This is a genomic window from Mesorhizobium tianshanense, from assembly GCF_007830515.1.
GTDB classification, from domain to species: Bacteria; Pseudomonadota; Alphaproteobacteria; order Rhizobiales; family Rhizobiaceae; genus Mesorhizobium; species Mesorhizobium tianshanense.
The window spans coordinates 1-57671 of record NZ_VLKT01000038.1 but is presented as its reverse complement, the minus strand read 5'-3'; the positions used below and the strand labels follow the sequence as shown (position 1 = coordinate 57671).

Here is a 57671-nt window from a genome sequence, read left to right as displayed (position 1 = left end):
GTTTTCAGGACGCATTCGAGACGGAGGACGTGTTCGGCCGCAATGCTCTCATCACGGCCGCGCGAGTGCAGATGGTCGCGCCGGCGTTGTCAATGGCGACCTGGCCGGATTTGGGAGGAGTAGCAGAGACCGCGAGAAGACCGACATGCGTCGGCACTTTTGATCACGGAGAGAACGTAGACTGGCCGATCCTTTTCGCCCTCCTTTCGGCCCAATTCGACTTGCCACCTAAAAACGTAAGCGTAGTAGAAGATGCTGCCGTGTTTCAGCAGGTCGGCGTTATTCCTCATAGCCTTCCCCCAGTCGCCAGTCTGTCAAGATCGGCGGCGAAGGCGTCAGCCAGATCGTCGGGGGTTTCGCCGGCGGCATAGACCCGACGAGGATCGTCGGCCTTGCGGAGGCGGTCATATTGTTCTGCGGTCATGAGGACAAACTTCCTTTTGCCTCGGCGGGTGATGTCGACTGGCGCGCTGTAGGCGGCTTCGACAACCTCGCCGGATTTGTTGCTGAGATCTGTGAGAGAAAAGCTGCGCATGGTAACACGCTCCTGACGATGACTTGCCCATATATTAGGGATGTTAGCTAAAATGGGCAAGACGAAACGCCACGGGTCTGGTGGCGGAGCGAGCATCGAGGGCATTGTCCGCGTTGCGCAACTGGTCTGCCCGGGCGATGAAGCGTGTTCGATCGGCATTGTCGCGTCTGACCCGGAAATCGTCATCGACGACGCCATTGACCCGGCAACGTGTCTTGCCGGGGTCGTTGCCGGCAACCATCTTGATCAGGATTAGCTTTCGGGCGGCAACCCTTTGCCACAGTCGGACATCTTGCTCGTGACGCTGGTCCAAGATCGCAACGGAAGTTCAATTTCATTTCCTGGGCAGCCCGTCATAATGAGGCCGGCGGCGGCATTGAGAGCAAGTCTCGAGGAGGAGATGAAAATGCGGCTCAACAGGCCTTTTATTTTTGCAGGTAAAGTTTCGTCGATGCTTCCCGCAGCAGGGAGGAAACGGCGTCGACATCCGACCATCCTCATGTGTGCGGCCGTGGCGGCCGGTTCGGCAATCGCTGGTTTCGGGGCACAAGCCGCGGAAATGGGAAACTGGATCACCACCTGGGCTGCCACGCCTGCTCCGCGCTGGTCGGATGATCTTCCTGCGCCTTTCGCAGTGCCGGAGGTGCTTGAGAACCAGACCGTTCGCCAAGTTGCCCGCATCAGTGTTGGAGGCGACAGCGTCCGGGTCGTCCTGTCGAATGCTTTTAGCGCCAAGCCGCTGACTATCGGTGCCGGCAGCGTAGCAATAGCAGGCAAGGACGGCGCCGTCGATCAGGCGACCCTGAAGCCCATCACATGGGGCGGCAAGAGTTCTGTGGTCATTCCGGCGGGAGCCCCGATGCTCAGCGACCCCGTCGACCTCCCGGCAGAAGCGCTTTCCGATATCTCGGTCAGCATCTTCCTGCCGAAGAAGACGGCGCTCTCGGCGGTGCATTGGGATGGTGTGCAAACCGCCTACATCTCCGGCCCGGGCAACTTCACAAATGACGCCGCGTTCAAGGCTGACAGCACACTCAAATCACGCCTTTTTCTGAGCGATATATGGGTTGATGCCGCGCCGGATTCCCAGGCGGTTGTGTTTTTCGGGGATTCCATCACGGATGGGAATTGCTCGACTCCCGACGCCAACAATCGCTGGCCAGACCATCTCGCCAAGCGATTGCAGGAGGCCAACCGCAAGGTCGCGGTGGTCAACGAAGCCTTTTCGGGCAATCGCGTGTTGACCGACGGTATGGGTGTCAATGCTCTGGCACGTTTCGATTCTGATGTCCTGAGCCATCCCAATGTCTCGACCGTCGTCGTGATGATGGGCATCAACGATATCGGCTGGCCCGGCGAAAATGCAATCACGCCGGACGACAAGCAACCGACCGCCGAAGACATCATCACCGGATACAAACAACTCGTCGACCGCGCGCATGCCCATGGCGTACGCATCGTAGGTGCGACGTTGACCCCTTTCGCCGACACCTTCAAAGGGCTCCCTACCGAAGGGTACTACACACCCGAGAAGGAAAAGATACGCGCCACTGTGAACGAATGGATCCGCACCGGCGGCGGCTTTGACGGCGTGGTCGACTTCGACAAGGTGATGGAAGATCCGGCCAAGCCGGGATACCTGCGCGACGACTACGACTGCGGCGATAATCTCCATCCCAACGACGCGGGATACAAGGCGATGGCGGACGCGGTCGATCTCGATCTCCTGTTGGGACCAGCTAAATAGCCCGCTGCTGACCTTGCCGCGCTGCTCGGGCACCGCAGCAAGGTCGGTTCGCCCTGATCGCCGGTTTGCTTCCAGCAAATTTCCGACAAGAGGTTGTGAAATATATTTCCGTGCATGAATTTTATTGACAGTCGGGCGAACTGCTGCGAATGATCAACCGCTGAGCCTCGGGAGGAGGTTCGGTGTCATCAACCAAAAGCGGCGGCACGCAAGTGTCCGACCGCCCAATTGACCAGGCTTCGGCCGGGGGAGGACTCTTGCGCAAATTTTTGAGCATGCTTGCCATGTCGGCAGCTACCACCACTGTGTTGGCGGCAAGCCACGCCGCCGCCCAGGCCGCCAACCCGTTCCAATGCGAGCCGGGTGAAAAATACGTCATGAACGTCATGGTTTCCGGCGTCGAATATTGGTTCCCGGTCTACGAGATGTTCAAGCAGGCTGGCCAGCAGTTCGGTTGCGAGACCGAATATACCGGCACGCCCGAATACGATGTGAATAAGCAGATAGCGACCTTCGACCAGGCGCTGGCTCAGAAGCCGGCGGGCATCCTGGTGCATCCGATGAACTCCGATCCTTTCATCGAGCCCATCAATCGGGCCATAGACCAGGGAACGGCAGTGGTCACATTCGCCGCGGATTCGCCCAACTCCAAACGAGTATCTTACATCACTTCGGACAACGTCGCCGAAGGCACCTATGCCGCCGACGCAGTTGCCAAGGCGATGGACGGCAAGGGCGAATATGCGGTCCTCGAAAACCCCGGACAGGATAATCACGACAAGCGCATCGCCGCCTTCATTGCCCGCATGGAAGCCAAATGGCCTGAGATGAAGCTCGTCGGCCGCGCAGCGTCGAATCAGGATGCGACGAAGGCCTATCAGGCCGTGCTCAGCCTCGCCCAAGCGCATCCCGACCTGGGCGCCGTGTTCATGCCGGAAGCCAACTCGGCAATCGGCGCCGCGCAGGCCGCCAAGGAGGGCGGCGGCAAGATCCGTGTTATGCTGGCCGACGTTAACGCCAAGATCCTCGATATGATAAAGGCCGGCGAAATCTTTGGCTCGGTCAATCCCAACCAGGGCATGCAGGGCTACATGGGGTTCATGCTGCTGTGGCTGGCCAAGCATCCTGAGCTGATCGATCCGATGAACGACGCGCGGCGGTCGGGGTTCAACGGCATGGGCGTGCCTTTCGTCGACAACGGCTTTTCCATCGTCACTGCGGACAATGCCGACGATTTCTATTGGGATGCCTACCTCAATCGGCGCGGCACCAAGGGCATCGAGGAATAAGGTCCTTCGGGCTCTTCGGAGATGCTCGAAGCGGGCGGGGCGCTCGCGCCCCGTCGACCGGGCAATGGTCAATATCAACGCTGCAGGGGGGGGACGCAGTGACCGCCGCCGCCATTCTTGAGATCCGCGACATATCGAAATCTTTCGGCGCCATCAAAGCGCTGACCGGGGTCGGTTTCACGCTGCGGCGGGGCGAAATTCACGCGCTGTGTGGCGAGAATGGCGCGGGCAAGTCCACGCTGATGAACATCATCGCCGGTATAGTGCAACCCGACGAAGGCACCATTCGTCTCGAAGGCAAGGACGTCACCATCGCATCGCCATCCGCCGCGCAGCGGCTTGGCATAGGTCTCGTCCACCAGGAAATCGCGCTGTGCCAGGATGCCACTGTCGCCGAGAATATTCTCATGGCGGCCATCAACAATCGTCGCGCGCCGCTGATGAATTTTCGCCGGCTTAACTCCGATGCGCAGAAGATAATGAACCTGCTGGCGCCGATCCCGGTCGACACGCCGGTCGCCGACCTTTCGATTTCCAACCAGCAGCTTGTCGAAATCGCCAAGGCGCTGGCGCTCGAATGCCGGGTGCTGATGCTCGACGAGCCGACAGCCGCTCTGACCGAGACCGAGGCGCGGCGCCTTTTCGCAATCGTGCGCGATCTCAAGGCGCGCGGAATTTCAATTGTCTACATCAGCCACCGCATGGCCGAGATCTTCAACCTGTGCGACCGCGTTACGGTCTTTCGTGACGGCAGATATGTAGCGACCGATCTTATCGCTTCGGTCACTCCCAGTGATGTCGTGCGCAAGATGGTCGGGCGCGAAATCACGCAGCTCTATCCGCAAAAGCTCTCGCCTGAACGGCGCACCGACCGCCCTGTGCTGTCGGTCGCAGATCTCGCCTATCGCGAGGGTTGCGACGGTGTCAGCTTCGCGCTTCGTGCGGGCGAAATTCTTGGCATCGGCGGGTTGATTGGCGCCGGCCGCAGCGAGATGGTCCAGACCGTCTGCGGCTTGCGTCCGAAGCTGTCGGGATCGGTCGAGCTCAATGGCGAGCCAGTCAGCATCAGGACCTATAGCGATGCCGTGCGCGCCGGCCTGGTCTACCTCTCTGAGGACCGCAAAGCGTCGGGCCTGTTCCTGGACCTGTCGGTTGCGTCGAATATCTCCGCGCTGGACCTTCGGAAACTGACCACGCCCCTTGGGCTGCTCGATCGTCGCGCCGAAGCAAGGCAAGCCACCGACCTGGTGGAGCGTCACGGTGTGCGCATGGGCGGCATCGAGGCACAGGTGTCGACGCTCAGTGGTGGCAATCAGCAGAAGGTAGCCATCGCCAGGCTTCTTTCGGTTGGTCCCAAGGTGGTCATTCTTGACGAGCCCACACGCGGTGTCGATGTCGGCGCCAAAGTGGATATTCATCGCCTGCTTCGCGACCTCGCCGATCGGGGCGTCGGCGTCATCGTGATTTCATCCGAGCTTCCGGAGTTGATCGGGCTCAGCGACCGGGTGCTTGTCATACACGAAGGTGCCGTCGTCGGCGAACTCGGGGCGGACGAATTGACCGAAGAGGCGATCATGCTGCTGGCTTCGGGTGTCCGGCGGCAATCATCGAACGCAAGGCAGGCGCAGAATGTCGCTTAGACAGACTGGAGGAACCCTCATGGACGCCGAAATCAAGGCAAGCGCCCCGGGACTTGGCCGGCGCAACGGGCTGCGGCTGGGGTCAATGCGCGAGGCGGGGCTGATCGCAATCATGCTGGCGCTCTGCATCGCCATGACATTCGCCTCGCCGCATTTCCTGACTTGGGGAAATTTCCGGGCAATGCTGATGAGCTTCTCCATTGAAGGCATCGTCGTGGTCGGCATGACGATACTCCTCATCGTCGGCGGCATCGACCTTTCCGTCGGATCGGTGGTCTGCTTCTCCATGGTCGTGTCAGGCGCGCTCTTTCTGATGGGACTGGACCCGTGGACCGCGAGCCTCATCGGCATAGGTGCCAGCGCGCTGGTCGGCGCGGCGATGGGCTTCTTCGTGACCGTCATCGGGCTCAATCACTTCATCACATCGCTGGCGGCGATGGTGATCGTGCGCGGTCTTTGCCTTGTCATCACCAAGGGAACCCCGCTGTCGCTGTTCACCCTGCCGCCCGGGTTCAAGGCGATCGGCCAGGGCAGCTTCGGCAATGTGCCTTATGTCATCGTCATCTTTGTCGTGGTCGTGGCCATCTTCGATTTCCTGCTTCGGCGCGCCACCGCCTTCCGCAAGGTCTTCTATACCGGCAGCAACGAGAAGGCGGCCCAATTTTCGGGTATCAAGACCAAGCAGGTCAAATTCTGGGTCACGGTTCTCTGCTCGACTCTCGCGGGCTTTGCCGGCGTCATCTACATGTCGCGCTTCGGCGCTGCGACCCCGACCTTCGGCGCCGGTATGGAGCTCAACATCATCGCAGCGGCCGTGATCGGCGGGGCATCGCTCAATGGCGGCTCGGGCACCATCTTCGGCGCCATATTGGGCATGGCGCTGCTCTCCGTCGTCACAAGTTCGCTGATATTGCTCGACGTTTCCGTGTATTGGCAGGATATGATCAAGGGATGCATCCTGCTTGCGGCGGTATCGATTGACCACTTCCTGCACAGCAGGAAATCCTGAGCCGCAGCGCGAGAATTGAGCACCCCATCATGGCACCAACCAATTCGCGGGACGATATCACGATCGTCCGTCAGATGTATCAGGCGCTTGTGCTTCATTACATGGAAGCCAAGACGCAGGCTGAAATCGCCAAGGAGCTCGGCATCTCGCATGCAACCGTCAATCGTCTGATCAAACGCGGCCATCAACTCGGGCTTGTCGAGATCAAGATCAAGTCGCCGGTCGAGCAACTGGTCGACATCGAGGCGCGACTTGTCGCGCTAGGTGGAATCCAAAGGGCCGTCGTCGTTCCTTTCGTTTCGGACAATCCGCAGACTGCGCTCCAACGCGTCGGGGAGGCCGCGGCCAGGCTGGTGCTCGAGACGATCAAGGACGGCGACACGATTTCCATTACCGGGGGCAAGGGGGTGAGCGCCGTCGTCGCCGGCCTCAAGCCGAGCCGCAGCTACGACGTCGAGGTCATTCCCGCGACCGGTTTGGTCCAGGGCAAGCACTACACCGATGTCAACCATGTCGCGTCGCTGATGGCCGACAAACTCGGCGGGCGCGCCTATCAGATTCATGCGCCGCTGTTTGCCGACAGTCCTGCCCAACGCGACATGTTGATGGGCGTCCGGGCCGTTTCGGATGTGTTTAGCAAGGCGCGGGAAGCAACACTTGCGGTCGTCGGCATCGGCTCCATCCTGACCGACGATTCGAGCTACTACGATCTGCACCCGTCCTCGAGTGCCGACCGGCTGGCCATCGAACGCTCGGGCGCGGCCGGCGAGCTGCTTGCCCATCTCATAGACAGCAACGGCAAGCTCGCGGACTACAGCCTCAACCACTCGCTCGTTTCGCTGACGCTTGAGGAATTCGCGACCATCCCGCGGTCGATCGGCGTCGCAAGCGGCGCAAGCAAAGTGATCCCGATCCTCAGTGCCATGCGCGGCTCTCACCTCGATACCCTCGTCACCGACGAAACCACCGGCTTGAAGATCCTCGAGCTCGCCGAAGGAAATGCAGCATGAACTCTCGACAGATCACCCGTCGCATCGGCAAGTCCGGCGTTGTTGCTTCGGCAGTAGGGCTCGGCACCTGGGCCATCGGCGGCTGGATGTGGGGCGGCACGGATGAAGCGGAATCGATCGCCGCGATCCAGGCGTCCATCGATGCCGGCGTCTCGCTCATCGACACCGCGCCGGCCTACGGTCTCGGCCGCAGCGAGGAGATCGTCGGCAAGGCCATCAAGGGCCGGCGCGAGCGCGCGGTCATCGCCACCAAATGCGGCCTGAACTGGCATTCGAAAAAGGGCAACCACTTCTTCGATCAGGATGGAAAGCCGGTGAACCGATATCTCGGCGCCGACGGCATTGCTTATGAAGTGGAGCAGAGCCTGAGGCGGCTCGGCACCGACTATATCGATCTCTACATCACCCACTGGCAGGACCCGACGACCCCCATTGCCGAAACAATGGAAGCGCTCGAACGCCTCAAATCAGCTGGCAAGATCCGCGCCATCGGCGCAAGCAACCTCAACGCCGCCGAACTGCAGCAGTATATAGCCGCTGGCCAGCTCGACGCCATCCAGGAACGGTATTCGATGCTGGACCGCGAGATTGAGCAGACATTGCTGTCGATCGCGCGCCAGCATCAAGTCGCAGCCCTCAGCTACTCTTCGCTTGCGCTCGGCCTGCTTTCGGGCGCGATCGATCCGACGCGTGAGTTCAGCGGCGACGACCAGCGCAAAGACAATCCCCGCTTCTCCCAGGCCAACCTGCGCAAGGTGGCCGCCTTGAAGCATGCCTTGACCCCGGTCGCGCAGGCCCACCAGGCAACCATGGCGCAGATCGTCATCGCCTGGACGCTGGCGCAGCCCGGCATCACCTTCGCGTTGTGTGGGGCGCGGAACGCGAAGCAGGCGGTCGACAACGCCAGGGCAGGGGAGATTTCGCTGAGCGCTTCCGAACTGAACGCCGTCGATGCGGCGGTGGCCGGGCATCTTGTGGCGATCGATGCGTGATCGAAAGCGCATCTTGAAATGAATCGCATCGAGACGATCGCCGGCTTGCGCGACAACCCCGACGTTGACGTGCTCGTCATAGGCGGCGGCATTAACGGCATCAGCATATTTCGCGAACTCGCTTTGCAGGACGTCGATGTGCTGCTCGCGGAAAAGGGCGATTATTGTTCCGGCGCCAGCGCAGCCCTCTCGCGCATGGTTCATGGCGGCTTGCGCTACCTTGAAAACGGCGAGTTCAAGCTGGTCCGCGAATCTCTGCTCGAACGCGATCGGCTGTTGAAGAACGCGCCGCACTATGTTGCGCCACTGCCGACCACGGTGCCTATCTTCGACCTGTTCTCAGGCATAGCAAATGGCGCATTCCGCTTCCTTGGGCTAAGCCGTCGTCCGGGCCGGCGCGGCGCGTTGGTCATCAAGACCGGGCTTGCGATGTATGACTTCTTCACCGCCCCACGGCGGATCGTCCCGACGCACAAATTCAGGAGCCGCGCTGAAACGCTCAAGGTCTGGCCGGCAATCAATCCTGCTGTTCGCAATTCGGCGACATACTATGATGCCTGGGTCAGCCACCCCGAGCGGTTGGGTACCGAAATGCTGCACGACACCATGGGGGAAAAGCCGTCCGCTCGAGCACTCAACTATGCACGCGTCTCGCTCGGTGACGCAGGCCTGGTGCTTAACGACCGATTGTCTGGCGAAACGCTCGCCGTGAAGCCGCGGCTCGTAGTCAACGCCACAGGCGGCTGGATCGACCTGACCAATTCGGCGATCGGAGCCATTGCGCCGAAGCTTATGGGCGGCACCAAAGGTTCGCATCTGGTCGTTGACAATCGCGAGCTTCATGACGCGCTCGACGGCCATATGATCTACTACGAGAACGAGGACGGCCGGATCTGCATCCTGTTCCCCTATCTCGGCAACGTGCTGGTCGGCTCGACGGATATCCGTGTCGACGATCCCGACCAGGCGTGCTGCATGGAAGACGAGCGGCAATACATCCTGCAGTCCCTGTCCTTCGTGTTTCCCGGGATCGAGATCGCCGACACCGACATCGTCTTTCAGTTCACTGGGGTGAGGCCGCTGCCGATAAGCCAAGACAGTTTTACCGGGCGCATTCCCCGCGATCATTTCTGCGAGCTCGTCGAGGGCGCCGGTATACTGCCGCCGACGCTGTGCATGATCGGCGGGAAGTGGACAACCTTTCGATCGTTCGGCGAACTGGCAGCCGATATCGTGCTTGAGCGATTGTGCCGACAGCGCATCGTCGGCACGGAAAACAGGCCGATCGGCGGCGGCCGGCATTTTCCCATTGTTCCCGCAAAATGGTGCGCAGAACGCGCGGCGGCGCACGGTCTGTCGCTTGACCGCATGCGCAGCCTCTTCGAGCGCTACGGTACAGTGGCGGACGCCGTCGCCGCTTATATGGCAGCGGGACATGACGAGCTCTTGCCCGGCAGCGACTACTCGGCCCGGGAGATCCAATATCTCATCGCCAATGAATATGTCGAGCAGCTGGAGGACCTGTTGCTCCGCCGCACGACCATCGCCATCACCGGTGCTCTCTCGACCGACCTTCTCGATGCGGTTCTCGATATTCTCGCCGTCGAAAAGAACTGGAGCGGCGCGCGCAAGGCATGCGAGCGCACCGATTTCCTTGCCCTGTTGCAACGCCGGCACGGCGTCGATCTCGAATCTAAAAAAGACGAAGGAAGGAGCGCCGAATGCGCATCAGCAAGAAAGTCCGCATGAACCGGTTGTTCGGTGGAGCGCGCTGTCTCGACGTCGCAATCGACCATGGCGTGTGCAACGAGCCGTCGTTTCTGGAAGGGCTCGAGGACATGGCCGGCGTTGTCGCCCAGCTGGTCGCCGCGGGCCCGGACGCCATTCAGATGAACTATGGCCAGGCCGATCTGCTGCAATCCTTGCCCGGCAAGGACAAGCCGGCATTGGTCATGCGCATAGACATGGGCAATCCATATAACAAAATCCGCCATCGCTCGATGTGGGCCATCCTGCAGAACGAAGCCGAGCCACTGATCGGTGCGCTGGAAATGGACGCGGCCTGCGTGGTCGTAAATCTATTCATGCTGCCCGATGAGCCGGACCTATTTCGGCAATGCGTCCACAACATTGCCCGCGTTCGCGCCGACTGCGAAAAATACGGCCTGCCGCTGATGATCGAGCCGCTGGCAATGCTGCCCAATTCGCAACGCGGAGGCTACATGGTCGACGGCGACCCCGAAAAGATCGTCACCCTGACCCGGCTCGCAAGCGAGATGGGCGCCGACATCATCAAGGCGGACCCGACCACCGATCCCAACGACTTCCACCAGGTGGTGGCGGCGGCGCGCTGTCCGGTGCTTGTGCGCGGCGGCGGCAGGGAGGATCTGCGCGCCGTCTTCGACAAGTCGGCGGCGCTGATGGCGCAAGGCGCGGCAGGCATGGTCTATGGCCGCAACATATACCAGCATTCCAACCCTCGTGCCGTCGTGAGAGGATTGATGGCGATCATCCATGAGAATGCGGACGGTGCGGCGGCCTGGGAGCTCTACCAACAAGAATAACCTTCGCCAGCTTGGGAGGAGCGTCAATGCAGCAATACATTCTGGGTCTTGATGCGGGTAACACCGTCATCAAGGCCATCATCTTCGACACCGCCGGTCGCGAGCTCGCGCTCGCCGCCCGGGACGGCCGCTCCTGCATGCCAAAGCCCGGCCACGTCGAGCGCGACCTCGGTGAATTGTGGCGCAATGCCGTCGAGGTCATCCGGCAATGCCTCGACCAGTCGGACGTCGATCCAGGCGACATCGCGGTGATCGGATGCGCCGGTCACGGCAACGGGCTCTACGCGCTGGACCGCGGCGGCGACCCGCTGCTCGGCATCCAGTCGCTCGACACACGCGCCATCGCCATCGTGAGCGAATGGGCGACCGCGGGCGTTGGCGACCGGACCTATGTCCACTGCCTGCAACGGCCCTGGGCGGCGCAGACGCCGAGTCTGCTGGCGTGGCTCAAGCGTCATGACCTGGCGCTTTTTGCCCGGATAGGCACCGTCTTCCTGTGCAAGGATTTTGTCGTCAACCGGCTCACCGGGGCGCGCTCGACCGAGACCTCGGATATGTCGGGCTGCGGGCTTTTGCATATGTCCGAGCGACGCTACGAGCGTGAGTTGCTGGCCGCCTACGGTCTCGACGATTGTATGGAACTGTTGCCGAACGTGATGGAGGCCTCCGACATTGCCGGCCATATCACGCGCGACGTCGCCGCCGTCACCGGCCTTCGGGCGGGCACGCCCGTGGTGGCGGGCCTGTTCGACGTCGTCGCCAGCGCCATCGGTTCAGGCGTCACCAGCACCGGAGCCGCCTCCATCATTGCCGGCACCTGGAGCATCAACCAGGTTATCACCGAAGAGCCGATCCGCGATCCGTCGATCTTCATGCTGTCGACGTTCGACCCGGTGCGCTATCTCGCCATCGAATCGAGCGCCACTTCGGCTGCAAATCTCGAGTGGATCGTCCGTGAATTCTTCGAGCATGCGCCGCCGGCAGGCATATCGCCATTCGAGATCTGCAGCGAACTTGTCGCGTCCGTCGATCCCGCGGGAGACATGCCGATCTACCACCCATTCCTTTACGGCTCGCAGCACAATGGCAAGGCGCGTGCAGGTTTTTACGGCATCGCCGGCTGGCACACGCGGGCGCATATGCTGCGCGCACTGTTCGAGGGCGTCGTCTTCGAACATCGGCGCCATATCGAGACGCTGCGTCGAGCCGGAGCGACTGTCAGCCAGGCGGTTCTCTCAGGCGGCGGCTCGCGAAGCGCCGTCTGGCCGCAGATATTCGCCGATGTGCTGGGCGTGCCGGTGACGGTAGCGCGTAGCCGCGAGACCGGTGCGCTGGGCGCTGCAATTGCGGCTGGGACAGGCGTCGGCTTGTTTGCCGACTTCTCTGCGGGGGCGGCCGCCATGACCGCGCCCGACCGCTGCTATCAGCCCAACAGCGAGATCGCACCAGCCTACGAGCAGCGCTATCGTCTGTATGGCGAGATCAACCAGGCCATGGGCCCGCTATGGGACCGGATCGCAAGCGAACGGACAACCAATTGACACAGGCCGCTGCCGATCATGGACAATACGATTTCATCATCGTCGGCGCGGGTTCAGCCGGCTGCGTGCTGGCCAACAGGCTGTCGGCCAATCCGGCCATGCGCGTGCTGCTTCTGGAAGCCGGCGGCAGCGACCGCTACCACTGGGTCAACATCCCCATCGGCTATCTCTATTGCATGGGCAACCCGCGCACCGATTGGCTAATGAAGACCGAGCCGGAGGTTGGGCTGAACGGTCGTGCGCTCAACTATCCGCGCGGCAAGCTTCTGGGCGGCTGCTCGTCGATCAACGGAATGATCTACATGCGCGGCCAGGCGGCCGACTATGACGGCTGGCGACAAGCCGGAAACCTTGGTTGGGGTTGGGATGACGTGCTTCCATATTTCCGCAAGTCCGAGGATCATTTTGGTGGCGCAAACGAGCTCCATGGCGCCGGTGGCGAATGGCGCGTCGAGCGCCAGCGCCTGTCCTGGCCGATCCTGGATGCCTTCCGCGATGCTGCCGAGGAACTCGGCATCCCCCGGACCGAGGATTTCAACGGCGGGACCAACGAGGGGTCGGGCTATTTCGAGGTCAACCAGAGGAAGGGCGTGCGCTGGAACACCTCGAAAGCGTTCCTGCGGAGCGTGCTTTGGCGGCCGAATTTGCGCGTCGTGACCGGCGCCGAGACCGAGACTCTGGTTTTCGACGGAGCTTGCGTCACAGGCGTTGTCTTCCGCATGGGCGATCAGTTGCATCGTGCGCGGGCAGGCGAGACGATACTTGCCGCTGGCGCGATCAATTCGCCGAAGCTGCTCGAGCTTTCCGGCGTCGGCCGACCTGACGTGCTTGGCGCAGCCGGGATTGCGGTTCGCCACGCGCTGGAAGGCGTCGGTGAGAACCTGCAGGATCATCTGCAGATCCGCACAGTCTTCAAGGTCGCCAATGCCTCGACGCTAAACCAGCGCTACCACAATCTGTTCAGCCGCGCGGCCATGGGCGTCGAATACGCCATCCGTCGCACCGGACCGCTGTCGATGGCGCCGAGCCAGCTTGGCATCTTCGCCAGAAGCGACCCACGCCTGGAGACGCCCGATCTCGAATATCATGTCCAGCCGTTGAGCACCGACCGGCTGGGCGAGCCGCTGCATCGCTTCCCCGCGGTCACGGTTTCGGTCTGCAACCTCAGACCGGAAAGCCGCGGCACCGTCCACATAGCGGCGCCCGATCCGCACACTGCCCCGAAGATCCGGCCGAACTATCTGTCGACCGAAGGAGACAGGACTGTGGCGGTAGCATCGCTTCGCCATGTCCGCCGCTTGATGAGGGCGCGCGCCGTTGCCCGTTTTGCGCCTGAGGAAATGCTGCCCGGGGCACAATATGAAAGCGACGAAGATCTCGTCCGCAAGGCCGGCGATATCGGCACTACGATTTTCCACCCGGTTGGCACCTGCAAGATGGGCGCAGATTCGATGGCCGTGGTCGACGGCCGGCTGCGCGTGCACGGCATTTCTGGCCTGCGCGTCGTCGATGCTTCGATTATGCCGACGATCGTTTCCGGCAACACCAACTCGCCAGTGATCATGATCGCGGAGAAGGCATCGGAAATGATCTTGCAGGACGCCAATCACGAGAAGGATTCTCGGTGACGCATCTGAGCTAAAGCAGACGGCAGCCCCGTCCGCTGTCGTGCCGTCGCCTCGCTCCCATGAGGCGACGGGCCGCTCCAGACGACGCAGTCTGGCAGGGTTGGGGCTGGTCCCTGCCAGCGCATGGCCTCAGGATTTCACATCGGCGAGAAGGCGGGCTCTGTCGGCAATGGCGGTCATCATCGATTTGACGAGCGTTCCCCGGAAGCTTTTGGACAGTTTGTCGATAACCGCCGCGTCGAGCGTTCCGCATTTGCCGCCAGATCATCGCATAAGGGCCCCTGTGCATTATTGGGACACAGATTCACGGTAGGCGTTTCGCCGCTGCCTTATCGGCAAGGTTCGACCCCCCTCTGCCTTTCCGCCGCACTGCCTGAACCGGTAGTTCTGACCCGAAGTTGACCTTGGAGCATGGCAACCCAAACGGCCGCAGTGAAGCCCAAGGCGGCGTTCTGACCCGCCGCCACGATGGCGTTAGCAAATAATCACCAAGGCGAGTAGAAGTGTCTTTGGCAAGTTCAGAGGACAGCCATGGGCCAGGAGCAGGTTGAGCGCCGGCTGGCGGCCATACTGGCGGCCGACGTTGTTGGCTACAGCCGGCTCGTGGAGGCCAATGAGGAAAGCACGCTGGTCGCGCTTCGCCAGCATCGCCACGAGTTCTTCGATCCAACCGTAGTCAAGCATGGCGGGCGAATCTTCAAGGTGATGGGCGACGGTTTCCTGGTCGAGTTCGGCAGCGTTCTCAACGCGGCGCGTTGCGCGGTTGAAATCCAGCGCGGCATGGTCGAGCGCAACACCGGGGTTCCTGAGGACCGGCACATCAAGTTCCGCATCGGGATCAACCTCGGTGACATCATCGTCGACGGCGACGATTTCTACGGCGACGGCGTCAATATGGCGGCGCGACTCGAGGGGCTGGCGAGGCCAGGAGGCATTGCCTGTTCGGCGGTGGTCCGCGACCAAGTCGGCAACAAGCTCGAATTGGAGTTTCTCGATCAGGGCGAGAAGACGGTCAAGAACATCGCGCAGCCGGTGCATGTCTATTTCGTCAATCTGGGGGCTCCCGCAAACGGCTCCCTCAAGACCGCGTCAGGCGCTCAACCGCGTCCGCGCTCCGATAAGCCGTCGGTGGCGATCCTGCCGTTCGCCAACATGAGCAATGACCCCGAGCAGGAGTTCTTCAGCGATGGCATCACTGAGGACATTATCACCGACCTGTCGAATGTCTCGGGCCTGTTCGTGCTCGGCCGCAACACCGTCTTCACTTACAAAGGCAAGGCGGTGAACCTGGAACGCATCGCCAAGGAACTGGGTGTTGCCTATGTGGTCGAAGGCAGCGTTCGCAAGGCCGGGAACCGGGTGCGGATCAACGCGCAGCTGATCGAAGGGGCGACCGGGGGCCACCTATGGGCCGACCGCTACGACCGCAACCTCACCGACATCTTCGCCGTTCAGGACGAGATCACCCACACTATCGTCGATCAGCTCAAGGTGAAGCTGCTGCCGGAGGAGAAGGAGGCGATCGAGCGGGCGCCAACGGAGAATGTCGAGGCCTATACTCACTATCTCAAGGGCCGCGAGTTGCTCCACACGTCGACAAAATTGTCGTTGACACTTGGCAGGCGAATGTTCGCCAGGGCGGCGGAACTGGACCCGCTCTATGCACGCGCCTATGCCGGCATGGCGAATTGCGATTCGCGTCTTTATTCCAAGCATGGCGTAGCGATTTCGGCCGACGAAATCCTGGCGACCACCGGCAAAGCACTGGCGATCGAACCCAATCTGGCGGAAGCTCATGCTGCGCGGGGATACGCCTTGATGATCGGCAGCCGTCCCGTCGAGGCGGCTTCCTCTTTCGAACAGGCGCTCGCGCTCGATCCCAATTGTTATGAGGCCAACCAGCTGTATGCCGAGTTTTGCGTCACCACGGGCGACTTCGAGCGGGCCGCGCAGCATTACCTCCGCGCGATGGAGATTCGGCCTGACGACTATCAGTCGCCGTTATTCCTCACGAGTGTCTTTCAGTCTCTCGGGCGCCGCGAGGAAGCGGCAAAATATGCGCGGCTCGGAGTGAAGCGAGCCGAGGAGGCCCTCCGGTTGCACCCGGAAAGCTCCAAACCCGCACAGCAGGGTGCCTGTGCGCTCGCGATCCTCGGCGAGCGCGAACGGGCGAAAGAATGGCTGGCGCGCGCACTGGCGATCGATCCTGACGACAACCTCGCCCGCTACAATGCCGCCTGCACATATTCGCTGCTGGGAGAGATCGACCGCTCTATCGATCTGCTCGAGGTTTGCTTGCAGCAGTTTGGAAGCGACATGAAACTATGGTTCAAGAACGATTCCGACCTCGATCCCATCCGCAATCATCCACGCTATCAAAACTTGCTCAAACTCACCGAATAGCGATTGCCGGCGCGAACTGCGCGATACAAGGACCCTTTCCTCTCGGTAGGCCTTCTTGACGGGCGCGACCGTGCCTTCCGAACAGCGCTGGCGTATGGTGGAAATGATTGTCTATTCACGGTGTTGACCCAATCCTGACCTTCCGGGCCCCATTTTCCTTCCAGAAACCGGACATTGGGCTCAACCAGCGTTCGTGACCCAACGTCGTTGTTGTCACGACGCAGACGGAACGGCGCGAAACGGTGCGGAAAAGCGGTTCAACCAAGCCAGGCATTGATTTTGAATCATAGGTCAGAACTGATCCCTTCGCGCTCGCAACTAGCTAAGCTAAGTGTGAAAATTGACATCGACGGCAACGGTGTGGAACGCCTTGGCCGGCGTGGCGGAACTCCTTCCCGCCGCGCCCATCACGCGCAACCAGGTCGACCTTATGCGTCACGACAATGTGGCGGCAATCGACGCGCCGGGCCTGAAGGAACTCGACATCAAGCCGCTGGACATTGACGAGGTGATCCGCTTGATCGAACAGCGCGCGTGACGCAGGCTCGCGCTCGTCTCTCGCTTAGGAAGACCCCACGATCCTATCGGGAACCTATCGCAGCGCGCCAGGTTGCTTGAGCTTGAAGCCAAAGAAAGAAGGAAAAGGAGCTATGGCCAGATGCGATCAATGCGGGAATGATTACGACAAGACTTTCGAAGTGAAGGTGGCCGAGGAAACCTACACCTTCGACAGCTTCGAATGCGCGATCCAGAAACTTGCTCCGACGTGTCCGCATTGCGGATGCCGGATCATCGGACATGGCGTCGAACAGGATGACATCATTTACTGCTGCGCCCATTGCGCCGCGGAGGAAGGTGCGAGCGCGCTGACCGATCGCGCACCTTGATGCCAACGCTTTTGGCCTCCCATCGGAATCGGGGTGTGACCCGGCGCGGAAGCATGATCCCTCCTCTGGTCATGAGCGAAATAAATCAAAGGTTCGTTCACATATAATTTGGGGAGGGTCATGCTCCGGCGCCGGGTCACAGAGCACCGCTGCGTCGAGCCGTCTTTCCGAGACCATTGAACTCGCGCGAGAAATCTTCTGTACTAAGATATGAAATGGAGAATCATCCTGCCGGCGGCATACCTCGCCCCGGCAGCGGGTGTCTGGATCGACTTCGTGAACACCAACCCCGATGGCCTGGCAAATCTCGGTCTGATGTTCGTCGTGCTTCCGATCACCGTCGCGGGCCTGTTTATCGGCTGGCTGGTGGACCAGGAGAGTTTCGTCCTGTTGCCGGACGGCCTCGGCTATTTTGGGGATCATGCGCTTTTCTATGTACCCAGCGTGGCATTGATCGCTCTGGCGCTTTGGCTTCTCGGAAGACGGATCGACCGCATTCGGGGATAGAAGGCGCTTGCGGGCGTCCGGCCGCCGTTACTTGCGTGCCCCAGCGGACCTAAACGGAACCTTGGCGCAGGCCGTTCTCAAGTGAGCTCCCAGGTATCGCCGCATGCGGACGCGCTCGGTATGGACCAGCGGCGAATCTTGCCTCGGGCACAATGAGTGCTGACCATCGGAACACGATGCTCTGTTGCGGGAGGGTGATCAGCCACCACGCTGCTTTTTCTGCGCATGATTTCGCGAGAAGCCCGGGCCCGGATGTTCATGCCGAGCCCGGTCGTGTTGGCTTTATGACGTAAGATCGAGCGCCGGTACGATTCTGTGGTAAGGCAGCCCCGCATCGTCGTTCAGGCGCTTCACGTCTGCATCGGAGACAGCGTCAAACAGGCACATGCAGCGCCCGTCCTCCGGCGCGAAGGTCGAGCGCAGATACCTGATGTCGGTGCCCTTGGACGTCATCTCGGCGGCCTTGCTGATCGCCGCCTTCTGCGCGCCTCCCAGAGCCTCCATGCTGATGCCCTTGAGGTCGCGTTCCACCATATAGACGGTCATTTCCAGATCTCCTCCTTTGGCCCAGTGATCACAGGAGTTGAACGCAACGGCAGGCGAAAGAGAACGACAAGTTTTTTATTGATCGATAGCCGACAGTTATCGATGAAGAGGCTACAATGTCGGCAACGGGATCGAGATCTGCTTCGACACACCCGGGCGCCTCGCTTCTAGGGAAGGGGTGGCTGGTGGCGGTGTTTCGCTTGTCGCCAAGGACGGAACAAGGCATTCCGGTCTCGAACCTCTGGATATCGATCGATTGCTGCAGGAGCTTGACACGGCCGACCTTGTCAAGGTTCCGCTGGCGGCGGATAGCTTCATCGGTCACATTCATATGCGCGCGCGGTCGCCCGAAACGCTGATGGCGTTCTACCTCGGCGTGGTTGGCTTCAAGCCACATATCCAGTCTGCAAGGTTTGGCCTGTTTGACTGCGGCACCGAGGAACGCCCACACATGGTGGCGTTCAACATCTGGGCTCACGACGAGCTGAAGGAGCCACCGCTCGGCGCGGCAGGTCTGGAGCATTTTACCGTCGTGCTTCCCACCCGGGAAAACCTCGCGGCCGCTGCGCGACGTCTCGGCGAGGCGCACGTGCCCTCGCTGCAAACGGAGGGGGCGCTGGACCTCTGCGACCCCGAGGGAAACCGCCTGCGGATGGTGCTCGCAAGCGACTGATCTGACGGCTGTAGGTCCGAACCGGGGGGACAATGGCGATAAGGGTAATTGGAACGGGCTTTGGCCGGACAGGAACGGATTCGATGCGCGAGGCGCTGACGATCCTTGGCTTCGGCCCCTGTCACCACATGTTCGAAGTCATGGCCAATGAAGAGCAGAAGCGGCTTTGGCGTGCGCTGGCGAAGGGCGCGGCACCAGACTGGAACCAGCTGTTTGCGGGCTACGCGTCCTGCATGGACTGGCCTTCGGCGCACTATTGGCGTGATCTGGTTGAATTCTATCCGGACGCCCGGGTCATCTTGACATACCGATCGCCGGAAAGCTGGTGGAAAAGCTTCGAGAAAACGATCCTGGCAGGCATCAGCCAGAGCAAGGATCAGGAGTCGCTGGGCCTTACCTTGATCTCCAGGCAGGTCTTCGGCGGCCTGCCGCACGATCGCGCCAATGCCATAGCCGTCTACGAAGCCAATGTAAGGGCGGTCATTGCGACAGTGCCGCCGGGTCGGCTGCTGGTCCACAATCTGGGAGATGGGTGGACGCCGCTCTGTCGGCATCTCGGTGTGCCAGTACCGGACCAGTCCTATCCCAATCGCAACAACACCAAGGACTTTCAATCGGCCCTTGCAAAGAACTAGCCTGACCGTATGCAATGGGTCAGGTCACGACGATGCTCGCGACGACTGTCAGAACCCGAGTTGGGGTAGCGTCAATTTTTAACAACCCACAACGGCCGCCGTCCCATCAATTTTTAACGACGGTTTTGCGCCGAATGTCCGCCCTTGAGGCGATCTTTGCGATGCCGGATAGCAGACGCTGCCGGCGACCACCCTGGACATCTATTGCGCCAGAAGCAGACATTTCTGATCGCGGGGCAGGCTGCCCGGATGGGTCGCTACTTCGGCATTGGAAGGAGACTTCTGAAGTCCGATCCCTCTCCGCCCCAGATCGGTATTGATGTACCGACACCGGGTAGTCATACTTACGGGGCAAGTGAGGAGAAGCGAGCCGCAATGCGTCTGCTGCCAAATCTGCTCTCCCGTTTTGTAAAAAACGGGCGCCTGACTGTCATATTCGAGGACGGTTTCAGGCAAGCCTTCGGCAGTGGACAGGATGGGCCCGACGTGACGATCCGCCTAGCCGACAAAGCGGTCGAACGCGAGATCTTCTTCAATCCGGAACTGAAGGCGGCCGAAGCCTACATGGATGGCCGCTTGGTGATCGAGAACGGTGGCAAAGCATTTGACCTCTTGTCACTTTTCTCCGTCAACCGCACCGGGTTGGCAGCCCACCCTGTTCAGAAGGCGTTGCGGAAAGTCTGGCGTGCGTTGCGCCGGCGCCAGCAGAACAACAAGCTCGGTCTCGCCGCCAAAAACGTTCAGCATCACTACGACATCCCGACGAAATTTTATGAACTATGGCTTGACGAGACAATGGCCTATTCGTGCGCCTATTACACGGCACCGGACAACAGTCTGCGGCAAGCGCAGATGGACAAGCATCGCCACATTGCCGCGAAGCTCAAGCTAGAGCCGGGCATGCATGTGATGGAAATCGGCTCAGGCTGGGGCGCTCTCGCCATCTACCTCGCCAAATATTGCGACGTGAAGGTCACGGCGATCAACGTTTCGACGGAGCAATTGGCGGCGTCTCGGCTTCGAGCGATCGAGGCGGGGGTCGCTCATCAGATCGATTTTCGCCAGGTCGACTATCGCGAGGTCAGCGGACAGTTCGACCGTGTTGTCTCGATCGGAATGATGGAGCACGTGGGCGTCGTTCATTTCGACAGCTATTTCACGATCATTGGTAGATTGTTGAAGGAGGGCGGCTTCGCATTGGTTCATGCGATCGGACGCATGTCACCGCCTGGTACGACGGCGCCGTTCATCCGCAAGTATATCTTTCCAGGTGGGTATGTGCCGGCTTTGTCAGAGGTGTTTGCCTCGTTGGAGCGCACGGGGATCTGGTGCGCCGACTGCGAAAATTTGCGTCTGCACTATTACTGGACGATCCACGATTGGCGTCTCGGTTATGAGGCCAGGCGCGAGGAGGCAGTCGCCATGATGGGCGAACGCTTCTGCCGTATGTGGGATTTCTATCTGGCGTCGGCCGAACTCGGCTTCCTAAACGGTTCAAATTTTGTCTTCCAGATACTGATCTCGACTCGCCGTGACGATGTCCCAGTCATCCGCGATTATATTGTCGAAGAAGAGCGACGCCTACTGAGCTCGATGCAGACGAGTGCGTAGTTTCGCTATCTACACCAGTGGGCCCGATCCGCTGGTTAGCTCGCCCTGCAGGACTCGGATGACATCATCCCGCCGGTCAATCTTCGTCCGACGGAAGCGCCAGTGCAACCAATCGACAAGTCCGCAGATCAAAGCGGTCGGCCACGAATGACAGCTTTGCGCAGCAATCTCGGCCGTTGGGCACAAATTTTCCTTTGCTTGAAAGCGGACGTTTCTGCTCAAATCCCTTCGCACGGCTTCTAATCGACCATGGTCGTTCGAAGGGGCGGATTGCCGGAGTCTCCGTCTCTCACCGATGACGGTCCACGATCGTCTGAAGCTATCGGCATAAGGTTGCCGCCGCAGTGGGAAGTTCAGCCAGGATTGTCATGTGTCCATGCCCTGGCAACAGCCGTAGCACCGATCCGGGGATCAGTTCCGCGGTATGGTAGCTGTGCGCCTGCGGCACCGCCCGATCGACCTCGCCGTGCAGTATCCAGGCCGGAAGAGAAATGGTGCTGGCGTCGAAGGACCACGGCCGTCCCTGCACGAAAGCATCTTGCGCGTAACCCGCTACGCCTTGCCGAAACGCCTCTTCGACAGTCGAGGCAATCGCTGCACCTGCCTGTTTCTGTGCAAACAATGCATTGTCGGGTTCTGCGAACTCGAAATCGGATTTCGAGTGAAAGCCACTGCCGTCTTCGCCGAACATCTCCACGCACCAGGCAACAGCGCTGGGTTCATCCGCCATGCGCATGAGATGGCTCTCCATCTCGCTAAAGCCTGACCACGCTCCGTTCCAGCCCATGTCAGTCACGCCGGCAAGCGCGACCATCGCCGAAACCCTCCCAGGTTTAAATTCGCGCGCAATAGTGACCCCCTGAGGGGCGGTTTTCGCGTCCAATAGTGACCCCCTCTAAGGCTGCGTGTCAGCCTCCCTTCCTTTGTGCCGGTTGCGGTGTGTTTGGGGGATGATTGGCGTGGACATGATCGGTCAGATTCGGCGCGCCTATTTCGAGCAACGCCGGCCCATCGAATGGGTCGAGGTTCTGACCGGGATCCTGGAGGGGGAGGCAAAGCTGCCACGGCGGGAACGCCGCTCGACGCAGCGTCTGTTCGAGGAGTTGCGCGGTCGCGGCTACGTCGGCGCCCACGACAGCGTGCATCGGTTCGTCAAGGCCTGGCGGGACGAGCGGGCTCGGGTTCCGGCCCAGGCGTTCGTGCCGATGAGCTTTGCCCCCGGGGAAGCTTATCAGTTCGACTGGAGCCACGAGACGATCACGCTCCAGGGTTTGCCGCTGACGATCAAGGCGGCGCACATGAAGCTGTCGCACAGCCGCATGCCGTTCGTGCGCGCCTACTTCCGGGAGACCCAGGAGTTGGTGTTCGACGCCCACGACCAGGCGTTCCGGTTCTATGGCGGGGTGTGCCGGCGCGGCATCTACGACAACATGAAGACGGCGGTGGAGGCGATCTTCGTCGGCAAGGCGCGCCAGTACAACCGCCGCTTTCTGCAGATGTGCTCGCATCACCTGGTCGAGCCGGTGGCGTGCACGCCGGCGTCGGGCTGGGAGAAGGGTCAGGTCGAGAACCAGGTGGGCAACCTGCGCGATCAGCTGTTCCGCCCCAAGCCGCGGGTGAGGAGCCTCGCCGAGTTGAATGCCTGGCTGGAAGACCAGTGCATCGCCTATGCCAAGCGTACCCGACATCCGGAGTTCAAGGACCGCACCATCTGGGACGTGTTCGAGGATGAACGGGCGAGCCTGATGGAACTGCGCGGACCGTTCGACGGCTTCGTCGAGAAGGCGGTACGGGCGACCACAGAGGCGAGTAAGGGCGTGGCGACAACAAGCCGTGCAGCGGCTCATCGGCGAGGTCGGCAGCCTAGCGTCATAGCGGGCGGGTAACATTCTTGGTGAGGCAGACGGTAACAAAATTAGGTGAGGCAACACGACAATCGGCGGCACCGGCACCGGCAAAACCCATCTATGCATCGCCGTCGCTTCCGCCGTCATCCGCACACGCGCCAGAGGGCGGTTCTTCAACCTCGTCGATCTCGTCAACCAGCTTGAGCAGGAGAAGGCCGCCGGCCGCAGTGGGCGCTTGGCCGAGAAGCTGCTGCGCCACGATCTCATCGTCATCGACGAGCTCGGCTATCTGCCGTTCAGCCAGCCTGGCGGCCAGTTGCTGTTCCACCTGATCAGCAAGCTCTATGAAAACACCTCGCTGCTGATCACCACCAACCTCGCCTTCGCCGATTGGCCCCAGGTGTTCGGGGACGCCAAGATGACCACCGCCATGCTCGATCGACTAACCCATCACTGCGACATCATCGAGACCGGCAACACCAGTTGGCGTTTCAAAAACCGCAGCTGACAAAACCCTCCCCGGACCCCCCGGGCCATTCTGCTAATGTGGGGAGATTAACTGCTCCTTGCCGCGAGATCTGTTCATCTACCGGGACCTTCTAGGCTGGTAGATGGGCAGATTTTCTAGGTCGATTCCAGAAAAGAAATCAGGGCGACCCGGCATGCCAACATTTCTGCGTTCCACCACGCCGGGCGGCAAGGCTCTCTGGGTCTCCGCTGAGATTGGCGGGTTATCGGCAGCGCCACAAAAAACTGAAGTACGACGTCGTCACCAGCTGGCAAGCGTTCGACCGCAATCGACCAAACGGACCATCAGAGTAGCGCAAGAACAGGAACCTTTGGCCCTCAATTCACGCACGCATGAACCGCATGCAGATTGCTAAGGTTAGGAACTTGGCCACGTGCTACCATTGGTGGCCTGATTGTGGCGTCCGAAGCAGGCTCAACGGTGCTTGATCGCATATCTCCAGTCCACGGTTGAGATTGGCTTCGCTTCCGGGATTCGAACCGCCATGGCTCCACGCACCCAGTACGCGAAGTGCGGCAATCTATCGATCGCCTATCAGGTCCTTGGTGACGGGCCAATCGATCTTGTCTATGCGCAAGGTTGGGTCTCCCATTTGGAGTATGCATGGGAAAGTCCCGACTATGCGCGGTTCTTCAGGCGTCTCGCCAATTTCTCGCGCTTGATCAGGTTCGATCGTCGGGGCATGGGTCTATCCGATCGAGATGTCGGGCCCGCGACGCTCGAAGAGCGAGTGGATGATATCCGGGCGGTCATGGATGCTGCCGGGTCGGAACGGGCAGCCCTCCTTGGCGTGTCCGAGGGGGGCTACATGGCGGCAATGTTCGCCGCAACTCATCCCGAACGTACAGCCGCGCTTATTCTCTGCGGGAGCTATGCTAGGCAAAGTTGGGCGCCTGACTATCCGTGGGGCATAACGCTAGAGGATCGTGACGCGTGGAACACGCTCATGGAAGAGAATTGGGGTGAGCCTTTTGAGCTCGACCAGGCTGCGCCGAGCATGGCAAAGGATGAGGCGGCGCGCTCATGGTTCGGCGCCTATCTTCGCTATTCCGCAAGTCCGGGTGCAGTTCGAGCGCTCAACGATCTGAGTTTTGAAGTCGATATACGCGGTGTTTTGCCGAGTGTTCAGGTGCCTACTCTAGTGCTGCATCGCAGCGGAGACCGCTGGCATTCTGTCCCCGAAGCCCAATATCTTGCCGATCATATTCCAGGCGCCAAGTTGGTCGTGCTTCCCGGCGACGATCACTTACCGTGGTGGGGTGACCAGGAACGACTGGTAGGTGAAGTGCAGGAGTTCCTGACCGGAACCCGAAATAGTCCGCCCTCCGAGCGGGTCCTCCTGACCGTGCTCGTGACCGATATTGTTGGATCAACCGAAAAGCTCGCGGCAATCGGAGACCTCAAATGGAAGGAGACTCTGCAAGCGCATGACGGTGTCGTGCGACGAGAGCTGAAGAACTTCGGTGGCCAGGAAGTCAACCGCACGGGCGATGGCTTCGTTTTGGCTTTCACCGGGCCAACCCGGGCTATCCAGTGCGCGCGGGCAATCATACAGGAACTGTCGCGTCTCGGCCTCACCATGCGCGCTGGACTGCATACCGGTGAATGCGAGCGGCGCGAGACCGATCTGAGTGGGCTCGCGGTGCATGTTGCGTCACGCATCTGCAGCAATGCGTCGCCGGGCAGTATCCTGGTGTCCAATACGGTCAAAGACCTGGTTGTCGGCTCGGGGATCGGGTTCATTGACCAAGGCATGTACTCGTTAAAGGGGGTGCCTGGTGAATGGTCGCTTTTCGCCGTCGTTGAATAAGCCGCAGACTTCCGAGACGCGGTTGGTGGCTACGGTTATTCACTATGCACCATCCAATCTCGATCTCTGCTCGTACCTAGATGTCGCTTGGCAGTTAAACGGGGTCTTCCTCAAATTGTGTGGTGCTGCTCATACTTGCCGCCATATCCGCACGTTTGGACCGTTTGAAGCACGCATCGTGCGTCGCGCGGTCGCTGAACCGCTCAGAATATCCACTTTGGGGCTCTGTTTCGGGCCATCACACAATTTGAGGAAGCCCCCGGTTAACTGCCAAGTGACATCCTCCGGCCGAATTGCGTGCTTATGAAGGAGATTCTAAAGCGAAGCGATCGCTATCGAGCAGCGTCACGTCAAGGCTCGATGATCTCGCGCCACAGCGCAAATGAATCGCGGCTCGGGCAATCGTCTGTCGGAAACCGCTATGGTTCCGCCACTGTCCAATCCGTCGCTAAGGTCTGCTCGCGCGTTTATGTCGATGGAACGACCGGCCGATTGTGGCCAGTAATGATACGGCGGAAGAGCCACAGAATGACCGGGCAAACGAGGAGCATGGCGGCCCCGAAGTCGAGCGCGGCGCTCGCGCCGCCCATCGACGTGGAGAGCTTTCCTCCGATCGCCACTCCAACCGGGCTCCAGGCATAGAAAACCGTGTAGAATATTCCCATTCCGATCGACCGCGTCTTCCGCTCGAGCACAAGCGCAGACAGGCTGATGATCGCACCGGCGGGCAGGCCGCAAACGATCCCAAGGGCAACGACGATGGGAAGCACCGCGTCGCTTCGCGATAGGAGTAGTGCCAGCAGCGCGAAGGCGATACAGCCTGTGATGACCACGGCGTCGCCGCGTTTGGTCTGATCAGCGAGGAAGCCCCCGAAAGGAACCGAAAGCACGGCGAGCCAGAGCACGATACTGATCGTTGATCCAGCTGCAGTGCTGGACCAGCCTCGCTCAACGAGCATCGATGGTCCGAAACTGAAGATCATCGCAAAACCGATATTGTAGAGACACCAGATCGAGCCGGCGACAATCACGGCATAGATCGTTTTTGTGGTCAGACTGCCGCGCTCGCCTTCAACGGAGACGGGCGCATCTGGCGCGCGATAGACAAAAGCGATCAAGCCGAGCCCGATCAGGATCAACCCTGCGACAGCAAGGTTGACGGCATAGAGCCCGAACGTCTCTCCAATCGCTGGCAACAGCATGAGCGCGATTGCGATGCCAGCCGGCCACGAGTTGACGAAGATAGCCATCGCGGTGGCAATTTCCCGACCAGTAAACCAGTCGGCGACCATCTTGGTCATCAGAACGCTCAAGAGAATACCACCAGTGCCGGCAATCAGTCGGCCTGCGATCTGCATGCTCCATGACGCCGACGCGGTCATCAATATTTCGCCTGCCAGCATCATCAGAGCCCAGCGAGGACCGTGGCCTTGTCGCCATACCGGCGGCCGATCGTGCCACCTGGCAAGGCAAGCAGGACGCCCGGTGCAAAATAGAGCCCGATAAGGATACCGATATCGGCCAAGCTCGCACCGAGACTTTGGCTAACCTGTGGCGCGACGGCCGCTACGCTCTCAAACTGAAAGGCGAAGGCGGCACGAGCGACAAACAGGGCAGCAAGAATGGTCCAGCGGCTTCGCATTCGGATCTTCCCCAGTACCGTGAACTATGCCGTCGGCTTTGGGATAGAAAAATTGGTCGATCGTATTTGTTTTGAGCGCTACGAAGCGTGCGCAATTTTACCATAGGCGTCATGCGCCCGGTCCTCGCCCTCGTTATTTAGCATAGACACCCCCGGCCTAAAAGCCGAGCTCCATTGCTCGACGTCTGAAAGGCGGCACAGATGCTTCGCCATTTATTGACGCGACGCGCTTTATTCAGGGGCGCTCGCATCACGGTTGCATAGATTTCCGCCTGTTGAGCGGGGCTGCGAAGGCGCTTGCGCCGCCATATCAGATAAGCCTAATATAAATCATGATCTGGCCATTGAGCGGACGCGGCGGCGCACTCCAGTTGGCGCTATTCATCCGGCGAATTTGTCGAACACGCAAAAAAGGGAGGACGAGATGAGACTGGTTAGGTCGTTTGCATTTGCTGCTGCGCTGCTTCTTTCGTCTGCATTGTCTGCGGCCGCCCAGTCGGCTCGCGAGGACATCGAAGCGGCACTGACGAAATTCACGGACGCCTTCAACAGCGGAAATGCGGCGGCGGTGGGTCAAATGTATACCGAGGATGCCGCTGTGCTGCCGCCCGACGGTAAACGCGTCGATGGCCGCAAGGGCGTGGAAGAATTCTGGCAAGGAGCGATCAAAGGCGGGATGAAGAATCTCACCCTGAAGGCGCTGGAAGTGGAAGAGAGTGCGAACCTCGCCTACGAAGTTGGCGCATTTACGCTCGATGTGCCGAGCAACGGCGGCGCCCTCTCGACCGTTGCGGGCAAGTACATCGTCATCTGGAAAAAGGGCGACGACGGGACATGGCGCCTGCATCGGGACATCTGGAACTTAGGTGCGGCCCAATAGGGATTGATGTCCAGGCCCTCATCGACCGCCCTTGGCGATGAGTACGACTATAGGGGTCAGAACAAGAACTGTTCCCGGTGACACGCTAAGGCCGAACAGAATTTGAACGCGAGCGCCGGAGGCGTCAGGGCCAACTTTCGGGCCTCAGAAAGCCTTCCATCTGCTAAAGTTCTGTCGATATCGGGATCGGAATCGATGGGCAAGCGTCTGCAATCGGCGCTATGACGCGGCCTTCGCCGGCGATACGAATACAGCCAGCTCTCACACCAATCCCACCCGGAAATCCTCCAGAACCTGAGCCAGTCCCGGCGCGCCGAGAAGCGTCACAACACGTTTCGGCTGAAGTTTTTCTGTGGCCCGATCGTAGATGGCGAGATTGATCGCGCCGTTGAGGCGCGAGGGATACATGATTCCATCCGGCTTGGACGGGTGCTCGTAAAACACCACCGACCACCGGCGCGCCAGGTTCTGGCGCTGCGCCCGAACGACATCAGTCGGCACACCCATTCTGACGGCGTTGTCGCCTCTGAAGTCGACAAGTCGAAGGTCTGCCGTGGTCGTGATCTCCGCATAGCGCCGTTGTGTCAGCTCTGACTCATCGATCGGAAGATCGTCGACAACTCCTTCGCGCCGGTCACGAAGCACAGCTTCGAGGAAACACACCTTGAGGGAATCCCCAAGGTAAAGAACGCCAAAACGATTGGTAGCAGCACGTCGCCGAGGATCGCTAAAGCGGCTCGGCGACTTCCCGTAGCCTAGCGGATCGGGATAGGTGCTCCAGTAGATCCGCCCGAATGTCTGCCCCGGCGGTATGGTCTCGATTTCGAGCTTTGCGCGCCCGAAATCAGGTGGAGGTGGCACGCCCGGCATTCAGTCGAAATCGCCCCGGGCCACACCTTCCGCAGCGGCCAGCACCGACGCATCGTCGCCCTGCTGAAGGGCCCGAAGACCTGTTCGTCCATCGAGCGCACCGTGGCGCGATACCAGAAACCGGTAGACCGCCCAGGCACTATTGCCCAACGTCGCATGGAGCGCCGGCAGTGCTCCGAACGGCCGACCGTCCTTGTCGAGCTGCCAGACAGGAAAGCGGAAGCCGCGCTTGGCGCCATCGATCCCGAGCACCTGCCCGCTCTGCCGCTTGGCGTTGACCGTCACCCGCGACGTGCCGATCAACTTGGCGAAGGCTTCCGCGCTCAGCATGTCGTCGCCGGCGACAATCTCGGCGACACGCTTGCGGCCACGCTCGCGCGCTTCGGCAAGGGCCGCTTCGAGTTCAGTGTCAGGCTTGCCCGTGTCCTCGACGGGAAACATGTCATCTGAAGCGCTCGGCTGTTCCTCGACCGGCGTGATCGTCTGCGCGCCGGCGGCCGGATCGACCTCTACCCGGAACGATACGCGATGGCCGATCTTGCGGCTGCGTGCGATCGCTTCCTGATAGCGCTCGAGCAACACCTTCTTGAAATGGGCCTGTGCTGGCAGTTTGGTGGTGAAGCTCAGGGTGGCGACTCCCGCATGCGACGCGGCCTCGCTATGATTGCTTCGCTTTGGAACGGCCATGACGGTAACCTCCTGTTTCCCCCAATGTGGAGACGGATCGCAAGTTCGTCAAGTTCGATAATTTCGTCAAGTTGGAGCGTCCTTACTGCCAATCGCCGCAAATCACACAATCCCCCACGCCCGGGCGGAGTCGGCAGTGCCTGCCGAGGCTTGGGCAGCATATAAACGTCAAGGGCGGCTCGATCTACGACCTGCTGCAGGGATCCACTAATATAGACCAAGGAAAAATCCGAGTGAGGCTGCTGACGTTTGCAGCGCTATGTCGTATAGCCGGCGCGCGGGATTTTGTCGTAGCATTGTGATGAACTGTTCCGATCCCCAGTCCGCGGGAATCACTATCTACGGCGCCACCGGCTACACAGGCCGTCTGATCGCGCGGCACGCTGTGACGCTGGGACTTCAACCTACGCTGGCTGGCCGGAATGAAGAGCGGGTTGCGAAGCTGGCCAGCGAGTTGAACTGTCCTTCGCTAACGTTCCCCGTCGCCTCGGCCAGCCAATTGACCGATTGCCTGCGCGGCTTCTCAACGGTGCTGAACTGTGCCGGCCCGTTCTCGCAGACCGCCGGACCCATGATGGAAGCGTGTATTGCTGCCGGGGCCAACTATCTGGACATCACCGGCGAGATCGACGTCATCGAACGCGCTGCGTCATTGAGTGACCGGGCGAAGCAAGCTGGCGTGGCATTGATTCCGGCCGTGGGATTCGATGTCGTCCCCAGCGATTGTCTGGCCGCCATGCTCGCCCAGCGCTTACCCGGCGCGCAGCGACTCGAATTGGCATTCACCGCCTTGGGCGGCATGAGCCCGGGCACTACCAAAACGATGATCCAGGCACTCCCATCAGGTGGCCGCGCCCGCATCAACGGCGTAATTCGCCGAGTTCCCACCGCCTGGAAGACGATGGAGGTGCCGTTTCGCCACGGCAAGCTGATGGCCATGTCGATTCCGTGGGGCGACGTCGCCAGCGCCTATTACTCGACCGGAATTCCCAACATCGAGGTCTATACCTCGGCGCCGCCCACGCAAATCGCTCGCCTGCGTCGAATCCGCTTCGCCCTACCCTTGCTCGGTATTTGGCCGTTGAAAACCCTGGCCATGGAGTGGGTCGACCGCAACGTGAAGGGACCCTCGGACGAAGTCCGCGCCACAGGGCGCTCGTCTTTGTGGGGGCGAGTCACGGACGCATCGGGCAAGTCCGTTTCGGCGACCCTTGAAACGCTCAGCGGGTATCATCTCACTGCGCTGACGGCCGTCGCGGCATTACAACTTTCGATTGCGCGCCAGGTGCCATGCGGCTTTGCGACCGCTAGCCAAGCGTTTGGCCGCGAGTTTATCCTCAACTTCCCTGACACCGACATCCAGTGGGCCGCCTGAGCAAAAACGGAAAGGCGCGCTATCTCCCGACCCCTCCCTGAGAAGGCACACCCGCTCCGGCAGCGTCGATCGGCAGCACCTACACATACCTGTCGGTGACGCGGCTTCCCGAAGTCGCGGGCTCGACCAGCATCGACTTCCGGTGGCGCCCGTTCAACGTCCGCCGCGTCATGGTCCAGCAGAACAACGTCCCGTTCAAGGACAAGCCGGTGAAGGTCGCCTATATGTGGCGCGACGTCGAACGGCGCGCGCAGCGCTACGGGCTCACGCCGAAACTCCCCGCGCCTTACCCGCTGCCGGCCTCGTGCTCGCCAGCCAGGTCTCCATGCTCGTGAGCGCGAGGGCTGGGCCGAGCACAGCGACGGGCTTGCCTGGACAGCCGGCGGTCACCTTTCGGATGCCCTAAGGCTCCGCGCCGCCTCATCGAGTGCCAGCGGATCGTCACCGAGGCGGTCGATGAGGTCTTGAGCTTGGTCGCCGGTGATGCCTGTTCTCATCGCCAGCGCTTCCGCAGCCTCAACATCCGATTGACCAGCGGCGCGCTTGCCTTTCTTCGCTCGGCTTTGGGTCTGCGCGGGAGCTGGTACGTCGGCACCAGAGATTGCCGGTGGACGAGCACCAAGCGAGCGGTCTTCGTTCTCGATTTCAAAGGTCGCCTGATTCCAATGGCGCTCGTGCAGACCGTGCGCCCGGCCTTCTCGTTCCCAGATCTCATATGCACGGCGCCGAATACATTCGTGTTTGTCGTCTGACATAGTCGTTCCTCCCGTGGGTGTTCACCCAACGCGAAGGAGCGTCGGAACGATCCGACCCTACACGCCGATTTCGGACAAAAGAGGCACAAAACCCGGAAGGCTGGCTTCCGGGGGACCTACGCAGCGGCCGGCCGATGATCCCGAGTATTTCGTCCTGTGGACCTGCTTATTGCGCGATCCGACTTTCCCCCATACGAAGGCGGAATAGCAATAGGAGCTGATGAATGACCGAAGAGAACAATCGCCAGAACGCGGAATTGATGGAATTGACCGCGGATATTGTCGCGGCGTTTGTCCAAAATAACGCAGTACCCGTAGCAGGCCTGCCCGATCTGATTTCTTCGGTGAACTCGGCTCTTGTTAGCTTAGTCAAGCAAGCTGTAGTTGAGCAGCCAACACAGACCCCGGCGGTCAATCCGAAAAAATCTGTATTTCCTGACCACATCATTTCCTTGGAAGACGGGCGCAAGTTCAAGTCGATGAAACGGCACTTGGGCTTGCTTGGCATGACGCCTGACGAGTATCGAGCCAAATGGGGGTTGGCGCGGGACTATCCTATGGTGGCGCCAAGCTACGCTGCACAACGGTCAGAACTGGCAAAAGCTAGTGGGTTGGGACGTAAGGTGAGTGCGAAAATGCCCACAAACAAGAAGGCGCCGACCAAGAAGGCACCAGCCAAGCGGGTGAAGGCCTAAGAAGACCCTGCCTCAGGCAAGCGGACCTATGCAAAGCCAACCAGTTTGCGGCGAGTGTATTGCCAGTGATCCGGTCGATACGAATTCCGGCTCAACGAGCCTCAGGGCCATTGCAACGACGCTGAACAACCGTGGCATCCGCACAGCCCCCGGTAGGCAGTGGCAGGTTTCCAATATCCGCAACGTGCTCAAGCCAACCAGCCAGGCTTTTATAGAGGGGATTAACGACGGAATTGGCCCGGCGCTCTCTTCGCGAGCATTTGTTCAATTCCTTCCTTGGTCGGCGGAATTTTACGCTCGTGCGGAAACTCCCCGGCGGCGATGTAGGCCTCTTCCGCGAGAGTTGAGACGCGTCCCAGAACAGCATTTCGGTGGGGGTGCCGCCCAAACTTGGCGACGACGTCGCGAGCCAGCCGGTTTTGGTCTTCTACAACGCGGTAACTCACACGAAGGTGCTCGGGTGCCGTTTCAACCAACGCCTTTGCCAACGACAAGCTGCGCTCCATGCGCTCAAGGTGATCCGGTCCTTCGCAATGCGCATTGGCGATCAGGCAAAACGCCTTTTCCCAGACATGAGGCAGGGCGTCGTAATGTCCGTTCTTAAGCCCATCGAGAACCAGCCTCGTAGCTTTGATGTCCTGTGCGAAAGCCGCCGGCGTCCCGCGCCAGACCGAACGGGAAAACTGATCAAGCGCAATGACGAGAGCGAGCCGGCCACGCGGCGTTTCGACCCAATGGTCGAGTTGACCCTTTGCGGCAGCTTCCGTCAGGTTCGAGTAGCGCTCGCGGATCGCAACGTCGGCCCCGCCACGCATCCGCCACTTCCAGAAAGCGCTATGCGTGTCAAAGTCGGTTTCATGTCCGTCAGTCGGAAACCAGAAGTTTAGTACTGTGTCCGGTTCAGCGGACGCCCAATCCAGCGACTGCATTTTTGCACTCCCAGATCCCCCACACGTACCAGGATACTTTACAGCAAAGATCTGCACCACGACAGCCGCCACACAGACGGCCCCGGTGCGCCTCTGGGATCGCGAGGATCGACGCCATTTCACTGTCGGTCACACACTCGCTACCACCGAAGGCGACGGAGGCTGTGATGTCGGAGAATCTGCTCCACTGGCACGCGCGCGAGTTGCGACAGTAAAGCTCGACGGCGGTTGGGACGTGCAATATCCGCAAGTGACGCTTAGTCACACGTTCCTCAAGCGACGCCCTAAGCCTTGCCCAGATGCTTCGGCCAAAATTCCTGATGTACTTCGGCGGCTTCATCTTCGAGGTTGGTCGGCCCAACCACAATGACAACGCGCGCGCCGGTTTGCAGCACCGCTCGGCTCGGCACATTCAACCCGATCCCAGCGATCTCGCCAAGCCGCGTTTCGGAGCACGCAAACACCATACGCCCGATACCCGACCAGTAAATCGCCCCGGAGCACATCGCGCACGGCTCAGTGCTGGTGTAGAGCGTGCAGTCGGCGAGAAATGCAGGGTCATAGTGCTGTGCCGCCAGCTTAACCAAGTTCATCTCGGCGTGGTTCGTCATATCGTGGCCGGTGAAGACGCTGTTTTCGGCGCGCAGGATGACTTTGTCCTCCCTTACCAATACCGAGCCAAACGGTTCGTCGCCGTTTGCCATCGCGGATTTCGAGAGCGCAATCGCCTCGCGCAGAAACGGCTCGTGATTTTCCATGAGAACCCCCAAGAGAGTTAGAGCGGGATGGTTGTACTTGGCTCGATCCGGCACCGCCGGCTGAGGAGTTGAAATCGCGGATCGAGGACGCTTCTATCGTTTAGGTGCGGTTGGCAGTCAGTCTGTCTCTCCAGGCTGAGGCCCGTCGTACCCGGTGACAATTGCCAAATCGAAAATCGCCTGGCCCTCGCGCAGGACCTTTGCTTGCGCATATTCGGGCGAGCGATAGCACTCAATCGCTGCGTCATAAGTCGGAAACTCGATGACGACGACACGGGATCTGGGACTACCCTCTGCGCTTTCCCTCTGCCCACCGCGCGTTAGGAAACGCGCACCGTGTTTGCGAACGCCTTCGCATTTTCGGCAACGTAAGCCTTATAGCCTTCGGGGTCGGATACGTCGGCAAACGCGACCCAATAGCCTTTGGTCATCTTTGCGTGTCTCCTCGTTGGATCAACCATGGAATAACTGGCAGAGAACCGATCGGGCTGTTTGGCACTGCGTGATTGGAGCGGAGAACCACGTCACTTAGGCTGCAAGTTTTGTGGCCGCATGTTTGACCTCATTGTCGCTATGCGGGCCCGGCAACCGCTCAAAGCCGAAAGGCTGGGAACCGCGCCCTTCCTCGGCCTTCCGCGACATCCGAACGGCTCGTAACCTTCCCCATCATCGCGCTGCCGATATTGCCTCGCAGCCGCAAGCCGCACAATTGTCATGCCAGTGCAAAGCGATCATGCCCGCAGTGTTTAGCGCCGAGTTCGTACCGCCCGTCGGCTCAGTCTATTGGGCGGAGACGATGCGCCGGGCGAGCTCCAGTGAGGAACGCTCCGAGTCAGTTGCCGCAGCCTGCTCCATGAGATGCTTCGCGTGCGAGCGGGCTTTCTCCATGTTGTTTGCCTTCACGGCGGCCTCGATTGCCCCGGCCAGCGCGCGATAGCGGTTCGGCTCTTTGCCAAGGACGGCCTCGTACTCGATGAGCGCCTTTTCGGCGCGGTCCTGCTCGAGCAGGATATCGGCCAAGATTTCGCGCGCAGGCAAGATCGGCCCCGGCGTCACCACATGCTTCTGGGTAGCATCCTCGCGCGCGGCGGCCTTGCTCAAGGCATCGATGCAACCCTGGGCGGGGTCCTCGGCGCATAGCGCGAGGGCACCGACGATGTCGGCCTGAATATTGACCTGCTCAACCCAGTAGTCGGGGCCGGTCGCGTCTCGCAGCTTCTCCAGCCGCGCCTGCTGCTCCCTCGCCGCCTCGGCGTCGCCAGAGCGGGCCGCACCGACGCCCCGCGCGAAGGCGTTGATCGCCTCGGCATGCGGGTATTTCTCCCACGGGTAGTCTCCGGCGGCGGGCTTGAGGTCCAGGTCCTTCGCACCCGCCCAGTCACCCCGCTCAAGCGAGACACGGGCTGGCATCGCAGCGTAGGCAAATGCTGTGGCGAAATGATCGACCTGGTTGGCGGCGAAGGCTTCATTCATCGCCTCCTTAGCCGCGCCATCCTGAGCAAGTTGCAGGTGCGCGTAGACCTTGTAGTCGTAGGCATGGTGGGTGTTGAGACTTTTGCCGCCGTCCACTTTCGCCGACTCACGGTTCGAGTCGATTGAAGCCTGCCACTGACCGACGCGGGTGAAGATGTGCGACGGCATATGCAGGGCATGCGTAGCGTCTGGCGCGATTTTCGCGTAGCTGCTTGCGGCCTTCAGGCCTTGTTCAGCAAGCGGCGGATAATCGTAGGTGTGGATCAGGTAGTGAGCCACACCGGGGTGGTCGGGGTGCTTGGCGAAAAGCGGCTCAAGGATCTTAGCCGCGCGCATCTGATTGGAATAGGTCTGGTCGGTCGGGTCGAAGTTGGCCGATGTGATCAGTGCGTGGAGGATTGAAGCCTCTGTGTCTTCGGGGTTAGCGGCGGCAACTTCGCCCATTGCATCTTCAAACAAGCGGACCCGCGCCCGGTGGTCGAGCGTGTCGCGATCGCGCACGAATGCCTCCAGCGCGGCGACGTAAGCTTCCTCGCGAGCATCGTGCAAGCCGGCTTCGCGAGCATCCTCCAGGGCAACGGCTATATCGCCGAGCTTCTCCGGCGTCAGACTTCCTGGCCAGAGGAAGGGATTATCGAGCATTACCATGGCACGACCCCAGTGAGCCATGCCACAGTTCGGGTCGGCATCGGAAACGGCCTTGAATGCCTCCATCGCCTGGGACCAGGCAAAGGAATGATAGAGCGCCATGCTGCGGGTGAAGCCCTCTTGCGCGGCGGCATCGCAACTGATGGAGAAGTTGACAGTCCCTAGCCGGTCGCCGGTGGCATGGACATCGTCGGCTGCGGCGGGAATCCCCGACCCGAGGTTGGCGGCAGTAAGGGCGACCAGACAGGTTCCGCTTATGGCTACGAAAGAATGTCGCATAACGATCCTCCTGAGCAATGGCCCGGGCCGATAGGCACTACTGCGCCATCGGCTTACGGTGCCGGTAATCCGGACTGTCCGGTCGGCAAATTCTCGCGCACGCGGTTCGGGTTTCGCCAGGCAAATATGTAGAATACGATCTCGGTAACGAGCCCGAGGGCACAGGTTCCCCCGCCCAACGATACCTGCGCCAAACCTGACGGTAATCGTATTCCGTCGGTAAATTTTGGCCCGAGCATCGCCGACATGCCTAAGCCGACTGGATGCGGCAGCGAGGTAGGTACCGGAGTCCAAAGTCCAGCGGCGGTTAGGGTAGGCATTTAGCTATCCCCCAATGATCCTTTTTAGGACGAGCTAATTAAATAGGCAATGATAAACGAAGCAAAGGCGACTGGATTAGCAGCACCAGGGCCGAGTTGGTTTGTAGGAAATCGATGAGGTCCTGCATCTTTCCCATCCTTTCAATTCCTCGGCAGCTTGTGAATCTCCAGCCGAACCGGCCCGCCCCTGTCGCAACTCGTACAGAGCAGCGCCCTCTCGACCGTGCTGAACAGCGCGTCCTTGCCGTACCGTCTGATGAGGGCCGGCGCCTTTACCTCAGCATGGTGCGAGCAATTTCTGCACCAGGCGCGTAACGTGTGCCATTCGCGGAGATCGCCTAGGGATACGTCCAACCCGGCATGTATGCTGCCCTCCACTATGGTCTGCGGCGGCACTGTCGGCTCGCCGGGCGTGGTGATCTTCTCCATTACATGCCGGCTGTTGTAGTGGATCAGGAGCATGCCCGGTCGACGCCGGATGGCGGTTTGCCATGCCGCTTGGCTGATAAATGAGTCCGGCGACCGACAAATCGTCTCGACAAGCGCCTTCTCCTCTCGGTCCCAAACCTCGATCCGGAAATTGTCTTCCGCCGTGTTTGCCATGGCTAGGGTCGCGCCTTGTGCCAGCCACGAGAAAAGCCATTCGAGACTGCTGCCCGCGACAAGGCAAGCTCGCGCTCGAGTTCGGCATTCCGAACGAGCACGTTCAGCAGGGCAATCACGGCATCGCCACCTGCCGCAGCTATGGCCTGCTGGGCAACCAGTTCCAATTCAGACATAGCTTCGCCGGCCGGCGCGTTGCGGCGCTTTCCCATAGCCCTTCCTGCTCAGATGCATCTGAATAAGGAACATATTCCTCGCCAGTCAAGACGGTCTTGACAAATTTGTTCTCATTTTGTTCACTAGAGGCGAGATAGCCGCAGGAGGCAGTCATGGACCTGCTTTTGAAACTCAGGGGAGCATCAGCGGAGGAAATGAAGCGTGGCGTTGATGCTGCGAAGGCTGTGCTTGATCGCGCTGGGTTAACGGCCGAGCAAGCCGCTGGCGCTGCATTTGAACTTGAGGGCTGGGATATCGATGGCTTTCCTGAAGACCGCACACCGTCGGACGCCGTGTTCGAAGCCAACTCCGTCTGGGGTGATGCTCACCAAGCGGCCCTTGGAGCGTGTTGCGCGGACTGGCCAGCTGACAAAAAGCCCGTAGCGGTTGAATTAGAGTTGCTGATCGACCCCGAGGCGCAGCTTGCGGATCGGGACACGGCTTTGGCAAAGCTTCGTGCCATCGTCGAAGCCAAAGATGGCCACGGCCACGCAAGCAACAAACTTTTAATTTTGGCGTACCGGGTTGCTGAAGAACTCGAAAATGCTCGGGATCTCGTATCGGATGTGACTGTCGCTTATACGAGGTTTGCTCACTCCGGCTTCTACCCTGACGAGCCAATCGAGCCGAAGCGGAAAGCTGTGCTCGATGCCATCGACGCGCTTGAGAAGGCGACCGAGAAACCAACCTCGCGCTGATCGATGCGCAGCCGTGGCCCGTCGCCTGCCAGGATCGATCGCGAATGGCCGCACCAGGTCGCGCTGCCTGATGACCTATGCACCGGACACAGCTTCGCGTTGATCCGCGAATTTTGCAAAGAGCGTGGGTTGAGCCCAATGAGAAGGCAAGTACAGGCGATATGGCCAGACCACAGCTATGAAAGCTGGCGGCTCTACTGCTTCGCCGATGAGGCGTCCGCACAAGTGTTCCTTGACCACTTCGGAGGCGTGATGTTCGATCCCAAGCGCGATCGGGAAAATGGCAACGCATGTGGAGTCTGGCGCCGGACGGGCGTGTACAAGAGAATTCTCGATCTCGGGCCGCTGAGCGTCCCCGAGATCCTGCGCAACTGAGGCAACGGCATGTGCAATCTCTACAACATCACCACCAGCCAGGAAGCCATCCGCCAGTGGACTCGCGCTTTGCGGGATGTCGTCGGCAACCTGGAGCCCTCGATCGACATCTATCCCAACCAATTCGCCCCGGTGGTGCGCAATGCGCCCGACGGTGCGCGCGAACTGGCTAGTCTGCGGTGGGGCATGCCGACTCCGCTGGAGCGGGTCAGGGGTAATGCGGACTCCGGCACCACGAACATCCGCAACCCTCAATATGGCCACTGGCAGCAGTACGTCGGCGTCGAGCATCGCTGTGTTGTCCCCGTGACGAGTTTCGCCGAGCCCAGCCCAACGGCCGGCGACAAAGACCCCGAAACGGGCGGCATTCAGCGGAACTATTGGTTCGCGCTCGGCGAGGACCGGCCGCTATTCTTCTTCGCCGGCCTGTGGACACGCTGGCATGGGGTGCGCAAGGTCAAGGAAGGCCCTGGCGATCATGAGGTCTATGGCTTCATGACCACGAAGCCGAACGCCCTTATCGCGCCTATCCACGAGAAGGCGATATCACGCATGGATCGTGATTAGATGTACGCCGCGTCTGCCTGGCAGCTGGTACGGCAAGGTTAAGGCAATGATCTGACGGCAGGCATCGCACGACCTGCACCTGTTGAACGTCCGATGATATGTTCAGCGAGGCGTGGAGCCTCTTCGGCGATCGCCAATATTATTCCTGATTTGCGAGTCGAGCCAAAGTCCACTCCGGCGAAATATATGCCGGGTAGGACCGTGACGCCGTCCTCCTGCAACGGTTGTCCCTCAGCGTCGAGCACTCCAGGAAGCCGCATCCAACCGAAGTCTCCTCGAAAGCCGGCGCACCAAATCACCGTCGTAATGCCGCTTGCGGCGGGATCAAGCGTGCGTATCGGTGGGTTCGGCAGGCTTGGAGCGACGATCTCCGCAGGATCGGGCTCAGCCGCAGGAGCATCTAGCTCGGCGCGGGCGATAAACTCGTCGATTTGTCGCTTAACGTTAGCGGACGCGTCGTCCGCGAAGCGGAGATGGTCCTCAACATCGTCGGCGAAAGCGAGTTGGAGCCCTTTTTCGACTCCCGTCATCCGACCAAGCAGAACGATGCCTTGAGCGCTGAGGGACTGAAGACTTATGGTACACGTCGAGCCAAGCACACCCCTGGCCGGAATGCGGCCCGCCATTTGAATGATCTGCTCCCGCCGCACATCGAGAAACCCACTCTGGACCAGCCAGATCATGATGTCTCGTCCGCGATAACGCCTCGGGAGGCGGCCGGTCCGGCTTGTTGAAAGAAAAACGGTTCGCCCTGCCTCCGCCAGGTCTTCAGCTATCTGACAGCCCGATTGGCCGCTCCCCACAACCAACACCGCCCCTTTTTTTAGATCGGCTGCGCTGCGGTAGCCGGAAGCGTCTATCTGCTGAAGACCGGGCGGCAATGCCGCCGCCCAGGGCGGACGCCGTGGAATATTCAGGTTGCCACTAGCGACTACCACATTCCGCGCAGCAAGCATGCCGCGCGAGGTGGTCAGTTGGTACACTCCGTTTTCCGGTCCGGCAGTAAGTTCGGTCACCGGGCAGTCTCGCTCGACTGGAAGCCTATTCCGCTCAGCGAAGTCCTCCAAAAGAGCAACAAAGGCATCGCGGGTCAAAACACCGTCGGGATCCGTGCCGTCATAGCTGTCTCCGGGCATGACGGTTTGCACGTTTGGCGTGTTCATCCGGAAGGCGTCCCACCGCTGGGTGCGCCACGTCTCGCCGACGCGGCCTCGTTCCAATACCTGATGACTGAGGCCTCGTTGTTTCAGTGCGTGGCTGACGCCAAGCCCTGCCCAACCGGCACCGACTACGACGGCATCAAGGACGTCGACCTTGTTCGTCAACGGAGGCTCTCCGCGGATTCCTGATCAAATGAGTACACGGCACGACGATGTCGCGATAGGGCTTTGGCGCGACAAAGCGATCGCCGATCCCGAGGCTAAGATAGTCGGTCGCGACTATGACATAGCAGCGCGGCCGTTATGCCTATGGCCGTACTGCATGTCAGGCGGATTCTGGCGGCCCTACATCTGATGCGGGGCCCAAGAAAGGCACGGGCGCCTTTGACAATCCAAACCTCCAAGCTACCGGTCTTCTTTCAACCCCCTAGCTGCCGGACAGCAATGCGCCCCCATCCAAGCCATTCAGTACCCTCGCGCACTTCTCCGAAAGCGGCCTTCGTTCGCCAGAGCGAAACCATCCGTCAATCCGCCCTTTCGCCGTAAGCCTCCAAGCGATTCCTGGAGCACCAACGGGCCTGACAGAGGAAGCAGCGGGGCGAACGCCTCTGGCCATGCGCTCTACCGTTGGCAGCGATTCTCCGTAGCCTGATCAGATCCCCGCGTAGACGAGGTGGGTGAAGAAGTCCGGGCCGATCACGAACTGCCCCCACTTCGCGTCGAACGCCGCTGTAGGCTTCGCCGCCTGCGTTTCTGCCAGTGATTTCCCCTGGGCCTTGAGTTCGGCGACGTTGTCTCGAATGGCGACTAGCATGTCGTGGAACTCGGTGAGCTGTGCGCGGTTACCAATCCGACCGTGACCAGGAACGATGATCGTCTTGTCGGTCGTCATACCCAGGTTCGCTTCAGCCGCGTTGATCATTCCGTTGATGCTGCCGCCGGTCGAATAGTCAATGAAGGGGTAGATGCCGTTCCACCAGGTGTCGCCCGTGTGCAGAATGTCGGCCTCGCTGAAATAGACCGAGATGTCGCCGTCGGTGTGTGCGGGCTGGTAGACACGCAGTTCGAGCGTCGCGCCATTGTGGCGGAGTGTGCGGTCGGTGGCCAGCATTTCGCTTGGGAGAGCGTCAGAGGGAGCTGCCGGGAAATCGAAGTTCCAGTCCTCGACACGTTGCGCCGAAGCGAGGTGCTTGCGCGTATTCTCATGGGCGAGGATCGCCGCACCGGCGGCATGCACCCACTCATTGCCGTCCGTATGATCGAAATGCCAATGCGTGTTGATCAACTGGCGGATCGGCCCGGCGCCGATGCTTCTGAGGGCTTCGATGATCCGGGGTTGTGAAGCCGTGATGCCCGCGTCGACCAGCAGGGTACCATCACCGCCGGTCAGAACGGCGACGTTGCCGCCGGAGCCTTCTAGGACGCTGACATTGCCGCGTAGCTGGTGCACGTTGATCCTTGCCTTTGCCGCTTCCGAGCGGATCAGGTCGACGATGCTGCGAGCCTGGGCGAACACCTCGCGCGGTGTCAGCCAGCCGCCAGTTGCCGCGAACGTGGCTGACGCGAGGCAGCACATGCAGAAGCCGCGGCGTGATAGATGTGTGCGTGGATAGGTCATGACAATATCTCCCATTGGCCCAACTCATGCAGGGGGCGTTGTTTCGATGGCTTCGAATCTCGGGCGGTGCCGACGCTAGTCTTGGCCGATCGAGGCCGAGACGACAGCGGGCCAGAGATGACCAGCCCGCTATCGGAGAGTGTTCAGGTCCGGAAGAACGCCAAAAGATCGGCGTTGATTGTTTCCGCATGGGTCGTCGGCATACCGTGCGGGAAACCTTTGTACGTCTTCAGCGTCCCGTTCTTCAGCAGCTTCACCGACAGCGGTGCGGAATCGGCGTAGGGGACGATCTGATCGTCGTCGCCGTGCATCACGAGCACCGGCACCGATATCTTCTTCAGGTCTTCGGTGAAGTCGGTCTGCGAGAAGGCGATGATGCCGTCATAGTGGGCCTTGGCGCCGCCCATCATGCCTTGCCGCCACCAGTTCCAGATCACCGCGTCGGATGGCGTCGCCCCAGGCCGGTTGTAGCCGTAGAAAGGCCCGGCAGCCACGTCGCGGTAAAACTGGCTCCGGCCTGCCGCGAGCGCCACCTGGAAGCCGTCGAATACGTCTTTCGGCAAACCACCGGGGTTGGCTTGGGTTTTGACCATGAGAGGCGGGACGGCGCTCAGGATCGCCGCCTTCGCTACCCGGCTTTCGCCATGGCGAGCGATGTAGTGGACGACTTCGCCGCCGCCGGTGGAATGTCCGACGTGGATGGCGTCCTTGAGGTCGAGCTTCGCCGTCATTGCGGCGAGGTCATCGGCATAGTGATCCATGTCGTGGCCATCGCCGACCTGGCTGGAGCGGCCGTGGCCACGCCGATCATGAGCGATGACGCGGAAGCCCTGGTTGACGAAGAACATCATCTGCGCGTCCCAGTCGTCGGCCGAAAGTGGCCAGCCATGGCTGAAGACAATCGGCTGACCGGAACCCCAGTCCTTGTAGAAAATCTCGACGCCGTCTTTTGTGGTGACCGTAGGCATTTCGTTCTCTCCTCAAATGGTGCATGAATTCGACGAGGAGGAGGTTATGGCAGGCTGGCTGATGGGCAAATGCTTTGCAGGCTCAGCCTTGTGTCCCAGCGGATCAACCAGATGAATCCAAGCCGGATTGCCGACCAGAATATCCGCCTCGATCCGCTCAGCGGACTGGCGCCGTTGCTCAGAGTCCGCCCCGAGCTTCAATACGTTTGCCGCTTCGGCTCACAGTGGGCCTCGCCTCATGCGCCTGAGCCAGACGCATGGGCGCCATTTCACATCGTCACGGACGGAAACTGCGTTCTTCATCTCCCCGACTTGCCTCGCTCGGTCGCTCTCGAAGCCGGAGACATCGCAGTCCTGCCACGGGGAAGCGCACATGTTATGCATGGACCGAGTACAGCTCCCGACGACCGGGGGCCATTCGGCATTCAGGGTCGTTCAAACGGGACGATCCTCGTAAAGTCAAACACGGACATTGAACCCGGAGCCGGGTTAATCTGTGGGCGACTGAGGTTCGATCACGCTGGCGAAAATCTGGTGCTTTCTGCCTTGCCGGAGGTGATCGTCATCAAAGGCACGGTAGGCCGAGATGCCGCAAACATCCGCCAGATCATCGCTTTCCTGTCGGAGGAGCTGGGAGCTGCTCGAGCCGGAGCGTCAGCAATTGCCGCTGACATGGCTAGCGGCCTGCTGATCATGGTCGTGCGCGCGCATCTGGAATCCGAGCGCGCCTCGGATGGCCTGTTGTCCTTGCTAGGACATCCGCAGGCTGGCCGAGTGGTGGCAGCCATGCTCGAAGAGCCCGAACGCCAGTGGAGCCTCGACGAGCTTGCGACGCTGGCAAACGCGTCCCGCGCCAGCCTGGTGCGCATCTTCCGAAAGACCGCGCAGGTTCCTCCCCTGGCCTTCTTATCGGAAATGCGCTTGGAACTAGCCAGGAGAAAGCTGCGGGCATCAAACCGGCCACTTGCTGGGATAGCCGCTGAAGTGGGCTTTCAGTCGGAAAGCGCCTTCAGCAAGGCATTCCATCACCGCTATGGGATGCGGCCCGGAGAAGCGCGAACAGCATCTGCTCGAGCAGGCTGAGCGTTCGCGACGGATGGCCCTCAGGTCAGGGCTCGGGGGTCTTTGGTATCTTGTCACGTCACGATTCAGGGCGAATATCACGCCCTCGTGCACGGCTGGCGACGTCACCGCCAGGGATGCCGTGATATTTTGCTGGGTCGGCTTCGCGCCTCGTCGGCCCCCTCACCGATCCCACCGCCTATGGTGGCAAGGCGGGGGACGCCTTCGATGTCGTGATCCCCTCGCTGCCGGGGTTCGGGTTCTCGGGTCAGCCGACGGAGGCGGGATGGGGGCTAGAGCGCATCGCCAGTGCTTGGGTCGTCCTCATGGATCGGCTCGGATATGAGCACTACGTCGCCCAAGGCGGCGACTGGGGCGCCGGCATTACACAAGCAATGGGCCGGCTTGCGCCGGATGGATTGCTCGGCATCCACACCAACCTGCCAGCGGCGATTCCGAACGAGGTCTTGCCTGCCCTGGGTGGCGGCCCTCTGCCGGAGGGTGCCACCGACGAAGAAAAGGCTTCGATCGCCTCGCTTGGCAAGTTCCAGGCTTGTTCCGAGGCAGGGGTGGCCGACTGGTTGATGGTTTAGGGGTAGCTGCAATGGAGGTCGTGACGGTGACCGGATGCGCCGGCGGGGGAGGGCGCCTGCCAGCCTTGGCCGCGAAAACGGCACCGCGGATCGTGTAGCGGCGGCGACTGCTGGTCGTGGCCGGTCGGTACGCGAAAAACGCGACCGCCCCAGTTGACAGCAGCGAGGCACGCAAATTGCTCAAACGCGAGCCTCCCGGACAGATCGTTGATGGTCAGATTCGTACTAAGGTAGCGGCGTAGAGGGGCTTACGAGCAAACGAACGATAGGGCTAGCAGCCGCGTCTGGACGGTACGGTCAATATGACGTACTGTACAATTCGTAACTGGAGATCGGGTCACTGATGGCGAACATTAATCCCGCACGTCGAGCTGAAATTGGGCGCGAAAAGCGCGCGCGAACTCGTGCAGAACTCGTTGCCGCGGCCAACTCGTTGTTCGCCAAGCAGGCCGTGGAATCGGTAACAGTCGACGACGTAGTCAGAGAGGCCGGTGTCGCCAAGGGTACGTTCTACGTTCATTTCGATGGCTTAGACGCTCTAACGGCCGCTGTCGCGGAGGAACTGGTCCTGTCTTTCGACGAAATGCTGCAGGCCGACCGCCTCTCGCTCGCTGATCCTGCCCTTAGGATTGCATTCGGGTGCAGCTCATTCATCGACAAGGCCCTCAATGATCCTCGGTGGGCAAGCCTTGTTGCGAGAATGGCGGCTGCATCCCCGAAAGGTGGCGAGCTTCTCCGCGGCCGGATTTTTGAAGACCTGCAAAAGTTCTCGCAGAGCTTGCCGGGCAGCGGGGCATCCGCGGAGCTAAACCTTGAGATCGTCGTTGGAATCATGCTCCAGCTCATGCGCGCGCTCGGCGAGCGCAGGCTGCCATCGCTCGATCGTGATGCGGCCATCAGCGCCATCCTGCGCTCGATCGGCCTCAATGCCCGTGAGGCGAAGTCAGTCCTTGGGCGCTTGTCAACATCTGCCGACGGCGCCATGGCTGACGGGGCGCGGCCGCGAAAGCCTCAGCGCCAAGGTGCGGCGCGCAGTGGGGCCTGACCTTGGACTGGCGATTCCGTTATCTGCTCGCTGAGATCGAGTGCTTAGTCGCGGGCTCCAGATCCTCGCAATAATCCGGTCGGCAGAGTGCGGCCGGCGCCCTTGCGTTCCAAAACGGGCGCTCGGGCAGCAGCTGAAGCAAAAGTAAGCGCAGTAGGTTCGGGGTGACACGCAGCGCGTAGCCGCTCGGCGTGACGGTCAAGTGTACATCTCCCGGAACAGTGTTGGCGAAGGTAGACAATTCGGAGATTGTCTCGGCAGGCTGAGCCCGACAGCGAAAGTGTTGTCGCGCCGTCGCACTGTCTCCTTGATCGCGAGCTGGATGCGTGTCCCCAGCGCAAATGCCTCATTGCGCTCGCCCTGTACTCGAAGCGAACGAGATTAGTTGCCATTCGGCTTCTCGTTCTCTCGAAACGCTGCGCTTGGACGCGCGCAGTCATTGAATTCACGTCGCCGCGTGATTCATATTGACTATTTAGTCGTTTTGACCTTATAGCTCAATTATCGGCATCGGCGAGACCTTTGCCGGACAGGAGGAAGGCTAGTGATGGTATCTGTAGCTCTAAGGACGCGTGTGCTCCGCATCCGGTGCCGCGGGGGGCTCGCAGCTGCGTTGCAGCGCGCCCTTGGACGGTATGCATTCAAAACGGGGGTGTTGGAGTGCGCGGCGCCAACCTCAGCAAACAGGGGGTCTAGGACATGACGTCAGGCACTGCAGCTCTGTGCCTCGGGCCTGGCCCCAGCGGGTTCATGGTTCGGCAATTTACTAGGCGAACGCCGGCGGCAGATGAAATCGAGGTGGCTGTGGCCGCCGCTTCGGTCAACCCGATCGATGTGCGCCGGTCCGAAGGCTACGGCCGGAGGCTACTATCGCTGATCGGAGCAGGCAAGTTTCCCCTGATCCTTGGCAACGATTTTGCGGGCATCGTAACCGGCGTGGGATCCGGCGTATCGACCTTCAAGGCCGGCGACCGGGTTTACGGAGTGAAGCCCGCTTCCTCAGAAGGAACCCACACCAGCCACGTGCTGGTCAAGGCAAACCACGTGCTGGCTGTTCCGGAAGGCCTTGACCTTCACCCGCTGGCTACAATCCCATATAGCTTCACTACAATGTGGCTTGCGGTACGCGGAGCGGGCCTTATCCGGGACAACGCGCCCGGAAAGAGTATTCTGGTCCATGGTGCGGCCGGCGGACTGGGGACGTTGGCCACGCAGATGCTCTCCGCATGGGGCGCGAGAGTTACGGCGATTGCTCGGATGTCAAACAGCAAGGCGTGTCTTGAGGCGGGTGCCACCGAAGTGGTCGAGCGAACGGACAAGCTGTTCAGCTCCCTGGGGCGCACTTTTGATGTAACTCTCAACTTCGCTACCTGGGAAGATGATCTCGCATTGCTCGGATGTCTGCGCGACGGTGCGCTCGGTCACGCAACTACCGTGCACCCAATGTTAGGGAATTTCGACCGCCTCGGCTGGCTGCGCGGTACGCTGAAGACAATTCTGCAAAAGAAACATCACCGACGCGCGCTGCCGAAGGGCGCCAACAATTTCACATGGGTTCTCTTCAAGCCGGACAAGGCAGCACTGGCTGAGTTGCGCCAGTTCGTCGAACACAACCATGTCAACCTCCCGATCGGGCTGTTCAAGCAGTTCTCCGGAGTAAGCGAGGCTTTCGACCACGTCAGGAAAAGACAGCCGGGGCGCGCGCTTCTGCTGCCCTGACACCACAGTCGAAACGGGTCCGGCCCGACGGGGCGCATCTCCCGCTTTCACAAGGTGTGCGGTGCATCAAAACGCGCGGCCTGCTGAAATGCATAGTCGCGCAGAAGAGAGCCGTCCCATGCCGGTCCAAACTATCACCGATATCGAAGCCATCGAAGCGCAGCCTCTCGCCGAATGTGCTTTGCCTCGGTCGCCCTTATGAGGCGCTGGCGGCAACAGCCAGCCGAGTACCCGACGCCAGCGCTCTATCGTTCTTCCTGACTTCCGCCGCATACCCAGCCCCTAGAAGCTAGCGCTCCCTAGGACCGTGCGGCATGCCGGTGCTATCAACAATCAATAGCCCGGCGCCCCCGCGCCTCGATTTCTCGCGCGCCATCCCAGAGTGCAGGTCTTTACTGAAGCTTTGAAGCAGCTCCGAGGATGCGGCGAATTTCGTGTGCTGCAACGGGTCGCCACTCTGAAGCAAGCTCATGTCGAATACGCGCAGCCCTGCCTGTTCGAGGATTGGAATGATACGAGGATCATCGACTACGAAGGCACCGACCCGATCGACATTGCCGGCTATTAGCTTTGAGATCGCAAGCGCCTTATCGTCGCGGGAGATCAGAACAGTGATGGGAGGAGACCTCTTTCCAATCGCTATGATCTGCGTGCGAAACACGTCGATATCGATATCGGGTGAAGCGAGCACAACCTCACCAAGTTTGCCGTTAAACTCGAGGTCGTTTTTGAATTTGGCTTGCCGTAAGACCTCGGCCGTCAACCAGCCTCCCATTGAATGAGCAACGAGATGGATCTTCTTGACAGACGGGATCTGAGCAACACTCGGGATCAAACGCTCAAGGTGGTCCCGCGAGAACATCGAGCTTTCGCGATCGCGACCATACCCAAGGATTTTGCCTTCTGAAGGCCAGGAGAATACTATCGCAGCGCCCGCGAAACCGGTGTCATGAACAAGCTGGGTGAAGCGAAAAATCGCCTCTTGGTAGAGTGTGTTATAGCCATGGATGAAAATTGCCACTTCGCCATCGCGGCTTGCGGCGGCGACACGTTTCGCGAATTCGTCCTCCGTCAGATCATTCCGCGCCAAGACTGCGAAGTGACGTTCCGGATCGGTGACCCCCGTCGGCCATTCGATTGCGCCTACTTTGTGACGGGGCGGGATCGACATTTTATAGCTTTGGTAGTTTAGGGCGATACTACGATCCGAAGCGTTTCCGAATTCGTTCGTTTCGCCCGTCAGATTCCTCGAGGTAGCTGCAAAGAGTTCGACGCGCTCTATATCGCTTGCATCGGTCACAACAGGGGTCAGCACACTCGCTGCAGGACGGAGTGCGCAGCCATTCAGCGCAATCGCCACGAGCAGGCAGGAAAGTAATCGAAATTCCATCGGTGCCTCAACCCAACTAATGCACGATATGTACTTTGTGCTGGGACGGACCCAGTCAGCGCTGACTGAGACCGAGAGCTCGAAGCGTCGCGTCAAGCGCTTGGCTGGTCGTTTCGGGCCGGGAACCTCGCGCGATAATCCCGCGCGTCACCTCAAGCCATATTCCAATTACGATGTCGGCTGCCAACTCTACGTCGCGCACCTTAGGCCGGCCCTGGGCAATCGCCTCCCCGATGTCCGCCTTGAGATTCGCGCGGACCCCCAAGCCGAACTCAATGGGTGATTGCGAACTCTGAATGACGAGGCGGGCCCAGTCTGTGTCCGCACTCGCTCTCTCCAGGAATTTCACGAACGCGAAAGAGAGGCGCTCGACCGGATCCCGCCGATGGAGCCTGGCAGGCGTCAGCAACTCATCAGAACTCTGACTGAGTCCGGCACCCACTGCAGCGGCCAGCTCTCCGATGCTCTTGAAATGGTAGTAAAATGTCCCCTTGGCAACGCCTGCTGCCGCCACGAGAGCATCAACTGTGACCGCCTCGTGAGTACGCCCCCCAAGGAGCACTGCGCCTGCTTCCACGATCTGCGCCCGCGTCCGCGCCCGCTTCTCGCGCCCGATCTCCGCCCTGCGCGCCAAATCGATTTTTGTCATCAGGTCATGGCCTCTTTGCATTGCACCATTCTGCGATTGTCATATTGACGATATAGTCGTTTTGACCTATTTGTGCAAATTGAAATTTGGCCGACCCACGCGAACAGCGAAGGGCCGCGAGGTCACCCTCAGTGAGAAGGAAAGCATTCGATGAACTTTCAGCCCCAGAAAGATTTCCGAACTGCGGAACGGCGTCTCCCTTTCGAATGCATTGCGTTGGTGTTGCAAGGCGGCGGTGCGCTCGGAGCCTACCAGGCCGGCGTCTACGAAGCCCTTGCGGAAGCCGACATTCATCCGGATTGGGTTGCCGGCGTCTCCATTGGAGCCATCAACTCGGCGATCATCGCTGGAAACGAGCCGGCCGAACGGGTTGAGAAACTGCGGACCTTCTGGCGGGAGATCACCGCCAATCCACTTTTCGACTGGACTGCCGCCGCAGACGCTCTCGCTCCGAAGGGCAATCTGCCGCGTGCGCTCTTCAATCAATTCAGTGCAGCCTGCGCGCTCGTCGCCGGGGCCCCAGGCTTCTTCAGCCTGCGACAGCCCGTTCCCTGGTTGTACCCGAATGGCTCAATTGAAAGCACGAGCTTCTACGACACCAACCGCCTCAAGAGCACTCTGGAGCGGCTTGTGGACTTCGACCGGATCAACGCGGGCGGGATGCGTTTCAGTGTCGGCGCGGTGAACGTGCGGACAGGAAATCTCGTCTACTTCGACAATGAGACGCATACGATCCGGCCCGAGCATGTGATGGCCAGCGGCTCGCTTCCGCCCGGTTTCCCCGCGGTCGAGATCGAGGGCGAGTTCTACTGGGACGGCGGCCTCGTTTCCAACACGCCGTTGCAGTGGGTCGTCGAGCACGGGACGCGGCAGGACACGATTGCCTTCCAGGTCGACCTCTGGAGCGAGCGCGGCGAGCTTCCCCGAAATCTGGCCGACGTCACGGCACGGCAAAAGGAAATCCAGTATTCGAGCCGAACGCGCGCCCATACCGATCAGTTCAAGCAGTACCAGCGCGCCCGACACACGCTCGCGAACCTTCTGGCAAAACTGCCCGCGGACCTTTTGGGTAGCGAGGAGGCGAGAACGCTGAGCTCAATTGCAGACCACAAGGTCTACAAGCTGGTCCATCTGATCTACCGCTCGAAGCAGTATGAAACCCACTCGAAGGACTACGAATTCTCGCGGCTGTCCATGAAAGAGCATTGGCGGGCTGGTTACTTCGACGCTTTGCGCACTTTGCGCCATCCAGAGGCGCGCCGTCGGCCGGACAATCAGGACGGGGTTAGCACCTATGACCCAGCTGTCGACGGGCGGGAATAGAGATCAGTCACGTAAGCGATTGACGTCCCCCGTCGCGGATCCCCCCGAACGCAAGCGAGCCGCTTGATCCAGCCCAAAGGAATTTCAGACATGCAGCAAGACACCGTCCGGGCGAGGGCTTTCGCCATGCCCCTGACCAGCCCGGCCTATCCGGCCGGGCCGTATCGCTTCCGAAACCGGGAGTATCTGATCATCACATATCGCACCGATCCGCAGAAGCTCCGCGACCTGGTGCCGGAGCCACTTCAGGTACGCGAGCCGCTCGTGAAATTCGAGTTCATTCGCATGCCGGACTCGACCGGCTTCGGCGACTACACGGAAAGTGGACAGGTCATCCCAGTCTCGTTTCGCGGACGCAAGGGCAGCTACACCCACTGCATGTTTCTCAACGACCATCCGCCGATTGCCGGCGGGCGCGAGCTGTGGGGCTTTCCGAAGAAGCTCGCAAGTCCGACGCTCCGAACGGAGACGGATACCCTTGTTGGCACGCTGGACTACGGCCCCGTCCGCGTTGCGACCGGCACGATGGGCTATAAGCACCGAGCCGCCGACCTCGCGAGCGTGAAGGCCTCGCTCGCCGAACCGAACTTCCTCCTCAAAATCATCCCGCATGTCGACGGCACGCCGCGCATCTGTGAACTCGTCGAGTATTACCTGGAGGACATCGACCTGAGGGGCGCCTGGACCGGACCGGCAGCCCTGAACCTCTGGTCACACGCGTTGGCCCCAGTCGCCGAGTTGCCGGTCCTGGAAATTGTCTCGGCCGTACACATCGTCGCCGACCTGACGCTCGCGCTCGGGAAGGTCGTCCACGACTATCTCGCAGAAGCCGAGCCTCACTATCGGAAAGGAAGAACCCATGCATTCGCAGAATGAAACTTCATCTTACAAGCACGCTAGCGGCGGCGGCCGGCTTCTCGACAAGGTGGCAGTGATCACCGGAGCCGCGAGCGGCATCGGCAAGGAGATTGCGCTCAGCTTCGCCCGCGAGGGAGCAAAGGTGGTCATCGCAGATCTTGATCAGAGCGCGGCGCAAAAAGCCGCGTCCGACATCGATCCGATGGGCAAACGCGCGCTCGGGGTTGGCATGGATGTCAGCAAGGAGGAGCAGGTGGAAAGCGGAATGGCGCAGGCGATCGACACCTTCGGGGGCCTCGACATCCTGGTCAGCAACGCCGGCGTCCAGATCGTGGCGCCGCTTGTCGACTTCGATTTTGACAAATGGAAGAAGCTGCTTTCCATCCATTTGGACGGCGCCTTCCTGACGACCCGCGCCGCCTTGCGGCAGATGTACAGGCAAAACAGTGGCAGCATCATCTACATGGGATCCGTCCATTCCAAGGAGGCGTCGCCGCTCAAGGCTCCTTACGTCACCGCCAAGCATGGCCTGATCGGCCTGGCCAAGGTCGTGGCGAAGGAGGGTGCCGCGCATGGGGTGCGCGCCAACGTGATCTGCCCCGGTTTCGTGCGCACGCCGCTGGTCGACAAACAGATCCCGGAGCAGGCGCGCGCGCTTGGGATCTCCGAGGCGGACGTGATCAAGACCGCGATGTTGAAGGAGACGGTCGACGGCGAATTCACGACCGTCCAGGACGTGGCGGAAGCAGCGCTGTTCCTGGCAGCCTTCCCATCGAACGCGCTGACTGGCCAGTCGATGGTGGTCAGCCATGGATGGTTCATGCAGTAGCGGGTTCGGAGACGCGTCTTATCGCGCGCGATCTCCCTCCTTCTGCAGGATCAATCTTAGCTACTGGTCATCCCCTTTTTGCATTGCACGATTGCACTACTCTCATATTGACGATATGGTCGGTTTGACGTATAAGTGCAAAATGAGATCGAGCCTCGGCCGCTAGGCCGGAGTTCCTCTTCAATCATCAGTTCCCTGCAACCTCGTCCTTTCGAGCGGAGGCTTTCATGCGCCTATCGTACGGCAAATTCCTTTGTGTCTGTCTCACCGGGCTTTGTCTTGCCGGCTGTTCCGAAGAGGAGAAGACGGCAGCAGCAGCACCGCGGCAGGCGCGTGTCATGGTGGTGACGCCTCACAAGCTAGCCACGGTGGCGCAGGGCGCCGGTCGCATCCAGTCGCGTTATGTCAGCGAGGTCGGCTTCGAGGTCGGCGGCCGGATCATCTCGCGCGAGGTCGACATAGGCGCCATCGTCAAGAAGGGTCAGAAGCTCGCGGAGATCAGCGCCGTCGATTACCGCAACAAGGTGACCGCCGCAGAGGCCGACCTCACCGCGGCCAAGGCCACGCTCGTCCAAGTCGTGGCCCAGGAAGAACGCTTTCGCATTCTGCTCGGCAAAGGCTTTACCACACACTCCCAGTACGACGAGGCGCTGAAGTCGCTGCAGAGCGCACAAGCTGCCGTCAAGGCGGACGAAGCCAATCTCCGTATCGCCCAAAACCAGCTTGGCTACACGCAGCTGCTGGCGCCCGACGACGGCATCGTGACGGCGACTGGCGCGGACCCTGGTCAGGTTGTGGCCGCGGGCCAAATGGTCGTCGAGATCTCCCGCAATGACGCGCGCGAGGCGGTCTTTGCTGTCGCCGGCGAAGACATCGCCGGGGCAGAGCTCGGCATGGCGGTGAACGTTTCGATCCAGGGCCGGCCGGACATCGTAGTCACCGGCACGATCCGCGCGATTTCGCCCGAGGCCGACAGCACGACCGGCACCTATCAGGTGAAGGTGGCGCTGGCTTCGCCGCCGCCAGAGATGCGGCTGGGCGCAGTCGTCGTAGGCCGCGTCGAAAGCGCAGGAGGCCAGGAGGTCACCACGCTACCTCCGACCGCACTGCTGCAGTCCGGAGACGAGCCGCAGGTCTGGGTGATTGGCGGTGACGGCAAGGTTCAGCGCCGGAACGTCCAGCTGCTTCAATTCGATACAGACTCCGTCGTGGTCAGCCACGGGCTGTCGGCAGGAGAGAAGGTCGTGACCGCCGGCGTCAATTCGCTGGCAGACGGCGAGTTGGTCAATCCTGAGACGGAGGTCGAGTGATGACACGCTTTAATCTTTCGGAATGGGCGGTCCACAACCGGGCCATCGTCGTATTCCTCATGCTTGTCTGCGTCATCGGGGGCATCAGCGCTTACGAGAGGCTCGGCCGTCAGGAGGATCCGGATTTCACCGTGCAAACCATGGTGGTCCAGGCGGTTTGGCCCGGAGCCACTGCGGCCGATATGCTCACACAGGTGACCGACAGGCTCGAAAAGAAGCTCGAGGAGACTCCCCAGCTCGATTACATCAAGAGCTACACCAAACCCGGCCAGGCGACCATTTTCGTTTACCTCAAGGAGTCGACGCCCAAGCGCGAACTCGACGACATCTGGTACCAGGTTCGCAAGAAGGTCAGTGACGTCCAGGCCACGCTTCCCCGTGGCGTGGTCGGCCCCTTCTTCAACGACGAGTTTGGCGACGTTTTCGGCATCATCTACGGAATCACCTACGACGGCTTCACGCCGCGCGAGGCGCGCGACTTTGCCGAGACGGCGCGGACCGAGTTCCTGCGTTCGTCCGATGTCGGCAAGGTCGAGATTTTTGGCGACCAGGACGAGAAGGTCTATCTCAGCTTCTCACCCCAGAAGCTCGCCAATCTTAAGCTCAGCCTCGACGAAGTGCTGACTGCGATCGCGCGGCAGAACGCGGTTGGGCCCTCCGGCGTCATCAACACGCCGCACGAGAACATGCTTGTTGACGTTACCGGCTCCCTCTTGAAGCCCGAGAGCGTTGCCGGCCTCAACCTCTGGATCGATGGACGCTTCTACAAACTTACCGACATCGCCACGATTCAGCGCGGCTATAGCGACCCGCCCACGAAGATGTTCCGCGTCAACGGCAAGCCCGCCATCGGCATCGGCGTGAACATGCGCGAGGGCGGCAACAACCTCGACTTTGGCGAAGGCCTGCACGAGGCGGCCGAGCGCCTGATGCAACGCTTTCCCGTCGGCATTGAACTCAACCTGGTTTCGGACCAGCCCGAGGTCGTGCGTGAGGCCATCGGCGAATTCACCAAGGCGCTGTTCGAGGCGATCGTCATTGTGCTCGCTGTCAGCTTCCTCAGCCTCGGCTTCAGGGCCGGGCTTGTGGTTGCCCTGTCGATCCCGCTGGTGCTCGCCATCGTCTTTGTCGCCATGGAAGCGATGGGCATTAGCCTGCAGCGCATCTCGCTCGGCGCGCTCATCATCGCGCTCGGCCTTTTGGTAGACGATGCCATGATAACCATCGAAATGATGATCTCGAAGATCGAGGAAGGCATGGAAAAAATCAAGGCGGCTACCTTCGCCTATACTTCCACCGCCTTCCCCATGTTATCGGGAACTCTGATCACGATCCTCGGCTTCCTGCCAATCGGATTCGCCGACAACAACACCGGACAGTATACGTTTTCGCTGTTTGCCGTCATTGCTGTTGCGCTGGTGGCCTCCTGGTTCGTGGCGGTGATCTTCGCGCCGGTAATCGGGCTTTCCTTGCTGCCATCCCACATGAAGGCGCATGGCGCTCATGGGCCTGGCCGCTTCATGCGCGCTTTCATTGGCTTGCTCGGCTTCAGCATGCGGCACCGCTGGCTCACTATCGCCGCCTCGCTTGCTGCCTTCGGTGCCTCCCTTTTCGGCATGGGCTTCGTGCAGCAGCAGTTCTTCCCGGCGTCGAACCGGCCCGAGCTGGTGGTAACGATGACGCTGCCGAAGAATGCCTCGATCGCGGCGACCGAAACCGAGACGAAGCGGCTGGAAGAGACGCTTGCGAGCGACCCCGACATCGCCGGCTTCTCTTCCTATGTGGGCGGCGGCGCCATCCGCTTCTACCTGCCGCTCGACGTTCAGCTCGACAACGACTTTATGGCGGAAACTGTTGTCGTCGCGAAGGACCTCGAGGCCCGGGACCGCGTTCTGGCGAAGCTCGAAACGCTATTCGCCGACAGTTTCCCGGACGTGAAGGCCCGCATCTCGCGCCTGGAGCTCGGGCCTCCCGTCGGCTGGCCGGTGCAATACCGGGTGAGCGCGCCTACCGCCGACGAGGCAAGGGATCACGCGGAGGAGCTCGCAAAGGTGCTGCGGTCGTCCGGCCTCGTCCGCAACGTCAACTACGATTGGGCCGAGAAAAGCAAGGAACTGCGCATCGTCGTCGATCAGGATCGCGTGAGACAGGCCGGCTTGAGTTCGGAACAGCTCTCCCAAGCACTCAACCGTGTGATCAGCGGCTCGACAGTCACACAGCTTCGCGATTCGATCTATCTGGTTGACGTCGTGGCGCGAGCCGAGAACAGCGAACGCTTTAGCGTCGAGGCCTTACGCAATCTTCAGATACCCACCGCGACAGGCGCCTCGGTGCCCCTGCGCGAGCTTGCCGAATTCCAGTATGATCTCGACGAGGGCTATGTCTGGCGTCGCGACCGCCTGCCCACCATCACAGTCCAGGCGGAACCGCTGCCAGGGTTGCAGCCCGCCTCTGTTCACGAACGACTCGCAGGGGCGATCGAAGAGTACACCAAGTCGTTGCCCGCGGGCACGCTGATTGAGACCGGCGGCACGGTCGAGAAGAGCGGCCAGAGCAACGCCGCTCTGCTGGCCCAGTTTCCGCTGATGATTACGCTGATGCTTACCGTACTCATCGTGCAGCTAGGCAGCTTTCGCCGGATGGCGATGGTGATCAGCGTGGCGCCGCTGGGTCTCATCGGGGTCGCGATCGCCCTGCTGACCACGAGCACGCCGATGGGCTTCATCGCCATCCTCGGGATCATCGCACTTGCAGGAATGATCATCCGCAACTCCGTGATCCTCGTCGATCAAATCGAGCATGAGCGGGCACGCGGCATCGATCCGTGGACAGCCGTGATCGATGCTACCCAGCACCGTTTCCGGCCGATCATGCTGACGGCGGCCGCAGCCATCCTTGGCATGATCCCCATCATGCACGACGTGTTCTGGGGGCCGATGGCCTACGCGATCGTCGGCGGGCTCGCCGTCGCGACTGTGCTCACGCTCGTCTTCCTCCCGGCCCTCTACGTTGCCGTTAACGGCATCCGCGAAAAGCATGAATCTGTAGCATCGCCTGACGTCCCGGCAATGCCCATTCTCGCCCCCCAGCATTGAGAAAGGGCATCGCAATGCCGGAAACCCCGTCTCTTGTAGACCACTTTCTGCGATCGGACGCCGTTATGTACGCCGGACCAAGTGAGACCACACGCGACTACGCTGACAAGATGTTGCTCTCCGCGCTTCAGGAGACACAAACGGTAGCGCGCTCCTACGACAACAAGGCGCAGATCGTTGGCGTGGGTTACATTCTCGCCCTCAATCTGGTGTTGCGATTCGGCGATCTCTTGCCCACGCATGCGCCGATCGGGCCGCTGTTCTATGCGGTAGTCTGGGGGATCGTCATCATGCCGATCCTTCAGTTCGGCCATGTGCTCTATCCGAGCCGGATACGCGCGGAGAGGGAATTCAATGGCAAGACGTCTCATGGTTCAAAGGTCCCACCGGTGTATTATGTCGGGCCGGACTCCTTCGCCAATGTACGTGACTTGGTCCATCAGGCCCTAAAGTCAGATTGGACCTCGATCCTGGCCGCCGAATTGCTGAAGACCTCTCGCGTCAGGACCATTAAGCAGGCGCGCTTTCAACGCGGCCTTATGATGACTGTCGTGTCCTTCATCGTTCTGGGAGGCGAGCAGCTTTTTCGCAGCGTCGCCGTCATCCATTGAGACGCGCATCATCCCAGCCTGAGGAATACAGACACAAATGCGACCACAGCAAAGCGACCTTGGCCAACATGCGATATTCGCTGCGAGGCACTAATGCCCAGGTTGAGCCCTAGCACGGCCTTTGCTGACCGGCTCGTCACGGTCGTGAGTTGGCGCAAAGTGCCCCCGCACTGCGCTAAAGCGTGTCGCGATTAATCGGCCTCATATCCAGCAGCTTTGAAGAAGTTTCGGCACTGAGTGGGGTCGAAGAGGTCGCAGATGTCGCCGA

General features: G+C 60.6%; 53 protein-coding genes and 6 pseudogenes. 39 read left to right on the top strand and 20 right to left on the bottom strand.

The features are described from left to right. Positions 1-286: 286 nt before the first annotated feature. Complete coding sequence (locus tag IQ26_RS26300) at positions 287-535, bottom strand: type II toxin-antitoxin system prevent-host-death family antitoxin (protein WP_145721292.1); 249 nt, start codon at positions 533-535, stop codon at positions 287-289. Positions 536-587: 52 nt separating this feature from the next. On the opposite strand from IQ26_RS26300, the gene IQ26_RS26295 reads away from it, so the two are divergent. The 15 genes from IQ26_RS26295 to IQ26_RS26225 all read left to right on the top strand — a co-directional run bounded on the left by IQ26_RS26295 (position 588) and on the right by IQ26_RS26225 (position 17752). Then, complete coding sequence (locus tag IQ26_RS26295; protein ID WP_145721291.1) at positions 588-791, top strand: hypothetical protein; 204 nt, start codon at positions 588-590, stop codon at positions 789-791. Positions 792-941: 150 nt separating this feature from the next. After that, a complete protein-coding gene (locus IQ26_RS26290; RefSeq protein ID WP_240547243.1) occupies positions 942-2282 on the top strand; it encodes an SGNH/GDSL hydrolase family protein in 1341 nt (446 codons plus the stop codon). A gap of 257 nt (positions 2283-2539) precedes the next feature. Beyond that, positions 2540-3571 (top strand): substrate-binding domain-containing protein, encoded by a 1032-nt coding sequence (locus IQ26_RS26285; RefSeq protein WP_145721290.1) that lies wholly within the window; start codon positions 2540-2542, stop codon positions 3569-3571. A gap of 98 nt (positions 3572-3669) precedes the next feature. Beyond that, positions 3670-5211, top strand: coding sequence for a sugar ABC transporter ATP-binding protein (locus IQ26_RS26280; RefSeq protein WP_145721289.1), 1542 nt, complete (start codon positions 3670-3672; stop codon positions 5209-5211). Between the two features lie 19 nt (positions 5212-5230). Beyond that, the gene (locus IQ26_RS26275; protein WP_145721288.1) at positions 5231-6220 is read left to right on the top strand and encodes an ABC transporter permease; all 990 of its coding nucleotides are present in this window, start codon (positions 5231-5233) and stop codon (positions 6218-6220) included. A gap of 29 nt (positions 6221-6249) precedes the next feature. Next, positions 6250-7230 carry a sugar-binding transcriptional regulator gene (locus IQ26_RS26270; protein ID WP_145721287.1) on the top strand — a complete coding sequence of 327 codons (981 nt, stop codon included), beginning with the start codon at positions 6250-6252 and terminating at the stop codon, positions 7228-7230. Next, complete coding sequence (locus tag IQ26_RS26265) at positions 7227-8222, top strand: aldo/keto reductase (protein WP_145721286.1); 996 nt, start codon at positions 7227-7229, stop codon at positions 8220-8222. The genes IQ26_RS26270 and IQ26_RS26265 overlap by 4 nt, the downstream gene beginning before the upstream one ends. A gap of 18 nt (positions 8223-8240) precedes the next feature. Then, positions 8241-9971, top strand: coding sequence for a glycerol-3-phosphate dehydrogenase/oxidase (locus IQ26_RS26260; RefSeq protein ID WP_145721285.1), 1731 nt, complete (start codon positions 8241-8243; stop codon positions 9969-9971). Then, positions 9944-10786, top strand: coding sequence for a class I fructose-bisphosphate aldolase (locus tag IQ26_RS26255; protein WP_145721284.1), 843 nt, complete (start codon positions 9944-9946; stop codon positions 10784-10786). The genes IQ26_RS26260 and IQ26_RS26255 overlap by 28 nt, the downstream gene beginning before the upstream one ends. A gap of 26 nt (positions 10787-10812) precedes the next feature. Continuing rightward, positions 10813-12327: an FGGY-family carbohydrate kinase gene (locus IQ26_RS26250; protein ID WP_145721283.1), complete on the top strand. Its 1515-nt coding sequence runs from the start codon at positions 10813-10815 to the stop codon at positions 12325-12327. Then, positions 12324-13955, top strand: a complete 1632-nt coding sequence (locus IQ26_RS26245) for a GMC family oxidoreductase (RefSeq protein WP_145721282.1) — start codon at positions 12324-12326, stop codon at positions 13953-13955. Before IQ26_RS26250 ends, IQ26_RS26245 begins: the two co-directional genes overlap by 4 nt. Positions 13956-14486: 531 nt before the next feature. Then, a complete protein-coding gene (locus IQ26_RS26240) occupies positions 14487-16358 on the top strand; it encodes an adenylate/guanylate cyclase domain-containing protein (RefSeq protein WP_145721281.1) in 1872 nt (623 codons plus the stop codon). Positions 16359-16698: 340 nt separating this feature from the next. Next, positions 16699-16896 (top strand): hypothetical protein, encoded by a 198-nt coding sequence (locus tag IQ26_RS26235; protein WP_145721280.1) that lies wholly within the window; start codon positions 16699-16701, stop codon positions 16894-16896. A gap of 82 nt (positions 16897-16978) precedes the next feature. Then, positions 16979-17245 carry a hypothetical protein gene (locus IQ26_RS26230; protein ID WP_240547242.1) on the top strand — a complete coding sequence of 89 codons (267 nt, stop codon included), beginning with the start codon at positions 16979-16981 and terminating at the stop codon, positions 17243-17245. Between the two features lie 210 nt (positions 17246-17455). Further along, positions 17456-17752, top strand: a complete 297-nt coding sequence (locus tag IQ26_RS26225; protein ID WP_145721279.1) for a hypothetical protein — start codon at positions 17456-17458, stop codon at positions 17750-17752. 282 nt (positions 17753-18034) lie between these two features. Here the strand turns inward: IQ26_RS26225 and IQ26_RS26220 are convergent, their stop codons facing one another. Continuing rightward, positions 18035-18298, bottom strand: coding sequence for a DUF4242 domain-containing protein (locus IQ26_RS26220; protein ID WP_145721278.1), 264 nt, complete (start codon positions 18296-18298; stop codon positions 18035-18037). Positions 18299-18554: 256 nt separating this feature from the next. Between IQ26_RS26220 and IQ26_RS26215 the strand changes: the two genes are divergently transcribed. The 3 genes from IQ26_RS26215 to IQ26_RS26205 all read left to right on the top strand — a co-directional run bounded on the left by IQ26_RS26215 (position 18555) and on the right by IQ26_RS26205 (position 21217). Beyond that, positions 18555-18971, top strand: coding sequence for a VOC family protein (locus tag IQ26_RS26215; protein WP_240547241.1), 417 nt, complete (start codon positions 18555-18557; stop codon positions 18969-18971). A gap of 32 nt (positions 18972-19003) precedes the next feature. Continuing rightward, positions 19004-19606: a sulfotransferase family protein gene (locus IQ26_RS26210; RefSeq protein ID WP_145721276.1), complete on the top strand. Its 603-nt coding sequence runs from the start codon at positions 19004-19006 to the stop codon at positions 19604-19606. Between the two features lie 375 nt (positions 19607-19981). Then, entirely contained in the window at positions 19982-21217 is a 1236-nt protein-coding gene (locus IQ26_RS26205) for an SAM-dependent methyltransferase (RefSeq protein WP_145721318.1), read from the top strand. A 319-nt stretch (positions 21218-21536) separates the two neighbouring features. Here IQ26_RS26205 and IQ26_RS26200 read toward each other — a convergent pair whose 3' ends face one another. Next, the gene (locus IQ26_RS26200; RefSeq protein WP_145721275.1) at positions 21537-22031 is read right to left on the bottom strand and encodes an alpha/beta fold hydrolase; all 495 of its coding nucleotides are present in this window, start codon (positions 22029-22031) and stop codon (positions 21537-21539) included. A gap of 136 nt (positions 22032-22167) precedes the next feature. Here IQ26_RS26200 and istA point away from each other — a divergent pair. The 3 genes and pseudogenes from istA to IQ26_RS26185 form a co-directional block, all read left to right on the top strand. After that, positions 22168-23019, top strand: a pseudogene (gene istA, locus IQ26_RS26195) (IS21 family transposase); the annotation flags it as partial. A gap of 133 nt (positions 23020-23152) precedes the next feature. Then, a pseudogene (locus tag IQ26_RS26190) lies at positions 23153-23572 on the top strand (ATP-binding protein); the annotation flags it as partial. A gap of 445 nt (positions 23573-24017) precedes the next feature. Beyond that, positions 24018-25403, top strand: coding sequence for an adenylate/guanylate cyclase domain-containing protein (locus tag IQ26_RS26185; RefSeq protein WP_240547239.1), 1386 nt, complete (start codon positions 24018-24020; stop codon positions 25401-25403). A gap of 467 nt (positions 25404-25870) precedes the next feature. Here IQ26_RS26185 and IQ26_RS26180 read toward each other — a convergent pair whose 3' ends face one another. Continuing rightward, entirely contained in the window at positions 25871-26785 is a 915-nt protein-coding gene (locus tag IQ26_RS26180; RefSeq protein ID WP_240547238.1) for an MFS transporter, read from the bottom strand. A 23-nt stretch (positions 26786-26808) separates the two neighbouring features. Next, positions 26809-27045 carry an MFS transporter gene (locus IQ26_RS40565; protein WP_240547237.1) on the bottom strand — a complete coding sequence of 79 codons (237 nt, stop codon included), beginning with the start codon at positions 27043-27045 and terminating at the stop codon, positions 26809-26811. A gap of 424 nt (positions 27046-27469) precedes the next feature. Here IQ26_RS40565 and IQ26_RS26175 point away from each other — a divergent pair, with 424 nt between their 5' ends. Beyond that, entirely contained in the window at positions 27470-27925 is a 456-nt protein-coding gene (locus tag IQ26_RS26175) for a YybH family protein (protein WP_145721274.1), read from the top strand. A 261-nt stretch (positions 27926-28186) separates the two neighbouring features. On the opposite strand, the gene IQ26_RS26170 is transcribed toward IQ26_RS26175, so the two are convergent. Further along, complete coding sequence (locus IQ26_RS26170) at positions 28187-28795, bottom strand: RES family NAD+ phosphorylase (RefSeq protein WP_145721273.1); 609 nt, start codon at positions 28793-28795, stop codon at positions 28187-28189. Then, complete coding sequence (locus IQ26_RS26165) at positions 28796-29482, bottom strand: XRE family transcriptional regulator (RefSeq protein WP_145721272.1); 687 nt, start codon at positions 29480-29482, stop codon at positions 28796-28798. 301 nt (positions 29483-29783) lie between these two features. Between IQ26_RS26165 and IQ26_RS26160 the strand changes: the two genes are divergently transcribed. Next, positions 29784-30857, top strand: a complete 1074-nt coding sequence (locus IQ26_RS26160) for a saccharopine dehydrogenase family protein (protein WP_162458078.1) — start codon at positions 29784-29786, stop codon at positions 30855-30857. Positions 30858-30925: 68 nt separating this feature from the next. Beyond that, positions 30926-31192, top strand: a complete 267-nt coding sequence (locus tag IQ26_RS26155) for a DsbA family protein (protein WP_145721270.1) — start codon at positions 30926-30928, stop codon at positions 31190-31192. A gap of 51 nt (positions 31193-31243) precedes the next feature. Here IQ26_RS26155 and IQ26_RS26150 read toward each other — a convergent pair whose 3' ends face one another. After that, positions 31244-31612 (bottom strand): DUF2934 domain-containing protein, encoded by a 369-nt coding sequence (locus IQ26_RS26150; RefSeq protein WP_145721269.1) that lies wholly within the window; start codon positions 31610-31612, stop codon positions 31244-31246. Between the two features lie 224 nt (positions 31613-31836). Between IQ26_RS26150 and IQ26_RS26145 the strand changes: the two genes are divergently transcribed. Continuing rightward, positions 31837-32307, top strand: a complete 471-nt coding sequence (locus IQ26_RS26145; RefSeq protein WP_145721268.1) for a Ros/MucR family transcriptional regulator — start codon at positions 31837-31839, stop codon at positions 32305-32307. Positions 32308-32335: 28 nt separating this feature from the next. Continuing rightward, a pseudogene (locus IQ26_RS41595) lies at positions 32336-32455 on the top strand (hypothetical protein); the annotation flags it as partial. 73 nt (positions 32456-32528) lie between these two features. Here IQ26_RS41595 and IQ26_RS26140 read toward each other — a convergent pair. The 7 genes and pseudogenes from IQ26_RS26140 to IQ26_RS26115 all read right to left on the bottom strand — a co-directional run bounded on the left by IQ26_RS26140 (position 32529) and on the right by IQ26_RS26115 (position 37529). Beyond that, on the bottom strand, positions 32529-33236 hold the full coding sequence (locus IQ26_RS26140) for a DUF924 family protein (protein WP_145721267.1): 708 nt from the start codon (positions 33234-33236) through the stop codon (positions 32529-32531). A gap of 284 nt (positions 33237-33520) precedes the next feature. Further along, entirely contained in the window at positions 33521-33994 is a 474-nt protein-coding gene (locus IQ26_RS26135; protein WP_145721266.1) for a nucleoside deaminase, read from the bottom strand. A 117-nt stretch (positions 33995-34111) separates the two neighbouring features. After that, a pseudogene (locus tag IQ26_RS41590) lies at positions 34112-34282 on the bottom strand (DUF1330 domain-containing protein); the annotation flags it as partial. A 32-nt stretch (positions 34283-34314) separates the two neighbouring features. Continuing rightward, on the bottom strand, positions 34315-34425 hold the full coding sequence (locus tag IQ26_RS41585) for a DUF1330 domain-containing protein (RefSeq protein WP_407660255.1): 111 nt from the start codon (positions 34423-34425) through the stop codon (positions 34315-34317). Positions 34426-34774: 349 nt separating this feature from the next. Beyond that, the gene (locus tag IQ26_RS26125; RefSeq protein WP_240547236.1) at positions 34775-36394 is read right to left on the bottom strand and encodes a hypothetical protein; all 1620 of its coding nucleotides are present in this window, start codon (positions 36392-36394) and stop codon (positions 34775-34777) included. Between the two features lie 461 nt (positions 36395-36855). Beyond that, complete coding sequence (locus IQ26_RS26120; protein WP_145721265.1) at positions 36856-37317, bottom strand: hypothetical protein; 462 nt, start codon at positions 37315-37317, stop codon at positions 36856-36858. A 2-nt stretch (positions 37318-37319) separates the two neighbouring features. Then, positions 37320-37529, bottom strand: a complete 210-nt coding sequence (locus tag IQ26_RS26115) for a hypothetical protein (protein ID WP_145721264.1) — start codon at positions 37527-37529, stop codon at positions 37320-37322. A gap of 117 nt (positions 37530-37646) precedes the next feature. Between IQ26_RS26115 and IQ26_RS26110 the strand changes: the two genes are divergently transcribed. From IQ26_RS26110 to IQ26_RS26100, 3 genes and pseudogenes are all read left to right on the top strand, one after another. Continuing rightward, positions 37647-38231, top strand: coding sequence for a hypothetical protein (locus IQ26_RS26110; protein WP_145721263.1), 585 nt, complete (start codon positions 37647-37649; stop codon positions 38229-38231). 3 nt (positions 38232-38234) lie between these two features. Then, a complete protein-coding gene (locus IQ26_RS26105) occupies positions 38235-38606 on the top strand; it encodes a hypothetical protein (protein ID WP_145721262.1) in 372 nt (123 codons plus the stop codon). Between the two features lie 9 nt (positions 38607-38615). Further along, positions 38616-39152: pseudogene (locus tag IQ26_RS26100) on the top strand (SOS response-associated peptidase); the annotation flags it as partial. A 59-nt stretch (positions 39153-39211) separates the two neighbouring features. On the opposite strand, the gene IQ26_RS26095 reads toward IQ26_RS26100, so the two are convergent. The 3 genes from IQ26_RS26095 to IQ26_RS26085 form a co-directional block, all read right to left on the bottom strand. Next, on the bottom strand, positions 39212-40498 hold the full coding sequence (locus IQ26_RS26095) for a flavin-containing monooxygenase (RefSeq protein WP_145721260.1): 1287 nt from the start codon (positions 40496-40498) through the stop codon (positions 39212-39214). A 487-nt stretch (positions 40499-40985) separates the two neighbouring features. After that, complete coding sequence (locus IQ26_RS26090) at positions 40986-41951, bottom strand: MBL fold metallo-hydrolase (RefSeq protein ID WP_145721259.1); 966 nt, start codon at positions 41949-41951, stop codon at positions 40986-40988. Positions 41952-42094: 143 nt separating this feature from the next. Beyond that, complete coding sequence (locus IQ26_RS26085) at positions 42095-42919, bottom strand: alpha/beta fold hydrolase (protein ID WP_145721258.1); 825 nt, start codon at positions 42917-42919, stop codon at positions 42095-42097. A 69-nt stretch (positions 42920-42988) separates the two neighbouring features. Between IQ26_RS26085 and IQ26_RS26080 the strand changes: the two genes are divergently transcribed. From IQ26_RS26080 to IQ26_RS26060, 4 genes and pseudogenes are all read left to right on the top strand, one after another. After that, the gene (locus tag IQ26_RS26080) at positions 42989-44002 is read left to right on the top strand and encodes an AraC family transcriptional regulator (protein ID WP_322791135.1); all 1014 of its coding nucleotides are present in this window, start codon (positions 42989-42991) and stop codon (positions 44000-44002) included. Between the two features lie 146 nt (positions 44003-44148). Beyond that, positions 44149-44520: pseudogene (locus tag IQ26_RS26075) on the top strand (alpha/beta fold hydrolase); the annotation flags it as partial. A gap of 397 nt (positions 44521-44917) precedes the next feature. Beyond that, on the top strand, positions 44918-45619 hold the full coding sequence (locus IQ26_RS26070; RefSeq protein WP_145721256.1) for a TetR/AcrR family transcriptional regulator: 702 nt from the start codon (positions 44918-44920) through the stop codon (positions 45617-45619). Between the two features lie 699 nt (positions 45620-46318). Then, positions 46319-47338, top strand: coding sequence for an alcohol dehydrogenase catalytic domain-containing protein (locus IQ26_RS26060; RefSeq protein ID WP_145721255.1), 1020 nt, complete (start codon positions 46319-46321; stop codon positions 47336-47338). A gap of 289 nt (positions 47339-47627) precedes the next feature. Here the strand turns inward: IQ26_RS26060 and IQ26_RS26055 are convergent, their stop codons facing one another. Both IQ26_RS26055 and IQ26_RS26050 read right to left on the bottom strand, forming a co-directional pair. Further along, entirely contained in the window at positions 47628-48728 is a 1101-nt protein-coding gene (locus IQ26_RS26055) for an alpha/beta hydrolase (RefSeq protein ID WP_145721254.1), read from the bottom strand. Positions 48729-48783: 55 nt separating this feature from the next. Next, the gene (locus IQ26_RS26050; protein WP_145721253.1) at positions 48784-49377 is read right to left on the bottom strand and encodes a TetR/AcrR family transcriptional regulator; all 594 of its coding nucleotides are present in this window, start codon (positions 49375-49377) and stop codon (positions 48784-48786) included. Between the two features lie 150 nt (positions 49378-49527). Between IQ26_RS26050 and IQ26_RS26045 the strand changes: the two genes are divergently transcribed. The 6 genes from IQ26_RS26045 (at position 49528) to IQ26_RS26020 (ending at position 57403) form a co-directional block, all read left to right on the top strand. Continuing rightward, positions 49528-50700: a patatin-like phospholipase family protein gene (locus tag IQ26_RS26045; RefSeq protein ID WP_145721252.1), complete on the top strand. Its 1173-nt coding sequence runs from the start codon at positions 49528-49530 to the stop codon at positions 50698-50700. A gap of 90 nt (positions 50701-50790) precedes the next feature. Beyond that, a complete protein-coding gene (locus IQ26_RS26040; RefSeq protein WP_145721251.1) occupies positions 50791-51576 on the top strand; it encodes an acetoacetate decarboxylase in 786 nt (261 codons plus the stop codon). After that, entirely contained in the window at positions 51560-52387 is an 828-nt protein-coding gene (locus IQ26_RS26035; protein ID WP_145721250.1) for a 3-hydroxybutyrate dehydrogenase, read from the top strand. Before IQ26_RS26040 ends, IQ26_RS26035 begins: the two co-directional genes overlap by 17 nt. Before the next feature lie 227 nt (positions 52388-52614). After that, on the top strand, positions 52615-53697 hold the full coding sequence (locus IQ26_RS26030) for an efflux RND transporter periplasmic adaptor subunit (RefSeq protein ID WP_145721249.1): 1083 nt from the start codon (positions 52615-52617) through the stop codon (positions 53695-53697). Then, positions 53697-56792: an efflux RND transporter permease subunit gene (locus IQ26_RS26025; RefSeq protein ID WP_276316442.1), complete on the top strand. Its 3096-nt coding sequence runs from the start codon at positions 53697-53699 to the stop codon at positions 56790-56792. The genes IQ26_RS26030 and IQ26_RS26025 overlap by 1 nt, the downstream gene beginning before the upstream one ends. A gap of 14 nt (positions 56793-56806) precedes the next feature. Continuing rightward, positions 56807-57403: a Pycsar system effector family protein gene (locus tag IQ26_RS26020; protein ID WP_240547235.1), complete on the top strand. Its 597-nt coding sequence runs from the start codon at positions 56807-56809 to the stop codon at positions 57401-57403. The last annotated feature ends 268 nt before the right edge of the window (positions 57404-57671 follow it).

Coding starts and splice junctions, on each gene's coding strand:
- IQ26_RS26300 (WP_145721292.1), bottom strand. CDS start 535: ATGCGCAGCTTTTCTCTCACAGATCTCAGCAACAAATCCGGCGAGGTT.
- IQ26_RS26295 (WP_145721291.1), top strand. CDS start 588: ATGGGCAAGACGAAACGCCACGGGTCTGGTGGCGGAGCGAGCATCGAG.
- IQ26_RS26290 (WP_240547243.1), top strand. CDS start 942: ATGCGGCTCAACAGGCCTTTTATTTTTGCAGGTAAAGTTTCGTCGATG.
- IQ26_RS26275 (WP_145721288.1), top strand. CDS start 5,231: ATGGACGCCGAAATCAAGGCAAGCGCCCCGGGACTTGGCCGGCGCAAC.
- IQ26_RS26270 (WP_145721287.1), top strand. CDS start 6,250: ATGGCACCAACCAATTCGCGGGACGATATCACGATCGTCCGTCAGATG.
- IQ26_RS26265 (WP_145721286.1), top strand. CDS start 7,227: ATGAACTCTCGACAGATCACCCGTCGCATCGGCAAGTCCGGCGTTGTT.
- IQ26_RS26260 (WP_145721285.1), top strand. CDS start 8,241: ATGAATCGCATCGAGACGATCGCCGGCTTGCGCGACAACCCCGACGTT.
- IQ26_RS26255 (WP_145721284.1), top strand. CDS start 9,944: ATGCGCATCAGCAAGAAAGTCCGCATGAACCGGTTGTTCGGTGGAGCG.
- IQ26_RS26250 (WP_145721283.1), top strand. CDS start 10,813: ATGCAGCAATACATTCTGGGTCTTGATGCGGGTAACACCGTCATCAAG.
- IQ26_RS26240 (WP_145721281.1), top strand. CDS start 14,487: ATGGGCCAGGAGCAGGTTGAGCGCCGGCTGGCGGCCATACTGGCGGCC.
- IQ26_RS26225 (WP_145721279.1), top strand. CDS start 17,456: ATGAAATGGAGAATCATCCTGCCGGCGGCATACCTCGCCCCGGCAGCG.
- IQ26_RS26220 (WP_145721278.1), bottom strand. CDS start 18,298: ATGACCGTCTATATGGTGGAACGCGACCTCAAGGGCATCAGCATGGAG.
- IQ26_RS26210 (WP_145721276.1), top strand. CDS start 19,004: ATGGCGATAAGGGTAATTGGAACGGGCTTTGGCCGGACAGGAACGGAT.
- IQ26_RS26205 (WP_145721318.1), top strand. CDS start 19,982: ATGCGTCTGCTGCCAAATCTGCTCTCCCGTTTTGTAAAAAACGGGCGC.
- IQ26_RS26200 (WP_145721275.1), bottom strand. CDS start 22,031: ATGGTCGCGCTTGCCGGCGTGACTGACATGGGCTGGAACGGAGCGTGG.
- IQ26_RS26180 (WP_240547238.1), bottom strand. CDS start 26,785: ATGACCGCGTCGGCGTCATGGAGCATGCAGATCGCAGGCCGACTGATT.
- IQ26_RS40565 (WP_240547237.1), bottom strand. CDS start 27,045: ATGCGAAGCCGCTGGACCATTCTTGCTGCCCTGTTTGTCGCTCGTGCC.
- IQ26_RS26175 (WP_145721274.1), top strand. CDS start 27,470: ATGAGACTGGTTAGGTCGTTTGCATTTGCTGCTGCGCTGCTTCTTTCG.
- IQ26_RS26170 (WP_145721273.1), bottom strand. CDS start 28,795: ATGCCGGGCGTGCCACCTCCACCTGATTTCGGGCGCGCAAAGCTCGAA.
- IQ26_RS26165 (WP_145721272.1), bottom strand. CDS start 29,482: ATGGCCGTTCCAAAGCGAAGCAATCATAGCGAGGCCGCGTCGCATGCG.
- IQ26_RS26160 (WP_162458078.1), top strand. CDS start 29,784: ATGAACTGTTCCGATCCCCAGTCCGCGGGAATCACTATCTACGGCGCC.
- IQ26_RS26150 (WP_145721269.1), bottom strand. CDS start 31,612: ATGTCAGACGACAAACACGAATGTATTCGGCGCCGTGCATATGAGATC.
- IQ26_RS26145 (WP_145721268.1), top strand. CDS start 31,837: ATGACCGAAGAGAACAATCGCCAGAACGCGGAATTGATGGAATTGACC.
- IQ26_RS26140 (WP_145721267.1), bottom strand. CDS start 33,236: ATGCAGTCGCTGGATTGGGCGTCCGCTGAACCGGACACAGTACTAAAC.
- IQ26_RS26135 (WP_145721266.1), bottom strand. CDS start 33,994: ATGGAAAATCACGAGCCGTTTCTGCGCGAGGCGATTGCGCTCTCGAAA.
- IQ26_RS41585 (WP_407660255.1), bottom strand. CDS start 34,425: ATGACCAAAGGCTATTGGGTCGCGTTTGCCGACGTATCCGACCCCGAA.
- IQ26_RS26125 (WP_240547236.1), bottom strand. CDS start 36,394: ATGCGACATTCTTTCGTAGCCATAAGCGGAACCTGTCTGGTCGCCCTT.
- IQ26_RS26120 (WP_145721265.1), bottom strand. CDS start 37,317: ATGGCAAACACGGCGGAAGACAATTTCCGGATCGAGGTTTGGGACCGA.
- IQ26_RS26115 (WP_145721264.1), bottom strand. CDS start 37,529: ATGGGAAAGCGCCGCAACGCGCCGGCCGGCGAAGCTATGTCTGAATTG.
- IQ26_RS26110 (WP_145721263.1), top strand. CDS start 37,647: ATGGACCTGCTTTTGAAACTCAGGGGAGCATCAGCGGAGGAAATGAAG.
- IQ26_RS26105 (WP_145721262.1), top strand. CDS start 38,235: ATGCGCAGCCGTGGCCCGTCGCCTGCCAGGATCGATCGCGAATGGCCG.
- IQ26_RS26090 (WP_145721259.1), bottom strand. CDS start 41,951: ATGACCTATCCACGCACACATCTATCACGCCGCGGCTTCTGCATGTGC.
- IQ26_RS26085 (WP_145721258.1), bottom strand. CDS start 42,919: ATGCCTACGGTCACCACAAAAGACGGCGTCGAGATTTTCTACAAGGAC.
- IQ26_RS26080 (WP_322791135.1), top strand. CDS start 42,989: ATGCTTTGCAGGCTCAGCCTTGTGTCCCAGCGGATCAACCAGATGAAT.
- IQ26_RS26070 (WP_145721256.1), top strand. CDS start 44,918: ATGGCGAACATTAATCCCGCACGTCGAGCTGAAATTGGGCGCGAAAAG.
- IQ26_RS26060 (WP_145721255.1), top strand. CDS start 46,319: ATGACGTCAGGCACTGCAGCTCTGTGCCTCGGGCCTGGCCCCAGCGGG.
- IQ26_RS26055 (WP_145721254.1), bottom strand. CDS start 48,728: ATGGAATTTCGATTACTTTCCTGCCTGCTCGTGGCGATTGCGCTGAAT.
- IQ26_RS26050 (WP_145721253.1), bottom strand. CDS start 49,377: ATGACAAAAATCGATTTGGCGCGCAGGGCGGAGATCGGGCGCGAGAAG.
- IQ26_RS26045 (WP_145721252.1), top strand. CDS start 49,528: ATGAACTTTCAGCCCCAGAAAGATTTCCGAACTGCGGAACGGCGTCTC.
- IQ26_RS26040 (WP_145721251.1), top strand. CDS start 50,791: ATGCAGCAAGACACCGTCCGGGCGAGGGCTTTCGCCATGCCCCTGACC.
- IQ26_RS26035 (WP_145721250.1), top strand. CDS start 51,560: ATGCATTCGCAGAATGAAACTTCATCTTACAAGCACGCTAGCGGCGGC.
- IQ26_RS26030 (WP_145721249.1), top strand. CDS start 52,615: ATGCGCCTATCGTACGGCAAATTCCTTTGTGTCTGTCTCACCGGGCTT.
- IQ26_RS26025 (WP_276316442.1), top strand. CDS start 53,697: ATGACACGCTTTAATCTTTCGGAATGGGCGGTCCACAACCGGGCCATC.
- IQ26_RS26020 (WP_240547235.1), top strand. CDS start 56,807: ATGCCGGAAACCCCGTCTCTTGTAGACCACTTTCTGCGATCGGACGCC.